50 protein-coding genes and 1 other annotated feature (1 of these 51 cut by a window edge) are annotated in these 57671 nt (G+C 30.0%); of the genes, 8 read left to right on the top strand and 42 right to left on the bottom strand.

The genetic code is table 11. The annotated features are described in order from the left end of the window. From FAY47_RS10990 to FAY47_RS10905, 18 genes are all read right to left on the bottom strand, one after another. Window positions 1-1152, bottom strand: the 5' portion of a protein-coding gene (locus FAY47_RS10990) for an extracellular solute-binding protein (protein WP_143316760.1). The gene continues 351 nt to the left of window position 1, outside the view; only the first 1152 of its 1503 coding nucleotides appear in the window; its start codon is at window positions 1150-1152; its stop codon lies off the left edge, out of view. 120 nt (window positions 1153-1272) lie between these two features. After that, window positions 1273-2169, bottom strand: a complete 897-nt coding sequence (locus FAY47_RS10985) for a carbohydrate ABC transporter permease (protein WP_243129603.1) — start codon at window positions 2167-2169, stop codon at window positions 1273-1275. A 15-nt stretch (window positions 2170-2184) separates the two neighbouring features. Further along, window positions 2185-3150, bottom strand: coding sequence for an ABC transporter permease subunit (locus FAY47_RS10980; RefSeq protein ID WP_143316759.1), 966 nt, complete (start codon window positions 3148-3150; stop codon window positions 2185-2187). Between the two features lie 74 nt (window positions 3151-3224). Next, window positions 3225-4742, bottom strand: coding sequence for an extracellular solute-binding protein (locus tag FAY47_RS10975; RefSeq protein ID WP_185966800.1), 1518 nt, complete (start codon window positions 4740-4742; stop codon window positions 3225-3227). A 427-nt stretch (window positions 4743-5169) separates the two neighbouring features. Then, a complete protein-coding gene (gene uxaC / locus FAY47_RS10970) occupies window positions 5170-6570 on the bottom strand; it encodes a glucuronate isomerase (protein ID WP_143316757.1) in 1401 nt (466 codons plus the stop codon). Window positions 6571-6582: 12 nt separating this feature from the next. Beyond that, entirely contained in the window at window positions 6583-8064 is a 1482-nt protein-coding gene (locus FAY47_RS10965; protein ID WP_143316756.1) for an altronate dehydratase family protein, read from the bottom strand. Continuing rightward, window positions 8057-9526, bottom strand: a complete 1470-nt coding sequence (locus FAY47_RS10960) for a tagaturonate reductase (protein ID WP_143316755.1) — start codon at window positions 9524-9526, stop codon at window positions 8057-8059. Before FAY47_RS10960 ends, FAY47_RS10965 begins: the two co-directional genes overlap by 8 nt. A 57-nt stretch (window positions 9527-9583) precedes the next feature. After that, window positions 9584-10411, bottom strand: coding sequence for a polysaccharide deacetylase family protein (locus FAY47_RS10955; protein ID WP_143316754.1), 828 nt, complete (start codon window positions 10409-10411; stop codon window positions 9584-9586). 29 nt (window positions 10412-10440) lie between these two features. Next, a complete protein-coding gene (locus tag FAY47_RS10950) occupies window positions 10441-11472 on the bottom strand; it encodes a sugar kinase (RefSeq protein ID WP_143316753.1) in 1032 nt (343 codons plus the stop codon). Then, window positions 11453-12064: a bifunctional 2-keto-4-hydroxyglutarate aldolase/2-keto-3-deoxy-6-phosphogluconate aldolase gene (locus FAY47_RS10945; protein ID WP_143316752.1), complete on the bottom strand. Its 612-nt coding sequence runs from the start codon at window positions 12062-12064 to the stop codon at window positions 11453-11455. Before FAY47_RS10945 ends, FAY47_RS10950 begins: the two co-directional genes overlap by 20 nt. Before the next feature lie 297 nt (window positions 12065-12361). Further along, on the bottom strand, window positions 12362-13057 hold the full coding sequence (locus FAY47_RS10940; RefSeq protein ID WP_143316751.1) for a GntR family transcriptional regulator: 696 nt from the start codon (window positions 13055-13057) through the stop codon (window positions 12362-12364). A gap of 121 nt (window positions 13058-13178) precedes the next feature. Continuing rightward, window positions 13179-14711, bottom strand: coding sequence for a glycoside hydrolase family 28 protein (locus FAY47_RS10935; RefSeq protein WP_143316750.1), 1533 nt, complete (start codon window positions 14709-14711; stop codon window positions 13179-13181). A gap of 204 nt (window positions 14712-14915) precedes the next feature. Next, complete coding sequence (locus FAY47_RS10930) at window positions 14916-16433, bottom strand: MFS transporter (protein ID WP_143316749.1); 1518 nt, start codon at window positions 16431-16433, stop codon at window positions 14916-14918. A 93-nt stretch (window positions 16434-16526) separates the two neighbouring features. Further along, on the bottom strand, window positions 16527-17615 hold the full coding sequence (locus tag FAY47_RS10925) for a glycoside hydrolase family 88 protein (RefSeq protein ID WP_143316748.1): 1089 nt from the start codon (window positions 17613-17615) through the stop codon (window positions 16527-16529). 507 nt (window positions 17616-18122) lie between these two features. After that, on the bottom strand, window positions 18123-20669 hold the full coding sequence (locus FAY47_RS10920) for a hypothetical protein (RefSeq protein WP_143316747.1): 2547 nt from the start codon (window positions 20667-20669) through the stop codon (window positions 18123-18125). A 53-nt stretch (window positions 20670-20722) separates the two neighbouring features. Then, entirely contained in the window at window positions 20723-21364 is a 642-nt protein-coding gene (locus tag FAY47_RS10915) for a DUF624 domain-containing protein (RefSeq protein ID WP_143316746.1), read from the bottom strand. A gap of 12 nt (window positions 21365-21376) precedes the next feature. After that, window positions 21377-22066, bottom strand: a complete 690-nt coding sequence (locus FAY47_RS10910) for a DUF1961 family protein (RefSeq protein WP_143316745.1) — start codon at window positions 22064-22066, stop codon at window positions 21377-21379. A gap of 43 nt (window positions 22067-22109) precedes the next feature. After that, window positions 22110-22946, bottom strand: a complete 837-nt coding sequence (locus FAY47_RS10905; protein WP_143316744.1) for a sugar phosphate isomerase/epimerase — start codon at window positions 22944-22946, stop codon at window positions 22110-22112. Between the two features lie 343 nt (window positions 22947-23289). On the opposite strand from FAY47_RS10905, the gene ugpC reads away from it, so the two are divergent. Together ugpC and FAY47_RS10895 are read left to right on the top strand one after the other, a co-directional pair. Beyond that, window positions 23290-24399: a sn-glycerol-3-phosphate ABC transporter ATP-binding protein UgpC gene (ugpC, locus tag FAY47_RS10900; RefSeq protein WP_143316743.1), complete on the top strand. Its 1110-nt coding sequence runs from the start codon at window positions 23290-23292 to the stop codon at window positions 24397-24399. 18 nt (window positions 24400-24417) lie between these two features. Beyond that, window positions 24418-25539, top strand: a complete 1122-nt coding sequence (locus tag FAY47_RS10895; protein WP_143316742.1) for a glycoside hydrolase family 88 protein — start codon at window positions 24418-24420, stop codon at window positions 25537-25539. 103 nt (window positions 25540-25642) lie between these two features. Here FAY47_RS10895 and brnQ read toward each other — a convergent pair whose 3' ends face one another. Then, on the bottom strand, window positions 25643-27004 hold the full coding sequence (gene brnQ / locus FAY47_RS10890) for a branched-chain amino acid transport system II carrier protein (RefSeq protein WP_143316741.1): 1362 nt from the start codon (window positions 27002-27004) through the stop codon (window positions 25643-25645). Between the two features lie 247 nt (window positions 27005-27251). On the opposite strand from brnQ, the gene FAY47_RS10885 reads away from it, so the two are divergent. Next, window positions 27252-28298, top strand: a complete 1047-nt coding sequence (locus FAY47_RS10885; protein ID WP_143316740.1) for a hypothetical protein — start codon at window positions 27252-27254, stop codon at window positions 28296-28298. Window positions 28299-28410: 112 nt separating this feature from the next. Here the strand turns inward: FAY47_RS10885 and FAY47_RS10880 are convergent, their stop codons facing one another. The 4 genes from FAY47_RS10880 to FAY47_RS10865 form a co-directional block, all read right to left on the bottom strand. Next, window positions 28411-29028 (bottom strand): superoxide dismutase, encoded by a 618-nt coding sequence (locus tag FAY47_RS10880; protein ID WP_143316739.1) that lies wholly within the window; start codon window positions 29026-29028, stop codon window positions 28411-28413. A gap of 83 nt (window positions 29029-29111) precedes the next feature. Beyond that, a complete protein-coding gene (locus FAY47_RS10875) occupies window positions 29112-29612 on the bottom strand; it encodes a GAF domain-containing protein (RefSeq protein ID WP_143316738.1) in 501 nt (166 codons plus the stop codon). A 131-nt stretch (window positions 29613-29743) separates the two neighbouring features. Then, entirely contained in the window at window positions 29744-30124 is a 381-nt protein-coding gene (locus tag FAY47_RS10870; protein WP_143316737.1) for a VOC family protein, read from the bottom strand. A gap of 39 nt (window positions 30125-30163) precedes the next feature. Next, window positions 30164-30916 carry an alpha/beta hydrolase gene (locus tag FAY47_RS10865; protein ID WP_243129602.1) on the bottom strand — a complete coding sequence of 251 codons (753 nt, stop codon included), beginning with the start codon at window positions 30914-30916 and terminating at the stop codon, window positions 30164-30166. Window positions 30917-31037: 121 nt separating this feature from the next. On the opposite strand from FAY47_RS10865, the gene FAY47_RS10860 reads away from it, so the two are divergent. Beyond that, entirely contained in the window at window positions 31038-32273 is a 1236-nt protein-coding gene (locus FAY47_RS10860; protein WP_143316736.1) for an NAD(P)-dependent oxidoreductase, read from the top strand. 66 nt (window positions 32274-32339) lie between these two features. Here the strand turns inward: FAY47_RS10860 and FAY47_RS20955 are convergent, their stop codons facing one another. From FAY47_RS20955 to FAY47_RS10820, 8 genes are all read right to left on the bottom strand, one after another. Next, window positions 32340-33365 carry a CAP domain-containing protein gene (locus FAY47_RS20955; protein WP_243129601.1) on the bottom strand — a complete coding sequence of 342 codons (1026 nt, stop codon included), beginning with the start codon at window positions 33363-33365 and terminating at the stop codon, window positions 32340-32342. Between the two features lie 296 nt (window positions 33366-33661). Continuing rightward, a complete protein-coding gene (gene hisS / locus FAY47_RS10850; protein ID WP_143316735.1) occupies window positions 33662-34957 on the bottom strand; it encodes a histidine--tRNA ligase in 1296 nt (431 codons plus the stop codon). Window positions 34958-35071: 114 nt separating this feature from the next. Next, complete coding sequence (locus tag FAY47_RS10845) at window positions 35072-35491, bottom strand: PPC domain-containing DNA-binding protein (RefSeq protein WP_143316734.1); 420 nt, start codon at window positions 35489-35491, stop codon at window positions 35072-35074. A gap of 10 nt (window positions 35492-35501) precedes the next feature. Further along, a complete protein-coding gene (locus FAY47_RS10840; RefSeq protein WP_185966799.1) occupies window positions 35502-36179 on the bottom strand; it encodes a tetratricopeptide repeat protein in 678 nt (225 codons plus the stop codon). 14 nt (window positions 36180-36193) lie between these two features. Beyond that, complete coding sequence (locus FAY47_RS10835; protein ID WP_143316732.1) at window positions 36194-37006, bottom strand: RelA/SpoT domain-containing protein; 813 nt, start codon at window positions 37004-37006, stop codon at window positions 36194-36196. A gap of 33 nt (window positions 37007-37039) precedes the next feature. Then, window positions 37040-37465 carry a MarR family transcriptional regulator gene (locus FAY47_RS10830; protein ID WP_143316731.1) on the bottom strand — a complete coding sequence of 142 codons (426 nt, stop codon included), beginning with the start codon at window positions 37463-37465 and terminating at the stop codon, window positions 37040-37042. Between the two features lie 232 nt (window positions 37466-37697). Further along, window positions 37698-38549, bottom strand: a complete 852-nt coding sequence (locus tag FAY47_RS10825; RefSeq protein ID WP_143316730.1) for a DegV family protein — start codon at window positions 38547-38549, stop codon at window positions 37698-37700. Window positions 38550-38567: 18 nt separating this feature from the next. Further along, window positions 38568-39689, bottom strand: coding sequence for an aminopeptidase (locus FAY47_RS10820; protein ID WP_143316729.1), 1122 nt, complete (start codon window positions 39687-39689; stop codon window positions 38568-38570). A gap of 196 nt (window positions 39690-39885) precedes the next feature. On the opposite strand from FAY47_RS10820, the gene FAY47_RS10815 reads away from it, so the two are divergent. From FAY47_RS10815 to FAY47_RS10810, 3 genes are all read left to right on the top strand, one after another. After that, entirely contained in the window at window positions 39886-40623 is a 738-nt protein-coding gene (locus FAY47_RS10815; protein WP_143316728.1) for a 3'-5' exonuclease, read from the top strand. Window positions 40624-40668: 45 nt separating this feature from the next. Further along, window positions 40669-40818: a hypothetical protein gene (locus FAY47_RS20295; RefSeq protein WP_185966798.1), complete on the top strand. Its 150-nt coding sequence runs from the start codon at window positions 40669-40671 to the stop codon at window positions 40816-40818. A 185-nt stretch (window positions 40819-41003) separates the two neighbouring features. Further along, the gene (locus FAY47_RS10810) at window positions 41004-43424 is read left to right on the top strand and encodes a hypothetical protein (RefSeq protein ID WP_143316727.1); all 2421 of its coding nucleotides are present in this window, start codon (window positions 41004-41006) and stop codon (window positions 43422-43424) included. 131 nt (window positions 43425-43555) lie between these two features. Here FAY47_RS10810 and FAY47_RS10805 read toward each other — a convergent pair whose 3' ends face one another. The 11 genes from FAY47_RS10805 to FAY47_RS10755 all read right to left on the bottom strand — a co-directional run bounded on the left by FAY47_RS10805 (window position 43556) and on the right by FAY47_RS10755 (window position 57255). Next, window positions 43556-44929 carry a cation:dicarboxylase symporter family transporter gene (locus FAY47_RS10805; RefSeq protein WP_143316726.1) on the bottom strand — a complete coding sequence of 458 codons (1374 nt, stop codon included), beginning with the start codon at window positions 44927-44929 and terminating at the stop codon, window positions 43556-43558. 148 nt (window positions 44930-45077) lie between these two features. Further along, window positions 45078-45647: a carbonic anhydrase gene (locus FAY47_RS10800; protein WP_143316725.1), complete on the bottom strand. Its 570-nt coding sequence runs from the start codon at window positions 45645-45647 to the stop codon at window positions 45078-45080. Window positions 45648-45789: 142 nt separating this feature from the next. Next, window positions 45790-46425 (bottom strand): methyltransferase domain-containing protein, encoded by a 636-nt coding sequence (locus FAY47_RS10795; RefSeq protein WP_143316724.1) that lies wholly within the window; start codon window positions 46423-46425, stop codon window positions 45790-45792. A 55-nt stretch (window positions 46426-46480) separates the two neighbouring features. After that, window positions 46481-46728, bottom strand: a binding site (T-box leader). A gap of 162 nt (window positions 46729-46890) precedes the next feature. Then, on the bottom strand, window positions 46891-48126 hold the full coding sequence (locus tag FAY47_RS10790; protein WP_143316723.1) for a U32 family peptidase: 1236 nt from the start codon (window positions 48124-48126) through the stop codon (window positions 46891-46893). A gap of 215 nt (window positions 48127-48341) precedes the next feature. Beyond that, complete coding sequence (locus FAY47_RS10785; RefSeq protein WP_143316722.1) at window positions 48342-50018, bottom strand: GH3 auxin-responsive promoter family protein; 1677 nt, start codon at window positions 50016-50018, stop codon at window positions 48342-48344. A gap of 76 nt (window positions 50019-50094) precedes the next feature. Beyond that, entirely contained in the window at window positions 50095-51015 is a 921-nt protein-coding gene (locus FAY47_RS10780) for a CorA family divalent cation transporter (RefSeq protein WP_143316721.1), read from the bottom strand. 126 nt (window positions 51016-51141) lie between these two features. Beyond that, window positions 51142-52749 carry an FG-GAP-like repeat-containing protein gene (locus tag FAY47_RS10775; RefSeq protein ID WP_143316720.1) on the bottom strand — a complete coding sequence of 536 codons (1608 nt, stop codon included), beginning with the start codon at window positions 52747-52749 and terminating at the stop codon, window positions 51142-51144. 173 nt (window positions 52750-52922) lie between these two features. Further along, on the bottom strand, window positions 52923-54551 hold the full coding sequence (locus tag FAY47_RS10770; RefSeq protein WP_143316796.1) for an NAD(P)/FAD-dependent oxidoreductase: 1629 nt from the start codon (window positions 54549-54551) through the stop codon (window positions 52923-52925). A 254-nt stretch (window positions 54552-54805) separates the two neighbouring features. Beyond that, the gene (fsa, locus tag FAY47_RS10765; RefSeq protein WP_143316719.1) at window positions 54806-55456 is read right to left on the bottom strand and encodes a fructose-6-phosphate aldolase; all 651 of its coding nucleotides are present in this window, start codon (window positions 55454-55456) and stop codon (window positions 54806-54808) included. 43 nt (window positions 55457-55499) lie between these two features. Beyond that, window positions 55500-56429 carry a transketolase family protein gene (locus tag FAY47_RS10760; RefSeq protein WP_143316718.1) on the bottom strand — a complete coding sequence of 310 codons (930 nt, stop codon included), beginning with the start codon at window positions 56427-56429 and terminating at the stop codon, window positions 55500-55502. A 13-nt stretch (window positions 56430-56442) separates the two neighbouring features. Then, the gene (locus tag FAY47_RS10755; RefSeq protein WP_143316717.1) at window positions 56443-57255 is read right to left on the bottom strand and encodes a transketolase; all 813 of its coding nucleotides are present in this window, start codon (window positions 57253-57255) and stop codon (window positions 56443-56445) included. Window positions 57256-57479: 224 nt separating this feature from the next. Between FAY47_RS10755 and FAY47_RS10750 the strand changes: the two genes are divergently transcribed. Then, window positions 57480-57671: helix-turn-helix domain-containing protein (locus FAY47_RS10750; RefSeq protein ID WP_143316795.1), on the top strand; the 192-nt coding region annotated here is incomplete at its 3' end.

Raw genomic sequence — 57671 nt, 5'->3', positions numbered from 1 at the left:
CAATGATTTATATTCTCCATTTTCAATTGTGTAATTTTCGCCCAGCATACCGTAGTTAAGCAAAGTATAACACTCTTTACTATTTAGTTTATCAACAAATCCTAAGACCTTTCTTAATTTTTCCTCACTCTTTATTCCCTTTTTAGGAAACATAAGCATACCAGAATAACCTTTACCTCCAAATACCTTACTATTTTCATTTACCTTAATACTACTTATTGTTGTTATAAGTTTATCAGTTTCTGAATTTGGATTTTTTTCTTTAATTGATTTTTCTAAATCCACTGCTTTTGATAATTTTTCAAATATAACTCCATACTTATTATTAAAAAAGTTATCTTCAACATCTGAATTATTCTTTAAATAGCACTTTAGATCTATATATCCTTCATCATATATTTTTCTCATATAATCTAAGGCCTTTTTATACTCTTCTGTAGTAAATGCAGGGACTAATTTATCATCTTTAACTTTCCAACCATTTGGTGCCCCAAACCACGCAGCAATTTGATTAAAAATATCATTAAATTTACCTTCATCTGCTCCAGCAATTCCCAATCCATATGTATCTTTTATGCCATTTTCATCAGGATCACTATCTCTAAATCTTCTAAGTATTTCTGTAAATTCATCAATATTTTGTGGTTCTTTAAGACCTAACTTATCTAACCAATCTTTCCTAAAAATCATTGAATTATCTACCATATCTTTATATCTATAAATGCCATAAGTTTTTCCTTTAAAAGATGCATTATTTTGAATTGCCTTATCTCCATTTGATAAATTTTCATAATCTGTGATATAATCATCCACTTGCCAAAAGCCTCCTTGATCTACACCTTTTACGATATCTTCAGTTATATCTTCTACCACAAGAATATCAGGACATTCTCCTGAAGCTATCATAGCTGTACTTTTAGCTTTATAATTTCCTTTTGGTATCCATTTTATATCAACTTTCATTTCAGTTAGCTCTTCTAATTTACTTAATATCTCACTGTTTTTCTCTGGTTCATCAATGCTATTTAAGGGTGCAACAATTGAAATACTATCTAAACTTTCCTCTTTATCCTTTGCCGAGCAACCTACAAAAGTTCCTAGTAAAGTACATAATGTAATCATTGCTGTTATTGGTTTAAGCATCTTTTTCATAAGAGGCAGCCCCCTTCTATAAATTTATTTAACAAAAGCTAATATACTATAAAAGGCTGTCTTAAAATTATCTTAGTATAATACTTAGAAATATAAGACAGCTTCTCTATTATTGAAATCTTATCCTTTTACAGATCCTAACATCATTCCCTTTGCAAAATGTTTTTGTAAGAATGGATATATGCACAAAATAGGAATTGTCGCTACTGCTATTGTACCTAATTTAACTGCTTCTTTAGGAATTTCTAGCGTTGCTACTGCATCTCCATTAGCAGCAATATCTGACATTAATGTTATCTGGCGTAAAATAATTTGTAATGTCCATTTGCTACTATCATTTATATATAGGAATGCGTTAAAGAAATCATTCCATGTTCCAACAGCATAGAATAATGTGAATGTTGCTATTGTAGGCATTGATAATGGTAATACTATCTTAATAAATGTTCTTATTTCTGAACAACCATCTATCTTAGCAGCTTCTATTAATTCTTCTGGAAACTCTTGGAATGTATTCTTAATTATTATTAAGTTAAATGGATTAATTGCAACTGGTAAAATTAATGCCCAATATGAATCTAATAATCCTAATGATTTAACTACTAAGAATGTAGGAATCATTCCACCACTAAATACCATTGTTATAACTACACATTTCATTAAAAAAGATCTACCTCTTAACCCTTTTCTTGAAAGAGGGTAAGCCATTGAAAATGTACAAAATAATTGTACAATTGTACCGACAACAGTTACACCTATTGTTGTTAATAAACTTCTAAAAATATTTCCTGCATCAAAAATGTATTTATAAGCTTCTAATGTAAAACCATGTGGTATTATGAAAAAATGTCTTGTTGACAACTCTACCTCTGAAGAGAATGATCCTGCTATAACAAATAAGAAAGGAACTATTGTTATAAACCCGAAAACACCTAAAATAATTATATTAAAGACATCAAATACTCTTCCAGCAGGAGTGTTAAATATATCTTTTTTTCTCTTTTTACTCATAATCATAACATCTCCTCCTCACTAGAATATTCCACTATCTGGATCAACTTTTTTTGCAATAAAGTTTGACCCAAGTACTAAAATAACTCCAACTAAAGATTTAAATAATCCAACTGCTGTTGCATAACTATATGCACCTTGTGTTATACCTAATTGATATACATAAGTATCAAATACATCTGCTGCTACACGATTTAATGAATTTGTCATCAAGAAGATTTGATCAAATCCTGTAGATAAGAATTGTCCGCACTTAAGAATCAACATAACAACAATTGTATTTTTTATAGCTGGTAAAGTAATATGTATAACTCTTTTAAATCTTCCTGCACCATCCATTACAGCTGCTTCATACTGTTCTGGATCTACAGATGCTAATGCTGCAAGATATATTATTGTTCCATATCCACTTTCTTTCCATATTCCTTGAAATACTATCATGGGTTTAAACAATCCTGGTTCAGTAAGTGCATTAATTTGATGCCCAGTTATCGTTTCTAACAAGTTAGAAAGGGCTCCAGTATCTGCTGTTAATAATATTACTGATATACTTGCAACTATAGTCCAAGAAACAAAGTGAGGCACATATATTGCTGTTTGTATACATTTTTTATATATTTCTACTCTTAATTCATTTAGCAATAAAGCTAATATAATAGGAAAGGCAAATCCCACAGTAACATTTAAAGCTCCAAGAATTAATGTATTTGACATTAATCTTCCAAAGTCAGGACTAGAAAAGAAATCTTTAAAATATTCAAATCCAACCCACTTGCTACCTGAAAATCCTAAGTAAGGTGAATAATCTTTGAAAGCTATAGATAGTCCCCACATTGGTGCAAATCTAAATACAATAAAATATATTATTCCTGGTATTAACATAATGTAAAGCCACTTATTATGCTTTATATGATCTAAAAGCGATATTTTCTTTTTAGGTGTAATTTTTGCTTTATTTGGTTCTGCACTTATTACACTATTTTCCATACGCTCTCATTCCTTTCTTATTTATATATTTTGCTTTAGAGGATGTCAAAATTTCAAGACATCCTCCAACTGATCTATTTAATATTCTCTTTGTATAACTTTCCTAATTCATCCATATACTCTTGTCCTCCTGTGCTTAACCATAAATTAATTGCATCTTGATAACCTTTTTTATCTATTTGTCCAGCAATATATTTGATTCTAGCATCAGCCATAATATTTTGTAATTGAGCACCCTTCTTAGAATACACATCAGAAATTAATGATGCTGTTGGATTAAACACTGCTTTATCCTTACCTTTTTCCATAATGTCGTTTCTTTGTGCTTCAAGATTATTACCTTTTAAAGGTTTCATTATTTTGTAATTTGGTGTATTAGTTGATAACTGAGAATATGCGTCTAATTGTGCTTTTAATGTTTTATCAGTAGTTGGAACATACTTCCCATTTTCCATTTTATAATGAACACCTTCTACACCATTATTTAGTATAGTATTAACTTCTTCTGTATTAGTCTTATTTATGAAGTCTAATACTTTCTTAACATCTTTTTCGCTCTTAACACTTTGTTTTGGTAGTACTAACATTCCTGAATATCCTGTAGTTGGTAAAATTTTATCTGCTGCACTAGTTGTAATATTGCCAACCATTGTTACATAAGAGTCCCCATTTTTACCATCATCTCCATACTTCTCCAACATTTTCTTTTGTAGCTTATCCAATGCTCTTGATTGAACATCAACTATAACTCCAGCTTGTCCATTTACAAATGGATCATCCCAATTCTTTGAATCCATTACTGCAAAATCTTTATTCATTAAACCTTCATCATATAATTTTTTGAAATAATCTAATGCATTCATATATTCATCTGTCATAAAGTCTGGAGTAACTTTTCCATCATCAACTTTTGTTGCATTTGGTGCTCCAAACCAAATTGACATTTGATCAAAAGGACTGTTTGTATTTAAGCTTCCAGGCCATTTTGGAATAACCATTCCATATGTATCCTTTTTCCCGTTTTTATCAGGATCATTGTTAGTAAACTTTTTAAGCATATCTGTAAATTCTTCTAGGGTTTTTGGTTCTTTTAACCCTAAATTATTTAACCAATCTTTCCTTATAGCTACACAAGAACGAATAACATCTCTAGTTCTATAAATACCATATGTACTTCCGTTAAATGAGGCATTTTCTTTTATTGATTCATCTGCTTTTGATAAGTTATCATAATCTCCAATGAAATCATCTAACTTCCAAAAAGCACCTTTATTAACATTGCTAATTGTTGTTGCATCTTTATCTTTCACAACCAATATATCAGGGACTTCATCTGATGCTAATGTAATTGATAACTTATCATTATAGGAACTATCAGGAACCCATGTAATATCAACTTTATATCCTGTTTTTTCTTCTAATTGTTTTTGAATCTCATTATCTCCCGCAGGTGCATCTGTTCCTACTAAAGGCGCCATAATTGATATATGTTTATCCCCTGAAGAATCTTTTGCATCCTTCGAACCACAACCAGCCAACATTGTTAAAGACATCAATCCAACTAAAATCAATGAAATTTTCTTACTCTTCATAACCATATCTCCCCTTTAATATATTTAAACTAATAAAATTTAAAACATTCTATAATGCATATTATTTGAATATATGCAAACGTGTGTAAGTTTTCCAACAAATAATAGCAAAGTTTTGTTATATTATAACTCCTCTCATAATTATATAATGTTTAATTAATGTATACCTTTACTTACAACTTGATTATAAACCTTTACATTATAATAGTCAACATATTTTTGTTATTTTTTCTTGTTTTTCCTTTCATTCATGTTTAAAAACAAAATAAAATCAACACAATTGCGAATTTCTATAGTTTTTAATTCAATATTATGCTGTAATCTTTGCTTTTTTTCTGCACTTTCTCTAAATTTGTTAGATTAATCTTTAAAACAAAAAGACCGCCTAAGGTTTAATCTACCTTAGACAGTCACCAAAATTGTATTTTTATCTTTTAAAATATACTGCTGCATTGTTATAACAAATATCTTGCACTACTTTTCCTAGAATCTCCATATCAGCTGGATATTCTCCATTTTCAACTAATCCGCCTAGGTAGTTACAAAGTATTCTTCTAAAATACTCATGTCTTGTATATGATAAGAAACTACGTGAATCTGTAAGCATTCCAACAAATTTACTTATAAGCCCTAATTGGGATAAAGCTGTCATTTGTTTTACCATTCCATCTTTTTGGTCAAGGAACCACCATCCAGATCCAAATTGAATCTTACCAGCTATTCCTCCACCTTGGAAGTTTCCAAGCATAGTTGCAAGAACTTCATTATCCTTAGGATTTAAACAATATAATATTGTTTTAGGTAACTTATCTTCAGATTCTAATGCATCTAAAAATCTTGATAAAGGCTTCGCTACTTCCCCATCATCAATACTATCAAAACCTACATCTGGTCCTAATTTCTTAAACATTCTGCTATTATTGTTTCTCATAGCTCCGATGTGTAATTGTAAAACCATTCCATGACTATGATACATTTCAGTTAATTTAATCATAGTTAATGTGTTATATTTTTCTATTTCATCTTGAGTTAAAGTTTGTCCACCTAAAGCTTTCTTTAAGATTGCATCAACCTCTTCTTCAGTTGTTTCTCTAAAGTAAACTCTATCCATAGCATGATCTGTAATTGTACAACCATTGTCTACGAAGAATTGTAATCTCTCTTTAAGTACTTCTAAAAGTTCACTATACGATGTAATTGTTGTATTTTCAGTACTACCTAATACTTTTATATATTCAGCAAAGCCTTCACTACCTATCTTTACAACTTTATCTGGTCGCCATGCTGGTCTTACCTCACATGTAAAATCCCTATCCTTAGCTATTTCTTGATGAAATTCTAAACTATCAGCTGGATCATCAGTAGTTCCAATGTATTTAACATTTGACTTCATAATAATTGATTTTGCAGTAAATCCAGCACTCTTTATTACTTCATTACATTTATTCCATATCTCTTCAGCATTCTTTTCGCTTAGGACTTCAGTTACACCAAAGTATCTTCTAAGCTCTAAGTGAGACCAATGATAAATTGGGTTACCTATTAAATAAGGCATTACAGAAGCAAATGCTTTAAACTTTTCGAAGTCAGTTGAATCTCCTGTTATATATTTTTCATCTACACCATAACTTCTCATTGCTCTCCATTTATAATGATCTCCATATAACCATATTTCAGTAATATTGTTATACTTAATATCCTTAGCAATTTGTTCTGGTATTAAATGACAGTGATAATCAAAAATTGGCATGTCCTTAGCATACTTATTATATAATGTATTTGCAGTTTCATTTGATAATAAAAAATCTTCTCCCATGAACTCTTTCATGTTAAATCCCTCCTATAATGTAACTCCATCCTTTAATATAGATATTTCTCTATAATCATTAACTTCATTTTTAGCCTTATACTCGCCTGATGCAGTTTTTATAATTAAATCTAAAAACTCTTCATCAATTTTTTCTGGATTGCTTGATCCAATAAGTTCTCCCGCATTAAAATCTATCCAATTTTTCTTTCTATTGTAAAGATCCGTATTGGTTGAAATCTTTAATGTCGGAACATTTCCACCAAATGGTGTTCCTCTTCCAGTAGTAAACAATACTATATGTGCACCAGCTGCTGCGAGAACTGTAACTGCACATTGATCATTTCCCGGACCAGAAATTAGGTTTAAACCTGTCTTTGTTGCTCTATCTCCATATTCTAATACATCAGTTACTACAGCCTTACCACTCTTTTGTACACAACCTAATGATTTTTCTTCTAATGTTGTTATTCCACCTTTTTTATTCCCAGGTGAAGGATTTTCATAAATAACTTGATTATACCTCATGAAATATTCTTTAAAGTTATTTATAAGATCCACACTTTTATCAAAAATATCTTTATTTATAGCTCTATCAAATAGGATTGTTTCAGCCCCAAACATTTCTGGCACTTCTGTTTGTATAGCTGTTCCACCTAAAGTGGTCAAAGTATTTGATATTCTTCCTAGTAATGGATTAGCTGTAACACCTGAGAATGCATCAGATCCACCGCATTTCAACCCAATTTTCAGTTTAGATATATTTACATCTTCACGTTCGAATTTTGAAGCATATTCAACCAATTCTCCTATAAGCTTCTTGCCTTCTTCAACTTCATCTTCAACATCTTGAACTCTTAAGAACTTGATTCTATCATGATTTATAGGCTCAAGTATTTCTTTAAAGCTTTCTAATGTATTATTTTCGCATCCAAGAGAAACTACAAGTACTCCTGCTGCATTTGGGTGATTTACCATATCAGCTAAAATCTTTCTAGTATTCTCTAAATCACTACCAAGTTGAGAACATCCAAATGGATGTTCAAAATGATATACACCATCTACCTTATCATTTATAAGCTTATTCCCTTCTCTTGCTAAAATTGCACAAGTTTTATTAATACAACCAACTGTATTAATGATCCATATTTCATTTCTTATTCCAACTTCTCCATTATCACGAACATATCCTTTAAAAGTAAGATCACTTTTTTCTTTGTGAACTTCTTTTATATCTCCCTTGAAGTTATATTCTAATATTTCTCCAAGTCCTGTACCAAGATTGTGAGAATGCACCCAATCTCCAACTTTGATATCTTCTTTTGCCTTTCCTATGCTATAACCATATTTAAGAATGTCTTGTCCTTTTTTAATATTCTTTATAGCAACCTTATGTCCTTTTGGTATATCATTTACTAATTTTATTTCTCCAATATTGATGCCTTCTCCAGCTTTACCGTCTTCTAACAGCACAGCAACATCATCATCATGATTTATCTTAATTACTTTATGCATACTTCTTCTCCAAACTTTCTAATGCTTCACTTACCGCTACAGTTAAACCTTTGATTAAAGTTAAATCTTCACCCCAAAGTTCTGTATTACTAAGTACAACTTTTACATAATCTTCATTTTTAACTGAATATTCTTTATTTACACTACTCATGAATTCTAAAACATTTGGTACGTCAAAAACAGGATATTCTTGACCTTTAAAGCTATGTCCTACATACTTATCTTCTTTCTTTTCTATTTGATAGAATCTAAGAAGCCCTGCAAGACCAATTACCATATTCTTTGGTAAAGCGTTATTATCTTCGATATAAGCTTTAACAGTTGGTAAGTCTCTGTTAACAAATTTTGATACAGAATTCATAGATATAGATTCAAGTTTATGTTTTAAATGTGGATTTCTAAATCTTTGAAGAATTGTCTTCGCATATTCTTCTGCATCATCATTCTTTAATGATGGTATTATTTCATTTTCTAAAGCTTCATTTAAAAATGCCTTTTCTTCTAAATCTTCAATTAGCTCATCTACTCTTTCAAATCCCTTTAAGATTCCAAGTGGAGTTATTAAAGTATGGGATCCATTTAATATACTAACTTTTAATAAATGAATATCGTATAGTGAATCTGCCCATTTAACATTTAATCCAGCTGATTTTAGTGGTAATATCTTGTCATACTCTTCGCTTCCTTCAATTCCCCATAAAAAGAATGGTTCACATACTGAAGCTGCATTATCAATATATCCTAATTTTTCAAAGTATTCTTCAGTGTTTTCTCTTGGGAATCCTGGAACTATTCTATCAACTAAGTTGCTTAGGAATACACATGAAGCATTAAGCCAAGCCTTAAATTCAGCACTAGCTCCAAAACTTTCTGCATGTTTCTTAACCATTTCTTCAAGAACTTTACCGTTATCATCTACTAATTCACATGGGAAGATAAGTAATTTCTTAGATTTGTCTTTTAAGTTTTCAAATCTATGCATTAAAAATGCTGTTAATTTTCCTGGATATAACCCATCAACTGATACTTTGTTAAGTTCTACTTCCTTATAAGCTAGTCCTGCTTCTGTAGTGTTAGATATAATTACTTCTAAGCTTTCCAGTTCAGCAATTTCCATAAATGAATTCCAGTCAACATTGTAGTTAAATACTTTTGAAAATACAGAAATTATATCACTTTCATCTACTTCAACATTATCTCTAAATCCTCTTTGTGTTACTGTATAAAGCATATCTTGCTCTTTTAATGTGTTTATTTTTTGATCAAAATTTAAAGGACAAGTCAATGCAATTGATCCTTCATATTTTCCTGCTACTATTGACTTATATACCATCCAATCAAAGAAAGAAGTTAAAAAGTTTCCTTCTCCTATTTGCATGATCTTAATCGGACTTTTTATAACTTTATCATATATAGCTTTTTGTTTTGAATTTAAACATTCAACACTTAATTTTTTTTGCATAAGTAATTCACCTCATAAAATATTTTTGAATTCTAACGTACTACTATCATCACATTCCTATTTAAGAGCAACTTGAGTTCCGCCTGGAATCTCAAAAACAACATCACCTACACTAATCCATGCTGATGCTGCTGAAGGATTGTATACAAAACTTCCATCTGCTGCAAATAATAAACTATCACATACCTTTAAGTAATCAACGATTTCTATATTAGTTGCATACCAGATATCCTCTCTTTTACCAATCTTCTTAGCAAATTTCTCAATAAGCTCCCAATTATTATCTCTTTCAAATTCATAACTATGTCCCCAAACATAAAACATATACATATATTGTTTTTTGTCTAAAGCAATAAATTCATCTGCTAACTTTAACAAATTGTGATTGTGATGACATGTAGCTTTCCATTCATAATAATTTCTTGGCAATTCAAAATTATCACTATTGCCAACTATTCTTGAATATTCAATTCCAACATGGTGTAGCATGTTTTCAATTTCATTATTGTAAGATCCATTTGGATAAGATAATCCTCTAACCGGGTACCCTACAATTGCTTCTAAAGCCTTTCTATCTTCCAAGACTTGTTCAATAACTTGTGTCATAGGACATCTTGCTATAGTAGGATGGGTTAGAGTATGACAAGATACCTCATGACCTTCATACAAATCCTTTATTTCTTCCTTAGGAATTCTCTTTCCATAAGAATAGGTTATTGCCGGATCATTCTTTTCCATATAACCTGAGTTAAGATGAAATGTCCCCTTAATTCCATTTTCATTGAAGATTTTAATTAATCTTTTATCTGGGATCTTTCCATCGTCATAACTCATAGTTAATACTTTAAATTTTCCTTGTGGAAAACACTTGTATATCTTATCCATACCTCTCCATCTCCTAAATATGTTTTACATTATCTTTTAATATTCTCTACTCCTGAATCCATAAGTGTGGTAACATGATCTATCCCGACCATATTGATGTCACCTTTTATACTATGTTTTAAAACACTTGCACAAGTAGCAAAGTTTATTATTCTTTTCTCTTCCATTCCTGTTAAAACACCATGTAATACTCCAGCAGTAAATGAATCCCCGCCACCTACTCTGTCAATGATATCAAATGTGTATTTATTGCTCTTTTCCAAAGTTTCTCCATTATATAAAAATCCTTGAAGAGAGTTATTGTTTACAGAATTTACCCATCTCTTAGTTGATGCAGCAAATTTTAAATTAGGATATTTCTTAAACAACTGATTATAAAGAGTTTCTAAATCTTTTTCAAAATTTTTCTCCTGCTCTAACTCATATTTTAAGATATTCTTAAAATCAAGTATTCCAAGAAACGCTATATCGACATAAGGTAATACATTTTCCATAAATCTTCTGGCATCTTTTAAACTCCAAAGTTTTGCTCTATAATTGGAATCATATGATACAACTATGTTTCTTTCTTTTGCAGCCTTTACCAATTGTAATGTGAAATTAAATAATTCATCACTTAATGCTGGTGTAATTCCTGATACATGAAGAACTTTAACATCTTTTAATATTTCCTCAATGTTAAACTCCTCTTTTTTCGCCAGAGAAATTGCTGAATATTTTCTGTCATACACCACTTCTGAATTTTTTAGCCCCGCACCTTGTTCTAAAAAATATATTCCAAGTCTTCCATCACCTCTAAGGATTTCTCTGGTGTCTACCCCAAAAGACTTCAAATCTCTTATAACTTTTTCACCTAGAGGATTACTAGGAAGTTTTGTCAACATTTTAGTATCATGTCCGAACATACTAAGACTACATATTACATTAGCTTCCCCGCCAGCATATGTAGCATTAAACTTATTTGCCTGTATTATCATTTCTGATTCCTCTGGAGTCAATCTAAGCATTATCTCTCCAAATCCCAGTATTTTACCTTCTTGTTTAAGATCTAATCTTTTCAATTTTCTTTACAAACTCCTTAGCTAAATTTTCTATATCCTTCAAGCTTCCAGCATTAGTTAACGCACTACCTACACCAACACAAGAAACCCCCATTTTAAACCATTCATCAATATTATCTATATTAACACCACCTGTTGGCATTATATCAACGTGTGGAATTGGCGCTTTCAATGCTTTTATATATTTAGGTCCAAATAATTCTCCAGGGAAAATCTTAACCATTGTATTTCCTTTATCCATTGCATGCATTACTTCTGTCACTGTCATACAACCTGGTAAATAAACTACTCCTTTTGAATGACAAACTGTGTTAGCTTCTTCTGAGTATCCTGGACTTACAACATATTTAGCTCCTGCTTCTATCGCATCTAAAGCCATCTTTCCATTTAACACACTACCAACACCTACTAATGCATCACTATATTTTTTATTTACTTCTCTTATTACTTCTACAACATTAGGGATTGTATAAGTTAATTCTAAAGCTTTTACGCCTCCATTAAGACACGCTTCTATGATTCCCATAGCTTCTTCATGATCTTTAGCTCTTATTACAGCTACTATTCCTTGTTCCTTTAATTTATTTAACATATGTCTTCCCCCTAAATTATATTCTTGTATACTAAGCGAGGCGCTTTCATTGTTAAGTTTCCATAAACCTCATATGAAAAATGAAGACAGATTCTATGTAATATACGGTTTTTTCTAAGTGGTTTCAAATTCAGCTTATTTTAATAAGTGATAATTCTCTTCATCTCGCCTCTTCTTGTATACTAGTTATAATTCTATTATACACTCTCCATATGATTTTGCAACCCTTTTCAAATTTTTACATATAAAAAAGTGCTTTATTATAAAAATAAGCACTTTTCTAAATTCTTAATTTAACTATTTATTTATCTTGAAAAAATTATGTGATTCATTATCTTCCTTCAGAAGATGTTCCCAACTGTTCTTTGTATATCTCATATGCTCACTAATTAAAGACTCAACTCTGTCTATATTTTTATTCTTGATAACTTCTATAAATTCTCTATGTTGTTCTACAACATCTCTTTTTGAATCTTCTGCTTGAGATAAAATTCTCATTCTATTATAGTGAGTACTTATATTCAATATGCTTTTCCAAACATTTTCTTTATTCACTCCTAAGAAAAATAACTCATGAAAATGGTTATCTAACTTATGAAATTCTTTTTCTCCACCATCCATATCAGCAATTATCTGTTGAGCATATAAGTTTTTCTCTAATTCAACAAATAATTCTTCGCTAAAGTTTTCACATGCCAATTTCAACACTTTTTCTTCTAATGTAAATCTCATAAACCTAGCTTCCTGAACTAAATCTAAATCTATTAAAGAGACATATGTTCCTGATTGAGGTTTTACTTCTATTAAATGTTCACTTTTTAGTTTCATCAAAACTTCTCTAATAGGAGTTCTTGATATACCTAATTTTTCTGATAGTTCAATTTCGCTTAATAATTCTCCAGGATTAAGCTCTAAAGACATTATATTTTCTCTTAACACCCTGTATGCATAGTCTTTTCCACTTTCCTTTTCAAATTTATCGTATAATACCAAATATTTTCACCTCCGGATATGTACTTCCTTTATATTGCTTTCACATATTCAAGTATACTAAATATGCTAAATTATTCAATACATGAGTTTTAAAATTAATAATATATTTTCTAATTCATTTTCAATAAATTACTTCAAATTTATTATTCACGCTAAAAGTTCTATTATCTAACTGTTTTCCATTTATAAAAACATTTTTAAAAGTTATATTCTTAACATTTTGTAATATAGCCTCTCCCTGAACACCATTTAAGACAGCATCCTCTATTACAATATTTTCTATAGGTGCATTTTCAAACCCTTTAATATATAAAGCATTTTGGGCATCTATACTTCCACCTTCTACTGTTTTTATATTAGACAATGTAACATTTCTCAAAATAGGCTTATGCTTTCCAACTTCTCCTTCTTCATAGAAAAAGTCTGCATGTATAACAGCTACTTTTGATTTGTTTACTACGCTATTTTTAACATAGATGTTTTCCAATTTTCCTCCACGTTCCGCGTTAGTTTTGAATCTTATTGGGTAATCTAGCTCTTCGCTATCAAAATAATTATCATGAGCAAACACATCATTTACCCCACCTGATATTTCACTACCAATGGTAATTCCTCCATGACCATCTTTAAATTCATTATTTCTAATAATTATATCCTCACATGGCACTCCAATATTTCTCCCTTCATTATTTCTTCCTGATTTTATAGCTATGCAGTCATCTCCTGTTAGGAAATAGCAATTTTCTACAATCATGTCTTTACATGATTCTGGATCAAACCCATCATTATTATATAAATTGGTATCGACTTTTACTTTATCAACCTTAATATTTTCACAAAGTACTGGATTCATCTCCCAAAATGGAGAGTTAATAATTTTTATATCTTTTATAAGTATATTTCTAGATTTATATGGTTGAATAAATGGTGGTCTTATTGTAGAAATATCATCACCAAATATTCTTTTAGTCCTTACATCCGCATTAATTTCACCTAATTCAAATAATCTATCTCTTTGAATTTGTTGATTTTCTTCTCCAAAGTATCCAAACTTCCATGGCATCCAGTTAAATTCATCTGCATTTCCATCTAATACCCCTTTACCTATTATAGCGATATTTTCAGCCTCATAAGAATATATAAACGGAGAGAAATTTATCATCTCAATGCCTTCCCATCTTGTATAAACTAAAGGATAAAATTCATTAGTTTTATTTCTAACAAATCTTAAAATAGCATTTTCTTCTATTTCCAGCACTACATTGCTCTTTAACGTTATAGCACCTGTATAATAAACATTAGGCTTATTTGAGTTATGACTTCCTGGTATTATAACTTTACCACCGCTTACATTTTCACTAGCTTCATCAATAGCTTTTTGTATTACTTCTCCATAATATTTAACTTTTTGAGTATTTTTAATTAAAGTTTTTCCAAGATAATCCCTATCTTTTTTAAGCTCTGACTTTGTCCCTTTATAAGGCCCATCAGGATGGGTTAAATATTCTTCTTCAACTATTCGAATAAACCCACCATATTCTAAATCTGTAATATCATATTTTTTCAGATTTTCTATATTAGGCATATTTTCATTGACTTTTTTCTCTATTTTATTGTATAAATCTTGATTCCATTCAAATTTTTCTAATTCCACAAATAACTCCCCCTAAAAAATCTTATATCGTATTTCAGGCCCTAAAATGCCAAATAACTACATTAATAAATTTCCAACTACTCTAAACAAAAACTATTGTTTATTAATTTATATAATATCAAAAAAATATAGTAGATAAACATAAGATTACATTTATCTACTATATTAATATTAATCATTTTACCTGTACTAAATGTTTATCTTTTATGCATTAGCAGTCTTTGAATGATAACCTACATTATTGTTTCCGAAGCAATTTTCGTAAGCAAATCCTGTTAAGTCTTCAATCGCTTTTCTAGCTTCTGGTGTAACTTGTGATTTATCTCCACCAGCTTTTACTCTATTAACTTCATCAACTAAAAGCTTATGATTTTCTTTAGTTAATTTAAGTCTAGTAGAAACAATAAAAGTAACAAGAAGTATAACCATTGGAAGTGCAGTTGCTAAAATTGCTACTCCTATTACAGCTGATTGTGGTTGTACAACATCCTTTCCAGAAACATACCCGAAAGCTGCCAATCCTCCAGTCATTATTAATGATTCTATTCCGTATGAAATCTTAGACATAGCTCCATTAACCCCCGAGAATATACCTTCTCTTCTAGTACCTGTTACAGCCTCATCTATATCAGCCATAAATGGTAATTGGAATACTGGTATGTAATCACAACCGCCTTTACCAATTTCATTAATTAACTGTGCTACAACAAAAACAGGAATTAACCAATCTGTACCTTTCATAAACATTACGCCAATATATCCAATACATCCTAAAATAACTATACTTGCAGAAACTCTGAAAGTCTTTGGTCCACCATACTTATAAGCAAGGGCTACAAACACTGTTAAAGTTCCTAAAGAAACAAATGTTGATATAGCTGAAACATATCCTGTTGCTGACTTTGCATTAGCTATTGCCATACAACAAATTACATAATAAGTTAATATACTACCAGCTAAATTTTTATAAATTCCAATTAAAAGCATCATAATTGTATGAATTCTGAATGATTTTACTCTCAATGTTGAAGATATATCTAATACTAACTTCTTTAATATTTCTCCTATACCATGTGCTTGATCGTCATAAACAACTTCCTTTGGATCACGCTCAAATGTAAATGCATAAACAACAATTAACGAAACTGCAATTATAGCAGCATAAACAATACCTACTAAAGCAAATGATTTTGGTTCATTTTCACCAAATCTACGGAATAACTCTGCTGGAATAGCTGCAGCTACAATATTAGCTACTGTTCCAAAATATGATTTAGCAGCAACAAGTTTTGTCTTATCAGCTGCAGTTTGTGCCATCTCTGCAGGTAATGCAATTGCAGAAACAATGATTACAGTAAATAACATTTCCCAAACCATATTAACTGCGAAATAAAATGCAAAAGAATGACCAACTGTCCACATCAACGGAAACACAATCATAGACAATGGTACACCGATTAAGATGAAGAATTTTCTTCTACCAAAACGTTTACCTAATTTAGTCCTTCCAAAGTTATCACTAACGAATCCCATTACAGGATTTAAAATAGCATCAAGAAATCTAGTAACTGTAAATATAGTTCCCGCTTGTACCACACTAATATCACAAAGTGTTGTATAAAATACCATTAAATATAGCTGAACTATTTTCTGTGCTCCACTCCCTAAGAAATTAATAGATGCATAACCTATCATATTCTTAACAGTAACTTTCCTTTTCATTTTTTCCCCTCCAATTTTGATAAATAATACCTTTTAATTATTTCTAGATGATTGTAAGAATTAAAATCCTTACAATCATCTCGGACTACATCCCTATTGTAATAAATTGTTTTCTGCAGCTGCTAATACGAAAGGTCCTAACCCCTTTGGTTCATTGGCAACTATTGGTTCACTTATGTAATATGTAAATGATCCATCTCTGTTATCTTTTCCACCAAGTCCAGCAACAAAGCATATTTTATTTAAATTAATGTTACCTTCATCAGTTTCAAGGATGAATTCATCTACTAATCCTTTAAATGAAGCTTGTCCGAATCCTTTCAATTCTTCTCTTAGATATCCAAGTCTTGCTCCCTTTAAAATTCCATAAGCAATCATTGAAGACCCTGAAGCTTCTAAGTAATTTCCTTTTCTATCTCCTTGATCTAGTACTTGATACCATACATGACTATCCTTATCTGCCACTTTTACTAAAGCATCTACTGTATCTTGAAGTATTTTTAACATTTCAGCTCTATGTTTATTATCTTCTGGTAATACTTCTAAAGTATCTACTAAAGCCATAACATACCAACCCATCGATCTGCTCCAAAAATGTCTTGATAACCCTGTTTCCTTATTAGCCCAAGGTTGTACTCTAGCATCATCATATGCATGATATAATAATCCAGTTTTTTCATCTATTAAATGACTCTTGGCAATAATAAATTGTTTAGCTATATCATCAAATTCTTTGATGTCCCCGAATTCGTTTACATACTTTGCATAGAAAGTCGCTCCCATATATAAACCATCTAACCATATTTGTTCTGGATATATCTCTTTATGCCAGAAAACTCCTTCTCTAGTTCTTGGATGGTTATTTATTTGTGTTCTTAGCAATTCTAAAGCTTTTCTATATTTTTCTTCTTTAGTTGCTTGATATAAAGTTAGGACTATTTTGCCATTGTTTAAATGATCAATATTATATTCATCTACTCTGTATCCTCTAATACTTCCATCATCACCAATGAAAGTGTCCATAGCATCTTTAACATAATTGAAATACTTTTCATCCTTAGTTTGTTTCCAAACTTCAGCGATTCCATCCAGTGTTAAACCAAATTCATAAGCCCAATAACTAGTCAAATCTGTGTTTCTAGCTATTATTGAATCAGCCATCCACTTTGCATAATCTTTCATTATAACAATCCCTCTCTTCTTACGATTATTAGTTCTTTGGAAACGTATTCCTTCCATGAATCTATTATATTACCTCAAAATTACAAAGTCAATAGCAATTAGTATATTAGTTTCAACTTATTTTATTTTTTCAAAAAAATATTTCCCATTTTTTATGTAGTAATAGTATTTCCTTTTCCTAAATCGAATTTATACGTTATCCTCCCCCCCCACTTTAATAGCCATTAATAAAGAATACATAACTTATTTTAGCATATTTCCCGCCCTTTTTATTTCCCATAATTTTATTCATTTTTTTTATTTTCTTTTACATTTTTATTTTTACTAGTATACAAATTTTTTATATTTTAGACAGTGTATAACTTTCATTTAACTATTATTTCTAGAAATATATTGGTGTTCTACTCTGAACTTTTTAAAAGTATACAAACTTCATCAAAACAAAATGAAAAACTGTCTTAAAAAGATATTCTCTAAATTTAAGACAGTTTTCTTTATAAAATTCTATTATTTACTTGTAAATTCTTCCGGAATCATATCTCCTATTAATTCTAAGCACATAATTGTATTAATGCTCCATTGTGAAACGCAATTAGTAGTTACATTCGGATCTTCATATATACTTCTCCAAGATTTTATTACACTTGGTGTAATCATATTTTTACTTTTAGCATTTAATTCCTTAAATAATAAATTCCATGCTTTTTTACCTAGTTTTCTATCCCGATTTCTTTTTGCACAATAGGCCGCCATGCCTGTTGCAAACATCGGCCAACTAAAACACTTGTTGCTTAACTTTCCATTTGTCCTCTTTTTCTTTTCCTCATCAGACAGCATATAAAAAGCTCCAAACTCAGCTATCATATCCTTCCATTCTTCATCTTCTAATAGTTCTCCTATTTCAATCCAAATCTGTGGTGCTCCAAAAGAAATCATCATATGAAACTCGCCAGTCATTCTTTCATCTTCTATATGCTTAAGTATTGATGTTTTTGAATCATATCCACAAGCTGGAGTTGACAACAACTTATTTGGCAATGACTTTATTATATCCATACCTTTAATTATCTTATTTTTATATTCCTCATTTTCAGTTCTTTCCCATTCAGTTTCCCAATCTGAGCAAAAAGCTGACCAATCTGGACCTGTTCTTATATGTGTCTTTATATCACTTTCTGGAAAGAATCCTCTCAATGGTTCCAATCTTTCTACTGCTTGATCTCCATCCTTTATTTCCGTAAGTATTTCTCCTACCCGTTCATCACCAGTTAAATAATAGTAAAACTTGTGAAGAATGGCCATACTGATTCTCGCTTCTTTACACGAACAACCCCAATGGACTACATTATGTCTAGAGCCCAACCCTTTATATTCTCCAAAATGATATGCATCAACTTCACTAGTATGCCTTGTCATAGCTTCTGCTATTTTGTATACAAGAGCATTTCCTGTTCTTAGAAATTGATACCATAGCCATATATTAGGCATAAGTTCCGTGTTTTGCCATGCATAGCCACCCAAATCATATCTCCATTGATGTCTTACCCCATCATAAGTATGCATAACATCTCCGTAGTTCCAATATCCATACCAGTTTCTTTGTTCTATTTCTTTTCTATAAAATTCAAAGTTTTCTTCTAATATATCCTCAAAAAACTTCTTTTTATCATCACTTTTATCTGGCAAGCCCCACTTTCCAGTTGTTTTAGTCTTATAATAGTGTTCTGGATCGCATACTAGCAAAGAATTATTTTGCCATTCCTTTGACATTTCATAGATTTCTTCATTATTTTGCATTTTATTATAGAACCCAATATAAACATCACTTGTATTTGCTATACCTAAAGGTGTTGACCTTATTTCTTCAAAACCTTCATAAGCAACCATATGTGGACTATTAGAGTAATGTCTCAAATCCATTGCTTCTACTGCTGGATCCCATAGCCATAATATTGCAGTTGTTTTTTCCTTAGCTAATCCTTTAACTTCAAGAGATGAAGGATACCTTTGCCAAAAGTTCTTCAATCCTAATGAAATTCCTGCACTTTCAGATCCAACATACATAAGCCCATTAGCCCTGCTTCCATGTAATACATCAACATATGTTAAGTTTTCTTCACTTTTCTTAATTATTTTATAATGATTTGCTGAATCTTGAGTAAGTTTAAAGTTATTCCATATAGCATTCTTCTCTGCTAATTCAATTGTCCTTGTGTCTGCTTTTTCAATATCCACAAATTCTCCATTAATTTGTTTTTCATAAGCTTTATTATCAACTGCACAAAATCTAGTTAGCAATAATTTTGCTGGTTCTAAATACATACCTTCTTCTAATGCGTATCTAACATGTCTATTGAAATCATTTTCATTTAATGATAAAGAAAATTGTATTCCTATCCCTTTTATAAAATCTTTGTTTGGATCTCCATCAAAGAAAAAAGTATGCGTAACTCTAAAATATTCTATTCCGAGAGAAAAATTCATTCTAAATATAAATGGAATCCATTCTCTTTTTTCATCTGAATGTACACCTTCAACTTTGATTACAACTCTTAATGGCCCTTTATTTTCAATTGATACATTCTCTATTTTACTGTAATATTTCTCGAATTGATGGATGTTATCTTTTCGCACTTCATTTATAACTACTAATTTCCCCCCTTCATTGACTACTTTATTTTTCATTAAAACCTTTTCTATTATGTCTTGTCCACTTTTATTTATATAGCATTTCATTACATCGTTGTCTATTATTATTTGTTCTTTACTCTCATAAATTTCTATAGCTTTACCTGGCTTAAGTTTTCTATCCGTTTTAATTATTTCATAGGCTCTATCACTATCTGAATCAAACACTGCAGACTGTGCTGTCCATTTAACACTGCCATCTGGCCAATATGCTAAAGGCCAACTTTGAACATAGCACTCTTCACCTTTTGAATTTTTTAGAGCCAATTTTTGTTTCTTCCCAAGTTCACCTTTTTTCCACGGAACTCCCCAAGTTATACCACTTTTACTCCTTGGTAATTCATCCAACCATTTTACTTTTGTCATACTAATTCCTCCCCAAAATCATATATATTATAAAATAAGTACAAACTCCAATATCAAATATCAGAATTTGCACTTGTTGATTTTAGTCTATCTTCATTCTTCATAAAAAATTGATAATTTATAGCCATAATCCCATAAAAGTATACACTTATTGTGAGAAATGGTATTAGTCCTGGAATTAACATAACTCCTAAATACATTATAAAAGTCCATATTGCAATACATACAGTTACAAATGGTCTCATTATTAGAAGCTGTAATCCCTTCATGAAATATTCTTTAAAACTCATATCATAGTGAACATATAAAGGAAATATATAGAGAGACATGCCTATAATCAATAATTTTGCAAGTGTTGATACCCCGTAAAGTACAGTGAAAAAAGTTCCATTTTGGGCCTCAAAATTCATAATATTTATAGTAACCATTAGCATTAATATCATTAGAATTATTCCAATTATATTGGATTTCTTAAATTCTCTCTTATATGTAATCCAAAAAGACTTAACAACTCCATACTTCTCTTTTTTCATTATTTTATCTCTCATTACAGATAGTAAAGCTACGGTGCTAGGAGCTACTCCCAAAATTACTACACCTAAAAGAGTACAGGCAATCCACATGAAATTAAGCAATATGAAATCAGTAACTTCTTCAAAAACTCTAAATATTTTATCAAATGAAAAATTCCCCATATACTACACCTCTTATTCCATAACTTTTGCTTCATATACATATAAATTTGAATAAGTAGCCTTCATTGGCGCCATTTGCCTAAACCCTATCTTTCCGTCTCTAAGAATATCTCCAAATGATTTACCATCATCTTCCCAACTCAAAACTAACAAATCATCGATATAAAATTGAACAAATTCATCATACTTTACTAGCCTCATATGATAAGGTTCTATTACATTAGGCAATGAGGGAATAGGGTCTGCCTGTAACTTAACCAAATTAAATCCACAACTTTTTCTTAAATTGCAAGTATTAAATTTTCTCTCACTTATATACTTTCTTCTGTAATAAGACAGATGCAATGCATTTATAGCACCTGAATGATATTCTGGATAAATTCCATGCCTTTTAGGTAGTGTATCAGAAAATATATCTTCACCATTTTTTCCTTTCGCCGAGAAAAAAATCATACATAATCCATGATCACTTAATGGCTGAAACTCCCATTCTATTATTATCCTATCTTCAAAATCTTTAGGACACCAAAATACAAAATGAGCACTATCTCCACATAATTCAGCGTCTAGCTTATTTTTCAATACTAGTTCACCTTCATTTAGCTTAATATCCACTTCTCCTTCTGCATACCAGTCTTTTATGGATTGTTCTGATTCAAACAAGTTTTTATAAATACACTTACCCCTACTAAATTCTTTCATACCCTATCCCCCTTCTCATTAAATTTTAAAATTATCCATTAATTTAAACTCTATCGTAAATATCTTTTATATATTTAATACTGCTATCCAAATCTTCTGGTGTTGTTCCTTCAAGAATAACATCTATATGTGGTTTTCTTTCCTTGATTAACGATAATAATAAAGGATAATTGAATTGGCCTGTACCTATTGCTACCTGCTTTACTTGTCCATTTTCAACCACAAAATCTTTTGCATGAATCAAAACGATTCTATCTCCATACAATTCAAAAGCTTCCTTAATCATTTCATCTTGATTCATATAATTATCATTTGTTAAAAAATTAAATGGATCAAATATAGCCTGCAAATTGTTAGAATTTATTTCATCTAAAGCTCTTCTCATTTTTTTAGGTGTATTTATTACATGTCTTGCAACTCCTTCAATTGCAACCATTACTCCAAACTTTTCCGCTTCACTAACCATTACTTTCAAAGAATTTAAACATCTTCTAAAAGCTTCTTCTGTATGGTTTTCTGGTCCATAAACATAGTCTTTATTTAAAGCTCCTGTTTCAGTTCCAACTATACTACATCCTAAATCTCTTGCAAAACGTATATGATCTTTGAATAAATCTAATAATTCTTTTAACTCATCATCATCTGGATGCGACATATTTATATAACACCCTAAAATGCTGACGTTTACATTATGTCTATCGAAAGTTTCCTTTATATATCTAGCAAGTCCTGGTGTCATACACCCTTTAGTTATTTCAAATTCTGTTATAGCTTTCTTCATTACAAGCTGTATACTTTTTAAATCCTTTTCTTCAATACGTCTAGCTAATTCATCTAATGAATATTTTCCTATATCATGACCTCTTACTCCTATTCTCATCAGTAACTCTCCTTTTGTTCTAATATTTAATTACTTTATATAAATATTATACCTAATATTGAAAAAACTCAACAACATAATTCCTTGTTTTTATAAAAAATTTAACATAAATCAACTAAAAACAATTTTTCTGTTAATTTTGTTTAACCTTATAAAAAACATAGTAATTTTAATGATATATTAGCATAAAACTATCTACACCCCCTTACTTACTCATTGTTTTATGATTGTTTTCCTTTTATTTTATTATATTTTCTTTACTTTTGTTTATTTTGTATATAGATATTTTATACATAAAGGTGTATAATGTAAACATATTCACAACAAAGGGGAGGAATTTATTATGTCAACATTATCATTAAAACACATTTACAAAATATATCCAGGAGATGTTACAGCTGTAAAAGATTTTAACTTAGAAATTGCAGATAAAGAATTTATAGTTTTTGTAGGACCTTCTGGTTGTGGTAAATCTACAACTCTTAGAATGGTTGCAGGACTTGAAGAAATATCTGAAGGGGAATTATACATCGATAACGTTCTTGTAAACGATGTAGCACCAAAAGATAGAGATATATCTATGGTTTTCCAAAGCTACGCCCTATATCCTCACATGACAGTCTTCGATAATATGGCTTTTGCATTAAAATTAAGAAAAGTTCCTAAAGATGAAATTCAAAAAAAGGTTACTGAAGCTGCTAAAATCCTTGATATAGAATACCTACTAGATAGAAAACCTAAAGCATTGTCTGGTGGTCAAAGACAAAGAGTTGCCCTTGGTAGAGCTATCGTTAGAGAACCAAAAGTATTCTTAATGGATGAACCTTTGTCGAACTTAGATGCAAAACTTAGAGTTCAAATGAGAACCGAAATATCCAAATTACATAAAAGACTGCAATCTACATTCATATATGTTACTCACGATCAAACAGAAGCAATGACTATGGGCTCAAGAATAGTTGTTATGAAAGATGGTATTGTTCAACAAGTTGATTCTCCTCAAGTTGTACATGATCATCCAGCAAATCTATTCGTTGCTGGGTTTATCGGAAGTCCTCAAATGAACTTTATCCATTCTGAAATCGGAAAAGAAGGAAACAAATTATATTTCTCGTTCAAAGACGATAAAATAGCAATTGACCCTGAAAAGGCTAAAATATTAGAGGACAAGGGATATATTGGTAAAGAAATTATTGTAGGCGTAAGACCAGAAGACCTAGATTATGATGAAGAATTTATAGCTAAACATAGTGATTCTGTGTTTAATTGCACATTAGAAGTTAAAGAACTTATGGGTGCTGAAACTTATTTATATATAGATAAAGAAGGAAAATCATTAGTTGTAAGAGTTAACGGAAGCTCAACTCTTGAATTAGCTTCAAAGATAAAAATGGCTATGGACACTAAAAAAATGCATTTCTTTGATATAGAAACAGAACTTACAATTGTATAGGACTTATGAGGTGATACTATGAAAATTACAGAAAAAGAGATATTATCAAAACTTGATTTAGTTGTTGATAAATTATTAAATTTAGACAGGCCTTCTGATGAAAAAAAGCTAACTGAAGAAGGTGGTGAAGCTATAGGAATGTTTCCTAGGGATTTTGGAATTCAAGAATGGGACTGGCCTCAGGGAGTAGGCCTATATGGTTTGTTAAAATTAAATAAATACTATAAAAACAATAAATATCTAGATTTCTTAAATAATTGGTATAAAAACAACTTAAAGGTTGGGTTACCTTCAAAAAATATTAACACGACCGCTCCATTACTAACATTAGTGGATTTATGCGACCTAGTAGATAATCCTGAATATGAGAAGCTTTGCTTAACATGGGCTGACTGGCTTATGAATTGTCTTCCTCGCACAAAAGAAGGAGCTTTCCAACATGTTACTAGTGCAAATGGAGATAGACAAGGTGTTAGATTAAATGAAAGTGAAATGTGGATTGATACTCTCTTTATGACTGTTTTATTCTTAAATAGGATGGGGCAAAAATACCAAAGGCAAGATTGGATAGATGAATCAATCAATCAAGTATTAGTTCATATAAAATATCTATACGATAAAAAATCTGGTCTATTTTATCATGGCTGGAGCTTTAACGAGAATTCTAACTTTGGTGAAGTATTCTGGTGCAGAGGAAACTCTTGGTTTACCTTCGGAATATTAGATTATATTGAAATGTTTGATGGAACTTTAAATCCAGGTATAAAAAAGTTCTTGGTTGATACATTTATTGCTCAAGTTAAAGCTTTAGTTAAATATCAATCAAAGTCTGGATTATGGAATACAGTAATAGATGATAGTACAAGCTATGAAGAAGTATCCGGTTCAGCTGCAATTGTAACCGGTATTCTTAGGGGCATAAAACTTGGTATATTAGATGATAAATATAAGGCCCCAGCTGAAAAAGCAATTATAGCTATATGTAAAAACATAGCAAAAGATGGTACCGTGCTAAATGTTTCTGGTGGAACTGGCATGGGATATAATAAAGATCATTATAAAAACATTATCATTGCCCCAATGGCATATGGTCAATCGCTTACCATTTGTGCTTTAACTGAAGTACTTAATCATTTATAAAGTTCCTCATTTTTAAGAGGCTATATCAAAAGTTATTTTGATACAGCCTCTTATTTTATGATAACAGTCCAGCAATTGACTAAAAAAGTAATTACTAAAAATATTATGTATTAAACACTTTTCTTTTCCTTCTAAACATCCAAATTACTATTCCTATAATAAATCCACAAAATGCTGGTAAAATCCATCCAAATCCATAATCAAAACCTGGTAAATATAGATGAGCAAATTTAATAATCTGTCCAACTACATTATTTTCTTGCAAAGGTTGTGGAAGAGCCTTACAGAAATCAAAAAATGCTGCAATACCTGTAAATCCTGTTGTCCATTTATATATGTCACTTTGCTTTTTAATAACAGGTGCTAATAATGATAATATTATTAATGTAATAGCTAAAGGATAAAGAAACATTAGTACTGGTATAGATAATTGGATAATGTTATTTAATCCAAAATTAGCAATTGTAAAAGAAAAAATTGTTAATATGATAGCATAGCTTCTATATGAAATTGATTTTGGAAACATTTCATTGAACACTTCTGAACAAGAAGTAATTAGACCAATAGCTGTCTTTGCACATGCTATTCCTACAATCGCTGCTAATAACACTGTACCTATAAATCCAAAATAATGATTACTAACTCCAGATAAAATACTTCCTCCGTTATCAGCACGACTTACGCTACCTAAACTTGTAGCTCCCATATATGCTAGCGACCCATAAATAATAGTCATACCAATAACACTAACTAACCCTGACTTGCACGTCTCAATAGCTATAGAATTAGAATCTTTAACACCTAACTTTTGTATATTTGAAATAATAATAATAGCAAAGGCTAAAGATGCTAAAGCATCCATTGTATTATATCCATCTAGCAAACCAGTAAATAATGGCTGAGTAGCATAATTCCCTTGAGGAGTATACTGACTTCCCTGTCCCATTGGACTTACAAATGTAGCTATTAATAAAATAGATAAAAGTACTAAAAAAATAGGAGTCAGATATTTACCTACCCAATCTAAAATTCTTCCTGGTCGTAATGAAAAATAAAGAGTAAAAGCAAAAAATATAAATGTAAAAATAATTAATCCTAATTTCAAATATTCGTCTGAAATAAAAGGATGAATTCCAACTTCAAAAGCAACTGTAGCAGTACGTGGAATTGCAAAAAGAGGCCCAATTGTTAGGTATAATACGAATGTGAATATCTTAGCATACCTTGAACTAATAGGCTTAGCCATATCTATTAAACTTTCACTTTTGGATAGTGCTGATGCAACTATTCCAATCATAGGTAATCCTACACCTGTAATTAGGAAACCAATAGTAGCAATAAAAGTATTACTTCCAGCTTCTTGTCCCATATGCACTGGAAAAATCAAATTACCAGCACCAAAAAATAATCCAAATAATAATGATCCTATCAATAAGTTCTGTTTAAAACTTAGTTTTTCTTTCATAAATAGCCCTCCTAAAATGCCTGTTAATTATTAAAAGTTATTTTGTTTTTTTGTCAAGTTTCTTTTTCCCCAACAATTTAATAATGTAGTGAATCATTTTTTCTATTATAATACACTTATACACATTAGTAAAACTTATTCTTTTTTCTAGAACTGGAGAGTCTTAAAATTAAAACAACTTCAAAGTAGCATATTTATTATTCATGAATATAATATTAACGACTAAATTATTTAGGAGTAAATAAAAATGATGAGAGACAAAGATAATACTTACGAAGATGATATGGAGTTTGTAGATTTTGAAATATCTCCTATGCCTTATGAACCTCTACAAAGGGAACCACCATTTATTCCAATGCCTAATGATATGTTTCCACCAATAGACAATTATGACAATTATCCTAAAGGAAACTTTTACCCACCAGGTACTGATTTTGAAGCACCTGTAGCACCTCATTCACCACCACCAAACTACATTCCTAGTAAAAAAGATAAGGGAGTTCAAAGTTTTTATGGTGCTAGCGATAATATACAAACAAAGGCTGTTGACCCAATGTCAATAAGATTTTGTCTTTTCAAATACACATATATTTGGGAGACTAATGGTAGAAGCTACTGGGCTTTTTTAATCAATGTCAGCAGAGTTTCCATATCTGGCTTCAGATGGAGAGGACGTAATTGGGTTTATTTTGGATTATCACTAAGAAGAATTGATTCTTTCGTATGTTATAGATCAGATACTAGCAACGCTTGCGAAAATTGTATTAACTCCGAAGAAAATAATACTCCATCAATTTATAAAAAAGATTACTATTTAAACGGAAGCAGAAATGTTTTCACTGAAACTTTAGCTTCCATAGATATTCCTGAAGTTACAGAAGACTTAATTACTCAAACTATTGGTTACATTGATAATAATAATATCCAAACTGAAGTTCCATGTACCAAAATACGTAACATTGGATATAGAATCAACCTGGAAGTAACTTATCCAAGCAATTACGATTCTAGTTTAAAAAAGGAAATAAATAATTTATGTGAAGAAGCAAGTACAGAACTTCATAAAATTATTTCATCAACTAGAAATACTGCCGATTCATCTACCCCTTTAGAAACATTTAATTCTTCAGTTTCCCTAATTCCTAATTTACTTAATACATTTACAACTTCATTTAATTCTAAATTCAATATTCTAAACTCATCTAGAAGTAATTATGATATAACTTGTTCTATAAGAAAAGAAATAATTCAAAGTGACTGGAAGCCTTATTATAATAATATTTATTATTACTAAAGTAAATTTCCCATAAAACAGTAAACTCTTAATAATATTCGAAAATATTATTAAGAGTTTATCTTTTACAAATTAAAAGTCAGAACAGATTTCTCACACGACTTAAAAAATTCTAATTTCCATCACAATTTTCATAAAGGCCTTGAACTTTTTCCCAATCAATTACATTCCATATATTTTCCACATAATTCATTCTTAAATTTTTATATTTTAAATAATATGCATGCTCCCAAACATCTATAGTCAATAAAGGAATAAATCCATCGCTAAGTGGAGAATTTTGATTCAATGTATTTCTTACTGATAAATTACCCGACCTATCTTTAACTAAAAAACCATAACCTGATCCAAATTGTCCCATAGCGGCCTCACCTATTTTTGTTTTTAATGTTTCTAAATCACCAAATGTTTTATTTATCTCTTCCAAGAACTTCCCTTCAGGGGTTTTCTTTGGATTTGGCGAAAGATTTGAGAAATACAAATTATGATTTGCTACTCCTCCACCATTATTCACTACAACTTGCCTAATATCTTCTGGTATCTCATTTACATTAGACAGTATATGACTTAATGTTTTTCCTTTTGCAAACTCTTCATGTCCTATTAAAGTAGTATTTAATGTATCTAAATATTTTTGAAGATGTTTACTATAGTGCGTCTCTACTGTTTCTGCGTCTATATATGGTTCTAAATCATTATACTCATAAGGTAACTTAATTTTGTCAAACATAATATCACTCCTATTGAAAAAAATATTTATTCAATAATTGTTTTATCCTAATATAAATATTCTTATTCAAATTAAGCTTGATGCTAGAATATTTTCTCCCATTTTATATGTTTATTCATTACAGCTACAGCTCTTTCTAAGTATATTTGTTCTGCTTCTGTAAATCTTTCAAATTCATCACTATCTAAATCTAACACTCCATACAAGGTATTATCCTTTACTATTGGTACAACAATTTCTGAATTAGATGCTGCATCACAAGCTATATGCCCTTCAAAGTCATGAACATTTTTTATTAATAATGTCTCTCTATCTAAAGCAGCTGTACCACAAACCCCTTTTCCTATTTCTATTTTTGTGCAAGCTGGCATACCTTGAAAAGGTCCAAGTAACAAATTCTCCCCCTTAACAAAATAGAAACCACACCAGTTTATCCTACCTATTAAGGCGCTAATAAGAGCTGTAGCGTTACAAGCCTTTGTTATATCTAAATCTTCACCTTCTACTAATCCTTCTAACATAACAAGCATAGTTTCGAGTTTACTTTCTAATGTCATATTTTCAAACATTTTTATATCAAACATTTTATATTTAATAAGAGCTATAAGTAATTATAAAACTCTTACTAAAAATTCACCTCTTTTCTTTTTATGATCATATCTTTATTTAAAATACTCCATTTCAGTTATATAACTTATATATAATCTTCAAAAAATTATTCATATAATTCCAAAGGTAATCCATCTGGATCGCTAAAAAATGTAAATTTCTTTTCAGTAAATTCATCAATCCTTATTGGTTCTACCTCGATTCCATTACTCTCCAATTCCTTAGCTACTTCTTCCACATTATCAACTTGAAAAGCTAAGTGCCTTAATCCACATGCCTCAGGATAACTTGGTCTACTAGGGCTATCAGGAAAAGAAAATAGTTCAATTTGGTTATCTCCAAGTTTTAAATCCAACTTATAAGAATCTCTTTCTTTCCTATATACTTCCCTAATCACTTCTAATCCTAATATTTTTGTATAAAATTCCTTTGATTTCTTATAATCCGAACAAATTATTGCCACATGATGTATTTTCTTTAGTATCATAAGTTCCTCCTTCATCTAACTTGAAAATTTTAATATTCTTTAAAGTCTATTTAACATTTCTATTGTTTTTTTAGCTGCTATATCCATTTGCTCTTCATTACCTATTGTTGCTTTACTATCACCAGATTGAACTCCATAATCACCAAATTGTGCATGGTTTCCTCCTTCTATTTCAACAAATTCAGCATCTTTTGGAAGTTTTGCTCCTTTTACTTTATTTAAATCTGCAACACCATCATTATTTCCCCATATACTTAATACTTTTTTATCTACTCCTTCTAGTTCATCACCTTCTGGATAAGAAGCATATAACACTATTCCCTTTATCTTTTCTTGATTTGATGCATATTTGCTTGCCATTACTCCACCAAGAGAATGTCCACCAATAGCCCATTCATCTATATCTGAATATAAATTGATAACTTCATCCGCTTTATCTGGTGAAAATATAGCAAAATTTAACGGCATTTTAACTATTACCACTTTATAGCCAGCCTCTGCTATCTTTTTACATAGCGGGGAATATGCCTCTGCTTCTACCTTTGCTCCTGGATAAAAAATAAATCCTTTTGTAGGAGTTTTATTCTCTGGAGTAAAAACTATAAAATTATCATCTGTAACTTTTATAGAATCATTACTTTTTAGTGCCATAGCTGCAATACTTTTATAATCATAGGATCTACTCATCCAAAATATAATTCCTCCAACAGCCACAACTAGTATACAAGTTATTAGAAATAATAGTTTTCTTAACCTTTTAGACTTTATTCCCTTAATTTGTGCCCTTTTCAACTAATATCCTCCTAACAAATATTTTTTATTGGTTGATTTAATTTCTTGTATATTTTATTATATACAAAAGGTGATATTTATTCAAAACAAATGATATCATAACAGATAGGTAGGTGAGCAAATGAATAATATTTTAAATGAGGCAAATAAATGCCTTATATGTAAGAACCCTAGATGTCAAAAAAATTGTCCAATTAATACTCCAATCCCTGAAATCATAACTCTTTACAAAGAAGATAAAATCAAAGAAGCTGGAAAGATACTTTTCGAAAACAATCCATTATCTGCTCTATGTGCAATAGTATGTCCTCATGAAGATCAATGTAGAGGTAATTGTATTAAAGGAATAAAAGGAGAACCTGTACGTTTTCATGATATTGAAAAAGATATTTCTACTAGTTACTTAGAAAATGTTAATTTTGAAAAACCTAAAAGTAATGGAATAAAAGTTGCCGTAGTCGGATCAGGTCCTGCTGGTATAACAGCAGCTTTTGAATTAGCTCTTAAAGGGTATGAAGTTACTATCTTTGAAAAAAATGAAAAAATTGGTGGTATTTTAACTTATGGTATTCCTGCCTTTAGGTTACCAAAAACTTATATAACACTTCTTGAAAAACACTTAAAACAATTAGGCGTAAAAATTAAGATTAATTCTGTAGTAGGCCCAATAACAACATTAGATAAATTATTTGAAGATGGCTATAAATCTATATTTATAGGTACAGGAGTTTGGAATCCAAAAACTTTAGGAATTAGTGGTGAAAGTCTTGGACACGTACACTATGCTATCGATTATTTAAGAAGTCCAAAATTATACGATATTGGTGATAATATTATCGTATTAGGAGCTGGTAATGTTGCTATGGATGCTGCAAGAACAGCTAAATATTATGGGGCAAAAAATGTAAGCATAGCTTATAGACGTGATTTTGAAGATATGCCTGCCACAAAGCATGAAATTCAGGAAGCAAAAGATGAAGATGTAATCTTTAACACCTTTAAAGCTCCTGTAAAAATAGTTGATGAAGGCATTATTCTAATTGATACTGAAAAAATTCAAAATGATGATGGAAGTACTTCCATTGTATCTGTTAAAGGAACTGAAAAACTATACAAGTGTGATACTGTTTTAATTGCAGTTGGCCAAGTTCCAAGAAATACTATAATCAAAAATAATGAAGGTCTAGAAATCAAGAAGGGTGGATTACTTCTTACTGATGAATATGGACAAACAACTCGTGATGGAGTATTTGCTTGTGGTGATGTAGCTCATGGTGCTAGTACTGTTATTGAGGCTGTAGTAGCTGCAAAGAAAATTTCTGAATCTATGGATAATTTTTTACAAAAATTAATTTAATAAATTAGATTAAAAATATATTGACACGGCATTTTCTATATAAAAGATAATACCGTGTCTTACTATTTATCTAACAAATTCTTGTGTTGCATAAACTTTATTTCCAACTTTATAAATACCTACTCCTATACCTGTAAACTTATCAGACAAAATGTTAGCTCTATGTCCTGGAGAATTCATCCAGTTGTTCATAAATTGGTTTGCTAAAGCATTAGCATCAGATACCCCTCCAATATAGGCAATATTTTCTCCCCAAGCACTATATCTAACACCATCTTTTTGCATTCTAGTTGTCATAAGATTTCCTTCTGGATCCTCATGTCTAAAATATGCTCTATCCCCCATATCCTGTGACTTAATTCTAGCATACTTTTCCATTGTTGTACTATATGATAGCGTTGCTACTCCAGCCTTTGCTCTTTCCTGATTTACTCTAGTAAATATCATTTGCTCAACTTGAGCCATAAACTTATCGCTAGTATTTTGATTTGCAGGCGCCTTAGGTTGTGTCTGACTAGGTGCTGGTGTAGGTGTACTTGGTGTTACTGCCTTCTGTGAAGGTTGATTTGGTGTCACCTGCTTAGGTATTGGTGTTTGTGCTGCTGGCTGTTTAGGTTCAGCTGGCTGTGTTGGAGCTGGTTGCTCAGTTGGTGTTTGTGGTACCAATTGTGTGTTTTGCTTATTTTCATCTGTCTCTGTTACTTGTGGAACAGTTGGTGCATTTTCTGTATTATCTGTTGTATTTTGATTTTCTTTTATACTATTACCTATATCTTGATTAAAATCATCTTGTAAAACATTATTGTTTTGATTTCCTTCTGCAGTATTGTTGCCTTGTACATTATTATTTGCATATGCCTGAGTAAAAAATTCTCTAATACCACCAACAATATTGTCATAATTACCTTCAAAAAGAAATCTTATCAATCCCTTTTTTCTTAATATATTTCTCCTGCTAGTTGAAGTATTAGCATTATCATAATTCGAATAAGAGTAACCTGTGTTATCATTACGGACTGTTGCATAAGTAGTAATTCCTATTTGCTCTAATAATAAAGTTGCTATTGCTATAGCAATTAACTTTTTTTTCATATGTACCACTCCTTTTTATATCTAGAAAATTAATTCTATTTATTTCATTAAACAATTTTTTTCTATAGTTCTATCATTATAATTATATGCAATTTTTTCGATTTCCTTTTAGTAGATACTTTCTATATATTGATAAATAATCCTAGTGGTAACATATATAACTCTTATGGAAACTAATCATAAGCGTAAACTATTCTTTATAATTCCAGTATAATATTTTATGTAAGTTCACATTCTAAAAAAAAGAACCTACTAAAATCCATAAAATGAAATTTTAATAGGCTCTTTTTCTTTAATTATATTTCACTAAATCCCTTAATACTTTCTTCTCCACTAACCATATCTTTAATCTTAACTAGCTTGCTAGCAGCCTCATCCTCACCTACTAGTATAACTTTGTTAATACCTAATTTATCAGCATAATTCATCTTTTTCTTTAACTTTCCATCTTCTAAATATATTTGAGAAGTTTTTCCTTCAGCTTCTAATTTTCTAAAAATTTCTCCACAATAATTCAAAGTATCTCCTATTGGAAGAATCAAATATTCAACTGGATTTTTCACCACATAATTATCTAAGAATCCAATTTCTCCAAGAACAAAAAATAACCTAGTTAGTCCTATAGATATTCCTACTCCAGGTAATAATCTATCAGTATAGTTTTGAGCTAAATTATCATATCTTCCTCCTGAACATATTGAACCATATCCTTCATTTCCTATCAAGAAAGTTTCAAAAACTGTTCCTGTATAATAATCTAATCCTCTAATTATTTTTAAATTTATTAAATATTCATCTTCTTCTACTCCTAGAATACTTAACATATTAATTACGTTTTCTAGCTCTTCTATCCCAGATCTAAATTTTTCGCTTTCTAAATTTAAGCTTTTAAGCTCTTCTAAAATCTTCTCATTACTACCAGCTATATTCATAACATTTGTTATATAACTACTCTTCTCTTCACCAATTAAATCATTAAGATTTTTTTCAAATTCTTCTTTGCCAATTTTATCATACTTATCTATCAAGATCATAACCTCAGTTATTTCATTAACGCCTATCTCCGTTAATATTGATGATAAAATTTTTCTATTACTTATTTGAAACTTATAATCCTTTAATCCGATAGCTTTAAATCCCTTTGAAACCATACTTATTACTAATGCATCATTACTAATGCTAAGTTTTTCATTTCCTATAATATCCAAATCGCATTGATAGAATTCTCTATACCTACCTCTTTGATTTCTCTCTCCTCTATATACCTTTCCAACTTGATATCTCTTAAATGGGAAATTTAAATCATTAAAATATTGAGCTACATATCTAGCTAAAGGTACAGTTAAATCAAATCTTAAAGATAAATCATTGCTTCCTTTATTAAATCTATATACTTGCTTTTCTGTTTCACCTGCTGACTTTGCAAGTAAAACTTCTGATTTTTCTATTATTGGTGTATCCATTGGAAGACATCCATTTTCCTCATACACCTTTGTAATCTTATTGACTATATCATTAAATTTTTGTTGCTCTTTTGGTAGTAATTCCATGAATCCTGGTAATATACTGGGTTTCACTTTATTATTGTTCATTTTATTCTCTCCTTTTGATTCAAAATAATAAATTAAATTATTATTTAATCTATATATCCACCACATATCTATGAAAATTGGTTTTCATAAAAAATATTATACAACATAATATACTTAAAATTCTATAACATTAAGTCCAATACTTTCATCAAACTTTCTTTCTACCTGTCCATCTATTTTTTGTATAATTATTTCGCAAGTAGCACTAATTCTAGCTTCGTTCAAGTGCCCTCCTATACATTGACCTTTTATATTTCCCAATGTAGCATGTATATGTAAATATGGTTCATCATCCATTACAGATATATTCCCTGTTAAACTAGTAATTTCTAGATCTTCATCAAACGTATTTGAGTAATACTTTTGCTCATCAACCTTATAAATACCTATAACAACATGATTTGTTGCTCCTAAAGCTGAAATCGATCCTGCTTTTATATTTTCTTTTTTACATAATTCCTTAATAGAAGCAACAACCTCTTCTCCTTTTTCTAAACGCACAACTATTTTATCACCAAATATTTTATAAATCATAATACACCAACTATCTTTTTATATTTTTATAGCATACTTCTATATTAACATTAGCATCTCTATCATAAGGATCAAACTCTAAAACTTTTGAATAATCATTTACCGCTTCTTCATATTTATTTATAGTTTCATAAGCTATGCCTCTGTTATAATATGCCTCTTTATTATCAGGATTTAACTTAATTAAACTTGTAAAATCTTCAATTGCTTTTTCATACTCATTTAAATTAATATAGCATATCCCTCTATTGTTGTAAGATTCTTCATCTCCCGGATCTAACTCTAAAACTATAGAATAATCTTCTATTGCTTTCGTATATTCGCCTATATTCTCATACGAAACAGCTCTATTATAGTATGATTCTTCGTCTTCTGCTGATATCTCCAAAGACTTACTATAATCAGCTATAGCTCTATGATATTCCCCCATATTTTCATAGCATAAACCTCTGTTATTATATGCCTCATAATAACTTGAATGAATTTCAATTGCTTTATTAAAATCCTCAATAGCTTTATGATGCTCTCCTATTTCATCATAACATATTCCTCTACTGTTATATGCCTCTTCATCTTCAGGATTTAATTCAATTATTTTTGTATATTCTCTTATTTCTCTAATAACTTTATTTTCTATTGTGATTTTCTTTAAACTTGTTTTATACTCATTAATATTTTTAAAATTCAATATCTTCCCCCCAGTTATTTACTCCCTTTACTTATTAACTTATTTAATCTTTCTATTTCTAAACTTTGTTCTTCAACCAAATTTTTATAATACTTTTCTTTATTACACCATTCTTTACTGAGTCCATTAATTAATGAAGCCATTTCATCTGCACTTCCAACAATTCTATTGAATAATAGCAAATTTGCTTGCAGTAATTCTGGAATCTCATTATGAGAATATCGTAAACTATGATCTATTTCTCCATAACCTTCTTCAAATATTGTTCTCACTTGAATTTCTGCAATTACCTTTTTACTAGTAGGATAAAATTCTACTAAATAATGAACTGATCGATATCCAGATACCCTTGATCTAACTTCAATACCTAGTTCTTTAAATATTTCAGTATTATCTCCTTCTCTTACATTTGCTGTTACTTCAATAACTTTCCATGTTTTAATTATAAACTCATGAATATCTTGCCATTGATCTTTAAATATGTGGATAACTCTTATTCCTATTAAATCATTTATTTCTTCTTTATAATTATTAACATCAAATTGGAAGTTATTATCATACTTTTCTTTTCTATCCTCTGTCTTTCTAACAATTTTTTCTATTAACCTATCTGGATCTTTAATTCTAGACTTTACTGAATGTACCATACTTTGAGAACGTAAAATATTAGCTATAAAATCAGCTTGATTTTCATAAGAGATTTTATATCCTATGTAATCACTATAAATTTTCTTTAATCTCTCAACATTTATGCTGTTTTTGGTAATTATCGGTTCGATATACGGATATTTTTTTATGAACTCTTCTATATCTAAATCTTTCTTCATATTTTTACCTCACTAAAAATGTTATGTTCAACACTAAAACCATTTTGAATTGAGACATTGTCTTAAAAGCTCTATATTAGCTTTCCCTATGCTTTCTTCAATTTCCTCTTCTACTTCCCTTTTTATTACAATCATCTCATTACAATATTTTTTTCCCTTATCTGTTAGGACAATTAACTTATTTCTTTGATTTCCTTCTATAGAAGTAGTATTAATATACCCTCTAGTTATTAACCCTTGAACACACTTATGAGCGGCCTGACGCGACACATTAATCTTTCTAGCAGCTTCTGCTATTGTCATATTCTCTTTTTCTATTACAGCTAACATATTAGATTCACTCTGAGTCACGCTTTCCCCCCATCTTTCTTCCCCAATGTTTACAATCTTTACACGAAGTTCTTGTTGTTTTTCACTCACTAAATCTATTAAACTCACGTTACTTAAATAATCTTTCATTAGTTAACTCCTTTTATAACATAACATCTAATGTACCTTAAATAATTCTATAATATTTCTCTTATTATAATATAAAACTAACATTTATTTTGTCAATTTTCTTGACCTTCACAAAGCCTATAATTTCTTATATTTACTTATCTATGAAAGCTACTATTTATTAAAAAAGCACGTAATCAAAAATATAATTCGATTACCTGCCTCTTTAACTCATCCTGACCAATATATTTCTCTATTTTTTAGTATAATATGCAACTCCAATGCTTCCTGGCCCAACATGCAATCCAATAATAGGACCAATATATTGAACTCTAACTGGTACATCTAATTTTTCACTAATTCTTTTAGCGAGTTCTTTACCTTCATCTTCACAGTTAATATGGTGAATAATAATTTCTCCAAGCTCTCTATTCTGAATATCCGAAAGAACTTTATTAACTATAACCTCAACAGCTTTTTTCTTAGTTCTTACCTTATCAAAAACTGTAGTTTCCCCATTTTCTACAGTTAATATCGGCCTTATTTGAAGTATTGTTCCAAGCAATGCAGATGCCCCTCCTATTCTGCCACCTTTTTTTAAATATTTTAGTGTTTCAGGTACAAATAAAAATCTGCTATTTTCTCTTACTTTTAAGGCTGCTGATACTACTTCACCTATTTCTCTTCCCTCACTTGCAATCCTAGCTGCTTGTAAAACTTCAAAACCCATTTGCATGCAATTGGTCATAGAATCTATAATCTCTATTTTTGCATTTGGATAATCTTCAAGGACCATCTCTTTTACAAGATGTGAACTTGAAAATGTTCCACTCATCCTTGAAGATAAAAATATTCCAACAACATCATGCCCCTTACTTACCTTTTCTTTAAAAGCCTTTACTAAATCATCTATTCCTGGTTGAGATGATGTTGGTATATCTTCCGATACATCCATTTCCTTATAAAATTCTTCATTATTCAATTCTACTTCTTTATAGCTTTTCCCATTTAAAATCACATTAAGTGATACCACGGAAATATCATATTTTTCAACTAATTCCTTTGGAATATAACTTGTGCTATCTGTCACTAACTTTACTGCCATCTCTCCACCCCAAACTTTTTATCTATTCTTTAATACTTCTTCAATTAAATGACCATTCTTATAGAATAATTCGCCATCTGCATATATTTCTCCACCATTTCTCATATCACAAAGCATATCCCAATGTAATGCAGACCTATTTTTTCCACCTGCTTCTGGCATGGAATCTCCTATTGCCATATGAATAGTTCCGCCTATCTTCTCATCAAAAAGCATATTTCTTGTAAACTTTTTAATTCCATAATTAGTTCCTATTGCAACCTCACCAAAAAAACTTGACCCTTCATCAGTTTCTAATAAAGTTTGTAAAAGATCCTGGCCCTTCTCTGCCTTAGCAGATATTACTTTACCATCCTTTACTTCAAGCTCTATTCCTTCAATCTCTTTCCCTACATATATTCCTGGAAAAGAAAACTTAATATGCCCATTTATACTATCTTCAATAGGTGATGTAAATATCTCTCCATCAGGAAAGTTTACCTTCCCATCACAATTAATCCACTTTCTTCCCTTTATTCCTACTGTTATATCTGTTCCTTCGGAAATTATATGTAACTCACTTTTTGTATTTAAATATTTTACCCATAACTCTTGCTTAGCACTGACTTTTTTCCATTCTGCTACAGGATCATCCTTATCTAATAGCCCTGCTCCATATACAAAATCCTCATATTCCTCCAGACTCATAGATGCTTCCTGAGCATCTGCATTTGTAGGATATTGAGTTCCACACCATCTTAGTGAACCGTTTCCCATTCTCTCTGAATAACTTTTTCTCCACTTTGTAGACCCTATTGTAAATGCCTTTAACTTTTCTGCTGGAATATTAGTATTATTTCTAGTATTCTTAGATCCCCAAGCACTTAACCAAACATCTACTTGTTCTAATACAGTTTCAAATATAATGCCTTCCTCTTTAAGTTGCTCATCTGTAGAATATTTTAATTTCATTCTTCTTGCTTCTTCTGATTCTAACTTGTACTCTACATTTGCTCCAGCTTTAATAACTTCTTTAATAATTTCAGTAAGCCAAGGATTTGCAATCTCGTTGCAAGAAACGAAAACTTTATCTCCTGGTTTTACTTCTGTTGAATAGTTTACCAACAACTTTGCTAGTTTACTTAACCTTTCATCTACCATAATGACATTACCTACTTTCCATTTTACAATTTTATACTATAAATCTATTTTACTTTATTAATCTATAATTAACAATAATTCATAGAATTACATAATAAAATTAACAAATTTAATATTTCTTCATTTACTTGATATATTAGAAAAATTATTTTAATATTTATTTATAAATTGACTTTTAACTTTAGGAGATTTTTAAATGAATTATATAATATTTGACTTAGAATTTAATCAAAGACATCCTGACGACAAAAATGCTAAATCTCCTCCATTAATGTTCGAAATAATTCAAATAGGAGCTTTGAAACTTAATGAACACCTAGAAATAATCTCTTCATTTAATGCATTAGTTAAACCTACTGTTCATCTAATTATTCATCCGTATGTTGAGGAATTAACAGGCATAACCACTTCTGAAGTTAATTTATGTGAAACTTTTCCTCAAATATATGAAAAATTTTTAGATTTTATTGGTACTATTGATATAGTTTTAGGTGTATGGGGAAGTGATGATATAAAACAACTTATAAAAAACATAAATTTTCATAATTTATCAGATTCAAATTTACCCAAAAGATATATTGATATTCAAAAATATACTTCAAAACACTGTAACTATCCTAAAGGATGCAAGATTGGATTAAAAAATGCAGTTGACGTTTTTAATATACCTAGTACTAATGAATTCCACAATGCATTAAATGACGCTTACTATACTTCTGAAGTTTTTAAGCATATTAACTATACTAAAATCAAGCCTAAAACTTATTCATATCCATCCTCAAAGCTAAAAAAATCAGTAAAAGAAACTATTAATTTAGTTGCTTTATATAATCAATTTGAAAAAATTTATGGAAGGAAAATGACTCTAGAAGAAAAAGAAATAATAAAACTTGCCTATATTATGGGAAAAACAAGACAATTTATTAATGAATAAATTCCTATGTGTATCACAAAATAGATATTGATAGGAGGTAATAGTATGAGTACGGATGAAAATAAATCTTTACATAATATAGCTAAGGAAATGATTATTGCTGGTGAATCTTTTGATGAAATTATGGAAAAAACCCATTTGAGATTAAAAGACTTAAAAAGAATTCAAAAAGAAGAAATCAATCCTCATTTTTAATAATTTATACAGTAAAACCTACAAATTTCACATTTTGTAGGTTTTATTCTTATGTTAAATTCCAGCAACCCTCTTGTATATTTCCTGAAATTTTTGTATAATTTATTAATAATGTAATTTTTTTCAAAAAATTATGCTGAAATTCAGTTTTATATAAATTAATATACCAAAAAGGGGGATTAAAATTGAAAAACAAATATACAAAAACTATAATAATGTTTTTATCACTAACTATATTTTTATCACTATTTACGAATTTCAATTTAACTACTAAAGCTTCTACAGTTACTACAAAAGAAAAAGATATTTCGCTTATACTAGATATATCAAACAACTTGCCATCTCAATCAAAAAAAGAATTTAACACAGCTTGTTCAAACTTTTGCAAAAATATTTTGAGCAAGTCTCCAAATAGTAAAATTTCTATAATTACTGCAGATAAAACTAAAAATATTCTTTCCTTCACATCTGATGCCAAGGAATTGAATGAAAGAATAACTTCTGCATTAACTTCGGAAGAAACAGATATTAACGAATGTTTGCAAATATCTAATGACTTGTTTACTAGTAATAGCCCCTCAAATTCTGATAAGTCAATTGTTATTTTAAACAATGAACTTTCAAATAATACTTTTTCTTCCCAAGATAAATATAATTCTTGTGAAAATTATACATCTAGCATCTCAAGTTATATAAAAAATCTTTCTAGTAAATATGAAATATATTCTTTGAGTTACTTGAACAATTCAGCAAAAAATGATAACTCTTTATTACAAAAATCTCTTAAAAATATAATTCCTAAAAATTATCACGAAACCAATAATATAAAAAGTTTATCATCAGAACTAAATGCAATATCTAAAAAGTTAACCAGCTCTCCTCCAATTATAATAATTCCAGGAATAATGGGAAGTCGTCTATATAAAGATTCTGATTGTACTGTACAGATTTGGGATCCAATAGTTAAACTAAATCCTTCAGATGAAAATAGCATCTATAATTTAGGAAAAAACATTAATATTTCTTCAACTCTATTTACAAAAAAAGTTGTAAATCAAGTACCTCTTTCTACTAGTGAAAGAGAATATGGAGCACAAAATTCCTACAAGAATTTAGTCGATACTATTTGTAATGAATTTCCCGATAGAGAAGTATATTTCTTCTCTTACGATTTTAGAAAAAGTAATGTATCTGCTGGCGAACAATTAAAAGACTTTATAGATAACACATTAAACGTCTCTAAAGTTGATTTAGTCTGCCATAGTATGGGCGGAATAGTTGCTTCAAATTACGCGACTCTAGATACTTCGAAAATTGATAAAGTTATTACTCTTGGCACTCCCTATGAAGGAGCCCCTACACTTATAAATTCAGTATTAAATTGGTCAATTTTATCTGAAGATTGGAATAAAACTGATTTTGCTTTAGGTGTATGTGGTTTGACTAAAAAAGTCAAATCAGGTTTTTCTGGTGTAGCTGAACTTTATCCAACAAGAAATTACTTTGATGCAGTTGGATTTTCTTCAAAGTTCAAAGATGGTTTATTCAGTAGTCATATTTCGCAAATAGATTATAGCAAATATAGTGAATATGGTAAAACAATTTTCCAAAACATTTATGATTCATGTGTTGCTGAACAAGAAGGAATTACACTAAATGGCTCTAATATACTAAGCACATTAAATAACTCCTACTTTGCAATTGGTACAGGTGAAAAAACTATTAGTTCTTTAGTTTTTAAGAATGGCAATACCTTAGACTCTATTGATGTAAGTTCCCTTGTCTATGAAAATAATGGAGATGGAACAGTACCGAAATTATCTTCTACAATGATAGGTGGCTTAGATAATGTCAATTCAAATAATGTTAAATATTTTTCTGAAACTACTCATGGAGGGCTTGTAAATAGTTCAAACCCAATAAAATGGACAACAGATATATTAAAACAGGGAACTTCCACTTTAGGAAATAAAACTATCACTAATGGAAAACCTTATATAGTTATGCGTATTGATTCTCCAACTACCGCCACTATCGAGAAAAATGGTGAAATATTAAACTCAGATACTGTTTCAACTAACTTTAGCTCATATGGTCGTTTAGATAGAATAGGCGAAAACGGAAATATTAAGATGGCTGCTATCGATGAAGATAATAATTGTAATGTAACCTTTCATGGAACTGATAAAGGAAAAATGGATTATGACATGTCTTGGTATGATGAAAATAATAATTTAAAAGAAGAACGACACTTTGATAACATTCCTATAGAGAAAGGAACAAAAATATTTACTACAACAGATAAATCAAATCCTACGGAATTGCAAATAGATGAAGATGGTAATGGCGAAATAGATAAAATAGTAAAATCTGATAAGGATAAGCAGGATGAACAAGTATTATTGACCCTAAATGATTCAGATTCTAATAATTCAGGTGGAAATATGACTGAAGCTATTGCTACAAATACATCTTCTCTTGACGAATCTAAATCCATTACTAATTCAAATATAAATATATTAACTTGTATAATAATTATAACTTTAATAGCCTCAAGTATGGCAATAGCAATTACCGTAATAAATAAGAAGAAAAAAAGCAATTAATTTTTATAAAACTAAAGAAGCTTGGGTAAAAAATTGTCCAAGCTTCCTTACTTTAATACAAGTATATCATTTTATTATTCTATTAGCTAACAGCAAACAATAAATAATTTAATTTTCTACTTTATATAACATTATCCTACAAAAACTTCTTTATCTAATTCATTTAAACTTTTACTTACTGTAACTGCGGTTACCATAGTATCATTAACATTTAACATAGTTCTTGCCATATCTAGAATTGGATCTATTGCTAAAATAGCGCCTGCTAGTGGGAAATACGCTCCCATTCCCATACCTGATATTACAACTGATACTGACATTATTGCTGTCCCTGGTAATCCTGCAATACCAAGCGAACTAATTACTACTATAACTACAAGCATAGCGTAAAAACTAAAATTCATTGGCGTTCCCGACATATTAGCAATAGTAACAGACATTAATGCTGGGTATATGGCTGCACATCCATTCATTCCGATATTAGACCCTAAACTTCCAACAAAACTTGAAATACCATTTTCAACCCCTACCTTTTTAGTTAAAGTATCAATAGTTACTGGTAATGTTCCAAGACTAGAACGTGAAGTAAAGGCTAAAATTAGTGGTTCTACAACATTTTTCAAATACTTAATTGGATTTAATCCATTTAACGCAACTATTACTAAGTGTATAACAAACATTACAGCTACACTTACGTATAATGCAATAATAAAATTAATAACAACTGATATTGCTCCTATGCCTTTTCCTGCAATTGTGTTTGATAGTAAAGGAATTACGGCATATGGCATAAATCTAATTACTGTTTTAGCAACGCTTGTCATTATTTTGTATGAAGCTTCTATCAAATCTACAGCTGGTTTTATAACTTCTGAATGTTTTGCGCTTAACCTTTTAATTGCGATACCAATAAAGGCTGCAAATATGACAACAGCTACTATATTAGCATCAGCCATAGCCTTTACAGGGTTAGCTGGTAAAAGCCCTCTTAGTGTGTCTACTATTGAAATGACATCTTTCATCTCAGCTTTACCTTCAACTGCCTCAACACCAACTCCTAGCTTGAATATATTTCCTATTATTATACCAACAATAGAAGCGATTGCTGTTGTCCCAAGTAAAACTAATATAGACCTTGTTGTAAGCTTTCCTAAATTTTGTTTTGCATTCATATTAATTATTACTCTTAATATAGAAAGGAATACTAATGGTACAACTAACATCTTTAATAGATCCATAAATCCATTTCCAACTAAACTATACCACTTAACAACCTCACCTATCCATTTTACATCAACAGTGTCACCTGGAAATCCTGCAACTAATTGAACGAGAAGTCCAAGAGCTAAACCTATTATTGTAGATATAATCATACGCTTTGAAAAGCTAGCTTTTGTTTTTTCAAACTTTCTCATTCCGAAAAATATTCCAAATAAAATTGCAATAAATACTAATGTATTTATACTAGTAATCATAATAAACTTTGTAAAAAATGTACTATCCATAATTTCCTCCTTAAATATTTATAAGTCTTATATGTTTAATATGTTTAATATGATATCAATAATAATTCTCCGTGTCAATGTTAATATATAGAAAACAAAAAAAAACAGATCATTACCTTAAAACTAAGATTAATGTCTGTCATATAATTTATTCATTATTGAGATATCCATTAACAACCACATCTAACTTTCCTGTCTCTGGAGATATTACCAAACCATGTACAACAACATTTTTAGGCGTTAATGGATGTCTTTTTATTAGTTCCACACTATCTTTTATTGAATCTTCTACTGAATCAAATCCTTTAAGCCATTTTTCTATATCAATTCCTGAATGAAATAATGTGTCTATTACATCTTCAGATACTCCTCTGTCTTTAATTTTGCTTATTAGCTCTCCAGTATCCAAATTACACATACCACATCCATGATGACCAATTACTAATACTTCATCAACTTCAAATTCATATATAGCAACTATTATACTTCTGATTATACTTCCAAAAGGGTGCATTATTGCTGCACCTGCATTTTTTATTATCTTAGCATCTCCATTTTTTAGATTTAATGCCTTTGGTAATAAATCTGTTAACCTAGTATCCATACAAGATAAAATTACTATCTTTTTATCAGGATTTTTAGATGTGGAATATTTTTCATAAATTTTATTTTGTACAAAATCAATATTATATTCTAATATTTCATATAGCTTTTTCATATAAACCTCCTTCTAAATTTCAACCATTATACCATAAACTATATTAATGAAAAAAGTAGAATTTTACTACAATTCTACTTTTTTATTCCAATTTATTTTTTTAGTTATATTTTTTATCACTTTTAACGGTTCTTGATTTTATTTAATCTCCTCCCTTTATTGCAGTAGCCACAAAAATATCTGTTTCTGTATATTCACCTTTACTAGAATATCCCCTAGCTTTTAGCTCAGTATTCTCTATAGAAATATTTTTAAATCCACTGCTATCAAGCCACTTATATATTTGATTATTACTAAATCCTAACCACTCATCGAACATTTCAGTTTTCGCCCATTGACCATTATGCTCATAAACATCTGAAATTACAACTTTCCCTCCCTTTTTTAATACTCTATACATTTCTTTTATTGCTTTTTGAGCATTTATAACATGGTGAAGTGCCATATTTATTGTTATTGCATCGAGAGTTTCATCAAATATAACTAAATCGTCTAATAAGGACTTCACAGGATATATATTATTATAACCATGCTTTATACTTTCCATCTTTAATTCTTTAAGCATGTTTCTTGCCTGATCAATTGAAAAAACTATATTTGCTTTTCTCTTAGCTAGAGCTAGCGATATAAATCCTGTACCACACCCTAAATCTCCAACTACCTTATTTTGCACATCTAACTTCTCAAGTATCCTTTCTCTAACTTCATCTCTGAAATATTCACTTCTCATCTTATTCCAACTAGAAGCTATATTGTCAAAATATTTTTTTGAACTCATTTTAAATTTCCTCCTCTTTTATTAATATAAATACAAAAAACTTCCACCTCTAAAATATAGAGGCAGAAGTTTATTCCGCGGTTCCACTCTAATTACTATTAAACAAACTTAATAGAATCTCATTTATCTAGTACTACCATACTATAACTCTATAACGGGAGTTCCCGCTGCTATCTACTAATTCTTATTCGAGGCAGTGCTCAAAGATGCATTCACATAGAATCCATTAAAAATCTCTTTCAGCTTTAAAGACTTCTCTCTGATAATTTCAACTATACTACTATTTCTTCTCAACGCATATTAACTTATATGTCATATATGTTTTGTATGCTATATTAATATAATATACTATTTTCCTATTTTTGTACATTCATTTTATAAATTTCTTATTCTTATATTTTGAGATAATATATAAATCACTAAATAAATTAGGAGTTTAAAGTTATAACTCTAAACCCCTAATTCTTATACTAATTCTTTCCTAATAAAACTATTTTTTTCAACTTTAAATGGTATCCTTACCTTACACATCATTCCAGGATGCGGGCAAGTCTCTATAGCTTCTCCATCTTCATTATATAGCTCTTCAATAACAAAGGATTCACCAAATGAATTTGGAGATAAAATTTCAACCTTGTCTCCTAAAATAAATTTATTTCTTTGTTTACATAATGCTATTTGAGTTTCTTCATCATATTCATGTACAATTGCTACAACATCATATTCCCTAACATGATCATTAGTATTATATATTATCCCTTCACTCTTAGGCTCGCTAAAGAAAAATCCTGTATGATATTCTCTATGACTTACTTTATACATTTCATTCAATAATACATTTGGCAATTCATAATTTTCAGGATCACTATAATACAAATCAATAGCTTTTCTATATGCATTTACAATTATAGCTACATAATATTCACTCTTATTTCTACCTTCAATCTTTAATGATGAAATTCCTGCCTCCATAAGTTCTGGTATATATTCAATCATACATAAATCCTTTGAATTCATAATATATGTACCATTTGAATCCTCTTCTATTGGGAAATATTCATTTTCCCTCTTTTGCTCCATTAAAGAATATTTCCATCTACATGACTGAGCACATGAACCTCTATTAGAATCTCTACCAGCCATATAACTTGAAAGAAGACATCTTCCAGAATAGGAAATACACATTGATCCATGAACAAAAACTTCTAGTTCTAACTCTTCAGAAATATTTTTTCGGATTTCCTTGATTTCTTTAAGTGAACATTCTCTAGCTAAAACAACACGTTCAGCTCCAAAGCTTTCCCACATATTACATGCTTCATAGTTAATTGTATTAGCTTGTGTACTTATGTGTATTGGTAAATTACTATGTTTCTTTACCATTGAAAACACACCAAGATCAGATACTAAGACAGCATCAATTCCTATTTCCTCAAGCTTTTTCAAAAATTCAGGTAATTTTTCCAAATCCTCATTTTTAGGCATTATATTTATTGTACAGTACATTTTTTTTCCAAGATTATGGGCTATCTTAACCCCTTCTTCCATATCTTCATATGAAAAGTTTTTAGCTGCTGCTCTTAAGGAAAAAATCTCCCCACCAAAATAAACAGCATCTGCTCCATATTGAAAGGCAATTTTTAATTTTTCTAAACTACCTGCTGGAGCTAAAAGTTCTGGTTTTTTTAATTTATTTTTCATATAAATTCATCCTCATGTCCTTAATTTATTCTTTATTCTCTTATATATAGTAAAATTGTACACTCTAATTATAATATTTAGATCTCATCTTTTATCTATATAAAAACAATCTCCTTTTTTACATATTATATAATAAACTAACAACATTACACTTGCAAATGTATATTTTCTCAAGTTTATCATATGCTAAAAATCTAATATGAAACACTTTATTTTTAAATATGGTTTTCACTTAAAATCTTTAACAGATACTCCTTATTGGTTACTACCCTTGGAATTTTAATTTGATTTTTAGATATACCTTTACTAATTAGAGATTCTTTCATTAATTTAAAAGTATTTGGTTTTAAAAGCATTATTTTCACAATCCCTAATCGTTTATTATTCCTTGCTCTATCATAAGCTAAATTTGAAGCTCTGATTTCTTTATCCAATACTTCTTGTAATAATCTTTTCTTAGAATCCGATATTATATCTTTTAATTCAAAATAAAAAATATATCTTCCAGGAGTTATTGAATTATCTGGCTTTGTAGTATAATCTACTAAACTTAAGTTCATTTTTTTTACAGTATTCCTTATTGCATTTGTTATATGTTCCTCATTAGTCTTTTCAGCCACCATATTTAGCACTTGATTTTTCCTATATAAAAATTCAATTTCAGGAGAATTATTATAAAACCCAATTACCTTTACAACGTCCCCAATTCTATATCTATAAAGACCAGCATAATTCGTAACTACAATTTCATATTTTTCTTCATTTTTTACTTCATTTAAATATAAAGTTTCAATTTGTTTTTTCTCACATTCATTAAGTGGAATAAATTCATAAAAGGCTGTATCTGGTAAAATTACATATCTAATTTTATCAGAATAAGGATTAATTCCTATCATAGCTTCTGTTGCACCATAAGCAGGAGAATATATAGGTAATGAATCAGTATAATAGTTCACCTTATCATCATATATGCTGAAATTTGCTCCTGTTACTGTAGTAAGATAATTAAGACTTGGCCATATTCTTTTGCTTATCCCTTTAAATCCCTTATTAAATTCTTCTTCTAACTTATCTGCTCTACTAGCATTTGGTGATAAATATTTATTTATCTTTTTTCTAGTAAATTCATCCAAATTTAATTTTTTATTTATATAACCTCTTCTTATATCTTTAACTAAATCTTCATGTTTTTCTTCTAAAATTCTAAATAAATCTAAAACATTTGAAATAAAAACTCCGCTTATATATAAAAGTTTAACTTCCTCCAATGCAAATAGAAGATGTAGATATATTGAATCCTCTTTATCTTTTATTTCCATAACTTCTACAGGAGAAGTATATAAATAAGGTAATATTTTACTTATTCCATTCATTCCTCCAGAAGTAGCCGAACAAATTGGAATTCCTCCCTTACTATAAGTGGTCATTACCATATCTGATATCATTAATCCTTTTCCATAATTCCAACTTTCTTTAAAATTGTTATATGAAAATCTAGTAATAAGCAACGCCATATACTTTGCAGCTACTAATCTACTTTTCTTAGTGCATGGAATTAACTTTTGTTTTCCTGTAGTTCCTGATGTATGTCCAAAGTACTTTACATCATCACAAATTAAAATATTCTTTTCACCTTTTGCCATTCGTTCTATATAATTATCATAATCTTCATATTGGCTTAATGGAACTTTCTTCTTAAAATGCTCTACAGAATTAATATGATCAAAATCATATTTTAGTCCTATCTCACTCTTAGCATTCATTTTTAATATTTTTTTCAAAACATGCTCATTTACTCTAAGAGGATCCTTTGTTTTTTTATTAAAGCTTTTTTCCAACAGGCCACCTGCAAATATAGTAGTTCTGTAAAGCATTTTGCTTATCATACTCATAACACATACTTCCGAAAAATTTCTCTTTAATTAAATATATGATAAAATTTATTATAATACCCCGTTATTTATACAACTAAAACCACTTTTTCTTTTTAAAGCAAATAATACATCCCAAAACTATAAGAATGCTTATAAATATCACTATTGGATAGCTATATTCATATTCATATTCAGGCATTTTTAAATTCATTCCATACCATCCAGCAATTAATGTAAGAGGTAAGAATATAGTAGTAATAACAGTAAATACTTTCATTAAATTATTTTGATTTATATCTACTTGAGCTTGATATGCTTCTCTTACTTGACTCACATAATCTCTTAAATTAATCACTGAACCATATAATCTATTAATTCTATTTGTAAGCATTTTAAAAGATTTAATAGTCTTTTGATCAATTAATCCATTTTCATTTTCTTCTACACCTTCAGCTATATTATAAAATTGTTCATAATATCTCTTGAGTATTAAAAGTTTTTTTCTTAACATCATTATTTCTTTAAAGCACTCATTGTCAACAGAATTTATTAATCCTTCTTCTAGTTCAGAAATTTCTTCCTCAATATTCTCTAGATCATATGTATCTTCCACTGTAAGTTTATCAAAAAAAATATCAAGAACTTTTGATATGCTTGTAATCTTTTGATTACCATCAAATATGTATCCGATATAATCAGTTATAATTTTTTCATTATCACAAATAAATGCTAATATGTTATTATTCAAATAAACACATATTCTATATGGATCCCTTAGTGGATCGCTTATATGTGGAACCATTAAAGAAATAAAATCAAACCCAAAATTACTTTCAAATTTTGATGTTATTCCATTAACACATTGCAAGGCTATTTCTTTATCTATTCCTATTTTCTCTCTAATGTTCTCTAACTCATTAAAACTACAAATAAAAACATACTTTTTATTTTTTTCGCAAGTTATACTATCAATACTATCTTTTTGCAAAATATTATCTTTTAAACAATACACCATATATATCACCTAGTTTTTTCTATATTTTTATTGAATACTAACATATTTTATTTTATAAAACAATATAAAGATATATAAAAAAACAGAACTTAATTAACTCCTTAAGTTCTGTCCTTTTTAATTAAACTAACTTGTATACTGAGGTGATCCATATCCTGCAATTCTAGAATCACCAAAACTATATGTTCTTCTTGCCACTTGATCAGAAGTATTTCCTTCTATTGTTTGTACATAACTATCTGAAACTGATTCAACGATACCTACATGGTTAATTGCTCCACTATAATAAAAATAGATAATATCTCCTGGCTTTGGAGTATAGCTACCTCTATAATTCCATAATCCTCTATTCATGAACCAATTTGCTCCAGTCTGGCAAAGAGCATGTTTTGGTATAATATCAGTTGATATTCCTGCTTGATTAGCACACCAACTAACAAACATAGCGCACCAAGGTTGATTTTGCATTGGATACCAAGCTCCATACTTAGTCCAGTTATTCCCTATTTCATGATATCCTATTTCATTTCTTGCAACATTAAGCAACTTTTCCACATCTGCTTTGCTACTTGGAGAACTTGTACTATTTGATAAGAATATATGAACTCTACTCTCGCTATTTCCATAATCATATATAGTTGCTATATCTTCTCCCCCAGTACCATTAAAATTACCTGCTACCATTCTCCCTGCTACTCTTTTTGCATCATAACCTGTCTCATGCCACCATCCATATGCACTTGGATAACTAAATGAGCTTCCTGTTGATAAAAACATATGTATTCTACTTTCTCCACTGCCATAGTCATACATTCCTGCTATATCATCTTTTCCATCTCCGTTGAAATCTCCAGCTACCATTCTATCTGTTATTTTATTTGCATCATAACCTGTCTCTTTCCACCATCCATACGCACTTGGATAGCTAAATGAACTTCCTGTTGATAAAAACATATGTATTCTACTTTCTCCGTTGCCATAGTCATACATTCCTGCTATATCGTCTTTTCCATCTCCATTAAAGTCTCCAGCTACCATTCTTCCTGTTATCTTGTTTGCATCATAGCCTGTCTCATTCCACCATCCATATGCACTTTGATAACTAAATGAACTTCCTGTTGACAAAAATACATGTATCCTACTTTCTCCATTACCGTAGTCATACATTCCTGCTATATCGTCTTTTCCATCTCCATTAAAATCTCCAGCTACCATTCTTCCTGTTATCTTGTTTGCATCATAGCCTGTCTCATTCCACCACCCATACGCACTTGGATAGCTAAATGAGCTTCCTGTTGACAAAAACACATGTATCCTACTTTCTCCGTTGCCATAGTCATACATTCCTGCTATATCGTCTTTTCCATCTCCATTAAAATCTCCAGCTACCATTCTTCCTTTCAATTTTCCTGCATCATAGCCTGTCTCACTCCACCATCCATATCCACTTGGATAACTAAATGAGCTTCCTGTTGACAAAAACACATGTATCCTACTTTCTCCGTTGCCGTAGTCATACATTGCTGCCACATCTTCTTTTCCATCTCCATTAAAATCTCCACTAACTGTTCTCTCAGCTATTTTATTAGCATCATAGCCTGTCTCATTCCACCACCCATACGCACTTGGATAAGTAAATCCATCATTTGTATCAGCTTTTACTTCTTTGCCAGTTAGGAAAAACAGTAAAAATAATGGCATTACTGCTAATACTCTTTTTAATGTAATTTTCATAATCGCTTTCTCCTCCTTATTTCTTACTTTTTTTTACAATATACCATTATTATAATAACATATTTCTCCTGGGTTTTTAACTAATATATTCATATTATTACAATATATATCTAAAAGTCCCATTAAAAAACTGAATTTGAAATTAATCAAATTCAGTTTTTAATATGTGATATTTACTTAATAACTTTACAATACTCCACTAAGGAATTTGCAGCTTTCATCCCACTATTTAATGCTCCTTGCATCCAACCATGGGTTAAAGATGTATGTTCACCTGCGAAATATACTCTATTATTATATTCTGGTGTTGACATTGAATAGGAAAATTCAGCTTGTTGCTCAGGCATGAAATAACAAAATGCACCATAAAATCCTTCTTCCTCATTCCAGTGTACAGTTTTATAATTTTCCACTACATAATCAAGATATCCCCTCTTAAGTCCGTGAACTGCCTCAACTTGTCTCTTTATTTCCTCAGTACGTATTCTATCCTCTAGGTTTCCCAAACGTATAGCATCCTGTTCAAGATTATATGATGCCAATAATACTCCTGGTTCCTTGTATGAATTATAATTATCACTATTTATTACACTATGATAACCCGGATACCAAATAGTCCCGATAGATAGATCTGTGTATGTTCCTCCTCCTATTATTTTCTCCTTGGCATTACCTTTTTCCCAAAAACGTTCACTACACATAAAAGCTGTCTTCTGTGAAGATACATATTTTACTTCTTTAATAGCTTGCATTTTTTTATTGCTAAACATAGGATATACTCTTACATTACGAAGACTTGAAAAAGGAATCGTACAAATAACAAAATCAAACTCCTCTAAAGAAATTTCTGAAGTTATTTGATTCCTATACTCAAGAATGATTTTATCATTATTTTTATAAATTCCAGTAACTGCTTTACCGTTTTTCCACGTTACATTTCCTAAATTGCTTTCTTCTATATTCTGATAATCTTTAGGTCTTTTAGATATGAGTGAATAATAAAAAGCAAGAGGCAAATTAACTGAGCCTCCTACTAGCTCGTATCTAAATGCAGAATCTACCGTGTAATCTTCCTGGAGATTTTCATAGTAACTATTATAATAAAATGATCCCAAAAATGGAGCTACACATGAAATTAATTCAATAGCACCTTCACTTAAACCCATTTCTTCGAAAACTCTACGTACTCCAAAACTCCCTAAATACTTAATCATGGGAGAATACTCCTCTTTTACTTGTAATATTTCTCTTCTCACCATTGGGTTAAGTTTTAAAAGATTAGTTCCTAATGCATACTCTATAAGTTCTTGCCATGAAGTACCTCTTTCCCATGTATTTAATTCAAATTCCGGATAAATATTTTCCATTACACTTATACCCTTGGAGTCATTTCTAGCTCGTCTATTTCTTACATATATAATTGCATTTTCATTGTTTTGAATAAAAGGTCTAGTTTTTAATTTAAAAAGATTAATATAGTGCCAAATAGTTTCATGGGATACAGGTATTCGCATAGCTCCAACTTCACCATAATATCTTTTTTCTCTATCAAAATAATAGGTATAAACCCTGCCTCCTATACGCTCTTTTTGCATTTCAAAAATAGTCATGTCAAAGCCTAGTTTTCTCAATTCGAAAGCAGAACAAAGGCCAGCAAGACCCCCTCCAATTATTCCAACTTTTACTCCCTTAAACTCTCCTGGAACTCCAATTGTTGTAATGTCCATGGGTGGACTTAAAAGTTCTATTATACTATCAAAATCTTCAATATGCTTTGCTTCTTTTAATGCAACTTGTAACATTTCATGCCTTTCAAAATTTGTAGGATTATTTGGTTGAGTATACCTAACACTCCTATACAAATAGCTTCAACCCCTTTTGACAATAAAATCATCAACTCAATATAATATTATATTCTTGGAATGATACTAAATTCATAATAAATAATCATATCTGTAAAATGTAAGTGCTACTGCAAAATATAAATCTAACTTATATTTCACAGTAGCACTTAATTGTTATTAATTTATATATAAAAATACATTTGTCTAGCTAATTAATTATTACCAAAAGCCTTATCATAATCTTCTAAGAATTTTTGAATTCCTTGGTCTGTTAATGTATGTTTAGTCATCTGAATTATAACACTATATGGAATTGTTGCAATATGTGATCCTGCCATTGCAACATCTAGTACATGCATTGGATTTCTTACACTTGCTGATATTATTTCACTCTTAATATCATGTACTTCAAAAATCTTTACAATTTGCTTTATTATATCTATCCCTGGATTTCCTATATCATCTAATCTTCCTAAAAATGGACTTACATATGTAGCTCCAGCTCTTGCTGCTAGTAATGCTTGAAGTGGTGAAAAAATCAAAGTTACATTTGTTTTTATTCCTTCTTTTGATAGCACACTTACTGCCTTTAATCCTTCTTCACACATTGGTATTTTGATTACTATGTTCTTATGTAATTTAACTAATTCCCTTGCTTCTATTATCATTTTTTCTGATTCTAAGCTGATAACTTCAGCACTTATTGGTCCATCTACTATTGAGCAAATTTCTTCAACTACTTCTTTTAAATCTCTTCCTTCTTTAGCTATTAATGATGGATTTGTTGTAACCCCAGCTAATACTCCTAATTTGCTAGCTTCTCTAATTTCTTCAACATTGGCAGTATCAATAAATATTTTCATTTTAATCACTCCTCGTTTTAATCTATATTTCTAAATTAACTTTCTATTTTGTTATGGTTTCTTTTACTACTCTAACTATTTCATCATCTGTTAATTTGTATTTCTCCATTAACTCATCTGGTGTTCCTGATTCACCAAAAACATCATTAATACCTATCTTCTTTACTATTGTTGGATGCTTGTCACACACTAAACTAGAAACCATAGCTCCAAGTCCACCTATTATAGAATGCTCTTCTGCAGTTACTATAGCCTTGGTTTCTCTAGCAGCTTTTAAAATTATTTCCTCATCTATTGGTTTAATTGTTGAAATATTTATTACTCTTGCACTTATATTTTCTTTTTCTAATTTTTCTGCTGCCTTGATAGCTTTTTGAACCATCATACCTGTAGCTATTATTGCTACATCATTTCCTGATTTAATTTCTACACCTTTGCCAATTTCAAATTTATAGTTATCATCGAATATGTCTTCTGTATTACATCTTCCAAATCTTAAATATACAGGACCTTTTATTTCAGCTGCTGCATGAACAGCTGCCATTGCTTCTCTATGATCTGATGGAACTATTACTGTCATATTTGGTAATGCACTCATTAAAGCAATATCTTCAATTGATTGATGTGAACCACCATCTTCACCTACAGTTATGCCCGCATGAGTCGCTGCAATTTTTACATTCATCTTTGGATAACATATTGAATTTCTTATAACTTCAAAAGCTCTTCCTGTTGCAAACACTGCAAATGTACTTACAAATGGTATCTTCCCAACGTTAGCAAGTCCAGCAGCTACTCCCATCATATTTTGCTCAGCTATTCCTATATTAAAAAATCTATCATCAAATTTTGATTTAAAGCCATTAGTTTTTGTAGACTTTGAAAGATCTGCATCTAAAACTACAACATCCTCATTGCTTTCTCCTAATTGTACTAACGCCATTCCATATGACTCTCTTGTTGCTTTTCCCATATTAACTTTCCTCCTATCCACAAATCTCTGTTATTGCTTTTTCTTTTTGTTCTAAGTTAGGTGCTTGTCCATGCCATCCAGCCTGATTTTCCATGAAACTTACCCCTTTTCCTTTTATAGTCTTAGCAATAATCACTACAGGAGTATTATTTGCCTTATCTGCTTCTTCAAAAGCCTTATCAAGTTCTTCATAATCATGACCATCACATTTTATTACTTTCCATCCAAAGCTTTTCCACTTTTCATCTAATGGACTAATGCTCATAACTTCTTCATTTTTCCCATCTATTTGTAGTCCATTATAGTCAACTATAGCCACTAGATTATCTAATTTATAATGAGCTGCACACATTGCTGCTTCCCATACTAACCCCTCTTGAAGTTCTCCATCGCCTAATAGAACATAAACCTTTGAATCTTTATTTTCTAACTTTAATCCTAATGCCATTCCAACAGCATTTGAAATTCCTTGCCCTAGTGATCCAGTAGATACATCTACACCTGGAATATTCTTAGCATCTGGATGTCCTTGAAGTAAAGCTCCTATCTTCCTTAATTTCATTAACTCATCCTTACAAAAGAAACCTTTTTCTGCTAAAGTAGCATAAAGTGCAGGAGCTGCATGACCCTTGCTTAATACAAATCTATCTCTACCATCTTTATGAGGTTCGTTTACATAAACCTTCATCCTTTCAAAATATAAATATGTAATAATATCTGTACATGATAGAGCTCCACCTGGATGTCCTGATTTAGCCTCATATATCATTTCAATAATATTCTTTCTTATTTCTTTTGACTTATTAAACAGAACTTCTTTATCCATTCCTTTAACCTCCTACTTTCTGAGAATAAATTTAAACGTTTTTCTATCTTGTCTAAATAGTAACATATGTTTTTTGTTCATTCAACATATTCTCAACTAATGCACATATGTGCATTATTCTTTTCGATTTTATTCATTTTCATTGATATAACTTCATAAATCTTATATAATTAGATGAACATTTATTCATATAATTAAAATTTACTCAAATATAGGTGATAATAATGAAAGATTATGATAATTTAAATGAAAACGAAAAATTATTTCTCTTATCTGAGGTTGCTAGTTTATATTACAATCACAATATGACTCAGTCAGAAATTGCAAATAGAATCTTCACCTCTCGTTCTAAGATTTCAAGACTTCTAAAAGAAGCAAAAGATAAAGGTGTAGTTCAAATTAAAATTAATGAACCA

The sequence above is a fragment of the Clostridium sp. HBUAS56017 genome (assembly GCF_007115085.1).
Classification (GTDB): domain Bacteria; phylum Bacillota; class Clostridia; order Clostridiales; family Clostridiaceae; genus Clostridium; species Clostridium cibarium.
Note: the sequence above shows the minus strand (reverse complement) of the source record. Positions and strands in the feature narration are given on the sequence as shown.

Excerpts from the sequence above, each read along its gene's own strand:
- FAY47_RS10945 (WP_143316752.1), bottom strand. The coding sequence starts at position 12,064 with ATGTTAAATAAATTAAAGGAACAAGGAATAGTAGCTGTAATAAGAGCT.
- FAY47_RS10895 (WP_143316742.1), top strand. The coding sequence starts at position 24,418 with ATGAAAATTACAGAAAAAGAGATATTATCAAAACTTGATTTAGTTGTT.
- brnQ (WP_143316741.1), bottom strand. The coding sequence starts at position 27,004 with ATGAAAGAAAAACTAAGTTTTAAACAGAACTTATTGATAGGATCATTA.
- FAY47_RS10905 (WP_143316744.1), bottom strand. The coding sequence starts at position 22,946 with ATGAGAATAGGAGTAAGAGGTCATGATATAGGAAAATATTCATTAGAT.
- uxaC (WP_143316757.1), bottom strand. The coding sequence starts at position 6,570 with ATGAAAGAGTTCATGGGAGAAGATTTTTTATTATCAAATGAAACTGCA.
- FAY47_RS10790 (WP_143316723.1), bottom strand. The coding sequence starts at position 48,126 with ATGAAAAATAAATTAAAAAAACCAGAACTTTTAGCTCCAGCAGGTAGT.
- FAY47_RS10780 (WP_143316721.1), bottom strand. The coding sequence starts at position 51,015 with ATGGTGTATTGTTTAAAAGATAATATTTTGCAAAAAGATAGTATTGAT.
- FAY47_RS10930 (WP_143316749.1), bottom strand. The coding sequence starts at position 16,433 with ATGAAAAGGAAAGTTACTGTTAAGAATATGATAGGTTATGCATCTATT.
- FAY47_RS10785 (WP_143316722.1), bottom strand. The coding sequence starts at position 50,018 with ATGAGTATGATAAGCAAAATGCTTTACAGAACTACTATATTTGCAGGT.
- fsa (WP_143316719.1), bottom strand. The coding sequence starts at position 55,456 with ATGAAAATATTTATTGATACTGCCAATGTTGAAGAAATTAGAGAAGCT.
- FAY47_RS20295 (WP_185966798.1), top strand. The coding sequence starts at position 40,669 with ATGAGTACGGATGAAAATAAATCTTTACATAATATAGCTAAGGAAATG.
- FAY47_RS10830 (WP_143316731.1), bottom strand. The coding sequence starts at position 37,465 with ATGAAAGATTATTTAAGTAACGTGAGTTTAATAGATTTAGTGAGTGAA.
- FAY47_RS10815 (WP_143316728.1), top strand. The coding sequence starts at position 39,886 with ATGAATTATATAATATTTGACTTAGAATTTAATCAAAGACATCCTGAC.
- FAY47_RS10955 (WP_143316754.1), bottom strand. The coding sequence starts at position 10,411 with ATGGATAAGATATACAAGTGTTTTCCACAAGGAAAATTTAAAGTATTA.
- FAY47_RS10915 (WP_143316746.1), bottom strand. The coding sequence starts at position 21,364 with ATGGGGAATTTTTCATTTGATAAAATATTTAGAGTTTTTGAAGAAGTT.
- ugpC (WP_143316743.1), top strand. The coding sequence starts at position 23,290 with ATGTCAACATTATCATTAAAACACATTTACAAAATATATCCAGGAGAT.
- FAY47_RS10980 (WP_143316759.1), bottom strand. The coding sequence starts at position 3,150 with ATGGAAAATAGTGTAATAAGTGCAGAACCAAATAAAGCAAAAATTACA.
- FAY47_RS10825 (WP_143316730.1), bottom strand. The coding sequence starts at position 38,549 with ATGGCAGTAAAGTTAGTGACAGATAGCACAAGTTATATTCCAAAGGAA.
- FAY47_RS10920 (WP_143316747.1), bottom strand. The coding sequence starts at position 20,669 with ATGACAAAAGTAAAATGGTTGGATGAATTACCAAGGAGTAAAAGTGGT.
- FAY47_RS10925 (WP_143316748.1), bottom strand. The coding sequence starts at position 17,615 with ATGAAAGATTATGCAAAGTGGATGGCTGATTCAATAATAGCTAGAAAC.
- FAY47_RS20955 (WP_243129601.1), bottom strand. The coding sequence starts at position 33,365 with ATGAAAAAAAAGTTAATTGCTATAGCAATAGCAACTTTATTATTAGAG.
- FAY47_RS10820 (WP_143316729.1), bottom strand. The coding sequence starts at position 39,689 with ATGGTAGATGAAAGGTTAAGTAAACTAGCAAAGTTGTTGGTAAACTAT.
- FAY47_RS10835 (WP_143316732.1), bottom strand. The coding sequence starts at position 37,006 with ATGAAGAAAGATTTAGATATAGAAGAGTTCATAAAAAAATATCCGTAT.
- FAY47_RS10775 (WP_143316720.1), bottom strand. The coding sequence starts at position 52,749 with ATGAAAATTACATTAAAAAGAGTATTAGCAGTAATGCCATTATTTTTA.
- FAY47_RS10910 (WP_143316745.1), bottom strand. The coding sequence starts at position 22,066 with ATGAAAGAATTTAGTAGGGGTAAGTGTATTTATAAAAACTTGTTTGAA.
- FAY47_RS10755 (WP_143316717.1), bottom strand. The coding sequence starts at position 57,255 with ATGGATAAAGAAGTTCTGTTTAATAAGTCAAAAGAAATAAGAAAGAAT.
- FAY47_RS10885 (WP_143316740.1), top strand. The coding sequence starts at position 27,252 with ATGATGAGAGACAAAGATAATACTTACGAAGATGATATGGAGTTTGTA.
- FAY47_RS10880 (WP_143316739.1), bottom strand. The coding sequence starts at position 29,028 with ATGTTTGACAAAATTAAGTTACCTTATGAGTATAATGATTTAGAACCA.
- FAY47_RS10800 (WP_143316725.1), bottom strand. The coding sequence starts at position 45,647 with ATGAAAAAGCTATATGAAATATTAGAATATAATATTGATTTTGTACAA.
- FAY47_RS10805 (WP_143316726.1), bottom strand. The coding sequence starts at position 44,929 with ATGGATAGTACATTTTTTACAAAGTTTATTATGATTACTAGTATAAAT.
- FAY47_RS10845 (WP_143316734.1), bottom strand. The coding sequence starts at position 35,491 with ATGATTTATAAAATATTTGGTGATAAAATAGTTGTGCGTTTAGAAAAA.
- FAY47_RS10770 (WP_143316796.1), bottom strand. The coding sequence starts at position 54,551 with ATGTTACAAGTTGCATTAAAAGAAGCAAAGCATATTGAAGATTTTGAT.
- FAY47_RS10760 (WP_143316718.1), bottom strand. The coding sequence starts at position 56,429 with ATGGGAAAAGCAACAAGAGAGTCATATGGAATGGCGTTAGTACAATTA.
- FAY47_RS10975 (WP_185966800.1), bottom strand. The coding sequence starts at position 4,742 with ATGAAGAGTAAGAAAATTTCATTGATTTTAGTTGGATTGATGTCTTTA.
- FAY47_RS10870 (WP_143316737.1), bottom strand. The coding sequence starts at position 30,124 with ATGATACTAAAGAAAATACATCATGTGGCAATAATTTGTTCGGATTAT.
- hisS (WP_143316735.1), bottom strand. The coding sequence starts at position 34,957 with ATGAACAATAATAAAGTGAAACCCAGTATATTACCAGGATTCATGGAA.
- FAY47_RS10985 (WP_243129603.1), bottom strand. The coding sequence starts at position 2,169 with ATGATTATGAGTAAAAAGAGAAAAAAAGATATATTTAACACTCCTGCT.
- FAY47_RS10965 (WP_143316756.1), bottom strand. The coding sequence starts at position 8,064 with ATGCATAAAGTAATTAAGATAAATCATGATGATGATGTTGCTGTGCTG.
- FAY47_RS10960 (WP_143316755.1), bottom strand. The coding sequence starts at position 9,526 with ATGCAAAAAAAATTAAGTGTTGAATGTTTAAATTCAAAACAAAAAGCT.
- FAY47_RS10860 (WP_143316736.1), top strand. The coding sequence starts at position 31,038 with ATGAATAATATTTTAAATGAGGCAAATAAATGCCTTATATGTAAGAAC.
- FAY47_RS10795 (WP_143316724.1), bottom strand. The coding sequence starts at position 46,425 with ATGAGTTCAAAAAAATATTTTGACAATATAGCTTCTAGTTGGAATAAG.
- FAY47_RS10875 (WP_143316738.1), bottom strand. The coding sequence starts at position 29,612 with ATGTTTGATATAAAAATGTTTGAAAATATGACATTAGAAAGTAAACTC.